This is a genomic window from Flavonifractor sp. An9 (genome assembly GCF_002161245.1).
GTDB lineage: Bacteria > Bacillota > Clostridia > Oscillospirales > Oscillospiraceae > Flavonifractor > Flavonifractor avicola.
Genome location: NZ_NFHC01000011.1, coordinates 57,672 through 98,338, shown reverse-complemented (window position 1 = coordinate 98,338; position 40,667 = coordinate 57,672). Strand labels below are relative to the sequence as shown.

Annotated in this window: 45 protein-coding genes and 6 tRNA genes (1 of these 51 only partly in view); 29 read left to right on the top strand and 22 right to left on the bottom strand. The window is 56.5% G+C overall.

The window, feature by feature from the left end:
* Positions 1–131: 131 nt before the first annotated feature.
* The 6 genes from rpoD to csaB form a co-directional block, all read right to left on the bottom strand.
* Positions 132–1,478, bottom strand: coding sequence for an RNA polymerase sigma factor RpoD (rpoD, locus tag B5G40_RS09010; protein WP_242959351.1), 1,347 nt, complete (start codon positions 1,476–1,478; stop codon positions 132–134).
* Complete coding sequence (dnaG, locus tag B5G40_RS09005; protein WP_087399394.1) at positions 1,471–3,261, bottom strand: DNA primase; 1,791 nt, start codon at positions 3,259–3,261, stop codon at positions 1,471–1,473. The genes rpoD and dnaG overlap by 8 nt, the downstream gene beginning before the upstream one ends.
* A 127-nt stretch (positions 3,262–3,388) precedes the next feature.
* On the bottom strand, positions 3,389–4,393 hold the full coding sequence (locus B5G40_RS09000) for a deoxyguanosinetriphosphate triphosphohydrolase (RefSeq protein ID WP_087327743.1): 1,005 nt from the start codon (positions 4,391–4,393) through the stop codon (positions 3,389–3,391).
* A 96-nt stretch (positions 4,394–4,489) separates the two neighbouring features.
* Positions 4,490–5,185: an HAD family hydrolase gene (locus tag B5G40_RS08995; RefSeq protein WP_087327746.1), complete on the bottom strand. Its 696-nt coding sequence runs from the start codon at positions 5,183–5,185 to the stop codon at positions 4,490–4,492.
* Positions 5,186–5,250: 65 nt separating this feature from the next.
* The gene (locus B5G40_RS08990; protein WP_242959349.1) at positions 5,251–6,327 is read right to left on the bottom strand and encodes a glycosyltransferase family protein; all 1,077 of its coding nucleotides are present in this window, start codon (positions 6,325–6,327) and stop codon (positions 5,251–5,253) included.
* Complete coding sequence (gene csaB / locus B5G40_RS08985) at positions 6,324–8,555, bottom strand: polysaccharide pyruvyl transferase CsaB (RefSeq protein ID WP_087399393.1); 2,232 nt, start codon at positions 8,553–8,555, stop codon at positions 6,324–6,326. The genes B5G40_RS08990 and csaB overlap by 4 nt, the downstream gene beginning before the upstream one ends.
* A 122-nt stretch (positions 8,556–8,677) precedes the next feature.
* On the opposite strand from csaB, the gene B5G40_RS08980 reads away from it, so the two are divergent.
* The 3 genes from B5G40_RS08980 to B5G40_RS08970 all read left to right on the top strand — a co-directional run bounded on the left by B5G40_RS08980 (position 8,678) and on the right by B5G40_RS08970 (position 10,373).
* Positions 8,678–9,193, top strand: coding sequence for a DUF4330 domain-containing protein (locus B5G40_RS08980; protein ID WP_087189101.1), 516 nt, complete (start codon positions 8,678–8,680; stop codon positions 9,191–9,193).
* Positions 9,194–9,270: 77 nt separating this feature from the next.
* Positions 9,271–9,825 carry a phosphatase PAP2 family protein gene (locus B5G40_RS08975; RefSeq protein WP_087399392.1) on the top strand — a complete coding sequence of 185 codons (555 nt, stop codon included), beginning with the start codon at positions 9,271–9,273 and terminating at the stop codon, positions 9,823–9,825.
* Between the two features lie 2 nt (positions 9,826–9,827).
* Positions 9,828–10,373, top strand: coding sequence for a GNAT family N-acetyltransferase (locus B5G40_RS08970; protein ID WP_087265622.1), 546 nt, complete (start codon positions 9,828–9,830; stop codon positions 10,371–10,373).
* Positions 10,374–10,418: 45 nt separating this feature from the next.
* Here B5G40_RS08970 and B5G40_RS08965 read toward each other — a convergent pair whose 3' ends face one another.
* Both B5G40_RS08965 and B5G40_RS08960 read right to left on the bottom strand, forming a co-directional pair.
* Complete coding sequence (locus B5G40_RS08965; RefSeq protein ID WP_087265619.1) at positions 10,419–11,612, bottom strand: coenzyme F420-0:L-glutamate ligase; 1,194 nt, start codon at positions 11,610–11,612, stop codon at positions 10,419–10,421.
* Positions 11,613–11,719: 107 nt separating this feature from the next.
* The gene (locus tag B5G40_RS08960) at positions 11,720–12,595 is read right to left on the bottom strand and encodes a LysR family transcriptional regulator (RefSeq protein ID WP_242959347.1); all 876 of its coding nucleotides are present in this window, start codon (positions 12,593–12,595) and stop codon (positions 11,720–11,722) included.
* A gap of 120 nt (positions 12,596–12,715) precedes the next feature.
* Between B5G40_RS08960 and B5G40_RS16880 the strand changes: the two genes are divergently transcribed.
* Entirely contained in the window at positions 12,716–12,859 is a 144-nt protein-coding gene (locus B5G40_RS16880; RefSeq protein ID WP_158094701.1) for a hypothetical protein, read from the top strand.
* 83 nt (positions 12,860–12,942) lie between these two features.
* Here B5G40_RS16880 and B5G40_RS08955 read toward each other — a convergent pair whose 3' ends face one another.
* From B5G40_RS08955 to B5G40_RS08930, 6 genes are all read right to left on the bottom strand, one after another.
* A complete protein-coding gene (locus tag B5G40_RS08955; RefSeq protein WP_087399390.1) occupies positions 12,943–14,148 on the bottom strand; it encodes a hypothetical protein in 1,206 nt (401 codons plus the stop codon).
* Entirely contained in the window at positions 14,148–14,627 is a 480-nt protein-coding gene (locus B5G40_RS08950; protein ID WP_162611020.1) for an RNA polymerase sigma factor, read from the bottom strand. Before B5G40_RS08950 ends, B5G40_RS08955 begins: the two co-directional genes overlap by 1 nt.
* 282 nt (positions 14,628–14,909) lie before the next feature.
* Complete coding sequence (locus B5G40_RS08945; RefSeq protein WP_087399389.1) at positions 14,910–16,007, bottom strand: tyrosine-type recombinase/integrase; 1,098 nt, start codon at positions 16,005–16,007, stop codon at positions 14,910–14,912.
* Between the two features lie 99 nt (positions 16,008–16,106).
* A complete protein-coding gene (locus B5G40_RS08940; protein ID WP_143383395.1) occupies positions 16,107–16,853 on the bottom strand; it encodes a hypothetical protein in 747 nt (248 codons plus the stop codon).
* Positions 16,854–16,859: 6 nt separating this feature from the next.
* Positions 16,860–17,291 carry an ImmA/IrrE family metallo-endopeptidase gene (locus B5G40_RS08935; RefSeq protein ID WP_087399387.1) on the bottom strand — a complete coding sequence of 144 codons (432 nt, stop codon included), beginning with the start codon at positions 17,289–17,291 and terminating at the stop codon, positions 16,860–16,862.
* On the bottom strand, positions 17,288–17,662 hold the full coding sequence (locus B5G40_RS08930; protein ID WP_087399386.1) for a helix-turn-helix domain-containing protein: 375 nt from the start codon (positions 17,660–17,662) through the stop codon (positions 17,288–17,290). Before B5G40_RS08930 ends, B5G40_RS08935 begins: the two co-directional genes overlap by 4 nt.
* Positions 17,663–18,139: 477 nt before the next feature.
* Here B5G40_RS08930 and B5G40_RS08925 point away from each other — a divergent pair, with 477 nt between their 5' ends.
* The 3 genes from B5G40_RS08925 (at position 18,140) to B5G40_RS08920 (ending at position 18,940) form a co-directional block, all read left to right on the top strand.
* Positions 18,140–18,373, top strand: coding sequence for an XRE family transcriptional regulator (locus B5G40_RS08925; protein WP_242959345.1), 234 nt, complete (start codon positions 18,140–18,142; stop codon positions 18,371–18,373).
* A 44-nt stretch (positions 18,374–18,417) separates the two neighbouring features.
* The gene (locus B5G40_RS16875; protein ID WP_158099507.1) at positions 18,418–18,576 is read left to right on the top strand and encodes a hypothetical protein; all 159 of its coding nucleotides are present in this window, start codon (positions 18,418–18,420) and stop codon (positions 18,574–18,576) included.
* Between the two features lie 163 nt (positions 18,577–18,739).
* Positions 18,740–18,940 carry a hypothetical protein gene (locus B5G40_RS08920; RefSeq protein WP_087399384.1) on the top strand — a complete coding sequence of 67 codons (201 nt, stop codon included), beginning with the start codon at positions 18,740–18,742 and terminating at the stop codon, positions 18,938–18,940.
* Here B5G40_RS08920 and B5G40_RS08915 read toward each other — a convergent pair.
* Positions 18,894–19,562: a DUF4145 domain-containing protein gene (locus B5G40_RS08915; RefSeq protein WP_087399383.1), complete on the bottom strand. Its 669-nt coding sequence runs from the start codon at positions 19,560–19,562 to the stop codon at positions 18,894–18,896. The genes B5G40_RS08920 and B5G40_RS08915 overlap by 47 nt on opposite strands.
* A 554-nt stretch (positions 19,563–20,116) precedes the next feature.
* Here B5G40_RS08915 and B5G40_RS08910 point away from each other — a divergent pair.
* From B5G40_RS08910 to B5G40_RS08875, 10 genes are all read left to right on the top strand, one after another.
* A complete protein-coding gene (locus B5G40_RS08910) occupies positions 20,117–20,665 on the top strand; it encodes a hypothetical protein (protein WP_087399382.1) in 549 nt (182 codons plus the stop codon).
* Positions 20,646–21,602, top strand: coding sequence for a PD-(D/E)XK nuclease-like domain-containing protein (locus B5G40_RS08905; RefSeq protein ID WP_087399381.1), 957 nt, complete (start codon positions 20,646–20,648; stop codon positions 21,600–21,602). The genes B5G40_RS08910 and B5G40_RS08905 overlap by 20 nt, the downstream gene beginning before the upstream one ends.
* A gap of 224 nt (positions 21,603–21,826) precedes the next feature.
* Positions 21,827–21,991 (top strand): hypothetical protein, encoded by a 165-nt coding sequence (locus B5G40_RS16870; RefSeq protein ID WP_158099506.1) that lies wholly within the window; start codon positions 21,827–21,829, stop codon positions 21,989–21,991.
* On the top strand, positions 21,981–22,355 hold the full coding sequence (gene ssb, locus B5G40_RS08900; protein ID WP_087399380.1) for a single-stranded DNA-binding protein: 375 nt from the start codon (positions 21,981–21,983) through the stop codon (positions 22,353–22,355). Before B5G40_RS16870 ends, ssb begins: the two co-directional genes overlap by 11 nt.
* 154 nt (positions 22,356–22,509) lie before the next feature.
* Positions 22,510–23,073, top strand: a complete 564-nt coding sequence (locus tag B5G40_RS08895; protein WP_143383394.1) for a hypothetical protein — start codon at positions 22,510–22,512, stop codon at positions 23,071–23,073.
* On the top strand, positions 23,073–23,474 hold the full coding sequence (locus B5G40_RS08890) for a hypothetical protein (protein ID WP_087399378.1): 402 nt from the start codon (positions 23,073–23,075) through the stop codon (positions 23,472–23,474). Before B5G40_RS08895 ends, B5G40_RS08890 begins: the two co-directional genes overlap by 1 nt.
* A gap of 8 nt (positions 23,475–23,482) precedes the next feature.
* Complete coding sequence (locus B5G40_RS16865) at positions 23,483–23,629, top strand: hypothetical protein (protein WP_158099505.1); 147 nt, start codon at positions 23,483–23,485, stop codon at positions 23,627–23,629.
* A 384-nt stretch (positions 23,630–24,013) separates the two neighbouring features.
* A complete protein-coding gene (locus B5G40_RS08885; RefSeq protein WP_158099504.1) occupies positions 24,014–25,354 on the top strand; it encodes an N-acetylmuramoyl-L-alanine amidase in 1,341 nt (446 codons plus the stop codon).
* A 14-nt stretch (positions 25,355–25,368) separates the two neighbouring features.
* Complete coding sequence (locus B5G40_RS08880; protein WP_087399376.1) at positions 25,369–26,073, top strand: hypothetical protein; 705 nt, start codon at positions 25,369–25,371, stop codon at positions 26,071–26,073.
* Positions 26,074–26,187: 114 nt separating this feature from the next.
* Entirely contained in the window at positions 26,188–26,652 is a 465-nt protein-coding gene (locus tag B5G40_RS08875; protein ID WP_087399396.1) for a phage holin family protein, read from the top strand.
* Between the two features lie 264 nt (positions 26,653–26,916).
* On the opposite strand, the gene B5G40_RS08870 is transcribed toward B5G40_RS08875, so the two are convergent.
* Positions 26,917–26,990, bottom strand: a tRNA-Gly gene (locus B5G40_RS08870).
* 193 nt (positions 26,991–27,183) lie between these two features.
* Between B5G40_RS08870 and B5G40_RS08865 the strand changes: the two genes are divergently transcribed.
* Complete coding sequence (locus B5G40_RS08865; protein ID WP_087399375.1) at positions 27,184–27,819, top strand: TetR/AcrR family transcriptional regulator; 636 nt, start codon at positions 27,184–27,186, stop codon at positions 27,817–27,819.
* Positions 27,820–27,872: 53 nt separating this feature from the next.
* On the opposite strand, the gene B5G40_RS08860 is transcribed toward B5G40_RS08865, so the two are convergent.
* Positions 27,873–29,147 (bottom strand): adenylosuccinate synthase, encoded by a 1,275-nt coding sequence (locus B5G40_RS08860; RefSeq protein WP_087189094.1) that lies wholly within the window; start codon positions 29,145–29,147, stop codon positions 27,873–27,875.
* Positions 29,148–29,440: 293 nt separating this feature from the next.
* Here B5G40_RS08860 and B5G40_RS08855 point away from each other — a divergent pair, with 293 nt between their 5' ends.
* The 11 genes from B5G40_RS08855 to B5G40_RS08805 all read left to right on the top strand — a co-directional run bounded on the left by B5G40_RS08855 (position 29,441) and on the right by B5G40_RS08805 (position 35,874).
* Positions 29,441–29,749: a YerC/YecD family TrpR-related protein gene (locus B5G40_RS08855; protein WP_087189093.1), complete on the top strand. Its 309-nt coding sequence runs from the start codon at positions 29,441–29,443 to the stop codon at positions 29,747–29,749.
* Positions 29,739–30,485, top strand: a complete 747-nt coding sequence (locus B5G40_RS08850) for a class I SAM-dependent DNA methyltransferase (RefSeq protein ID WP_087326768.1) — start codon at positions 29,739–29,741, stop codon at positions 30,483–30,485. The genes B5G40_RS08855 and B5G40_RS08850 overlap by 11 nt, the downstream gene beginning before the upstream one ends.
* Before the next feature lie 4 nt (positions 30,486–30,489).
* Positions 30,490–31,368, top strand: a complete 879-nt coding sequence (gene hslO / locus B5G40_RS08845; RefSeq protein WP_087399374.1) for an Hsp33 family molecular chaperone HslO — start codon at positions 30,490–30,492, stop codon at positions 31,366–31,368.
* Between the two features lie 105 nt (positions 31,369–31,473).
* A tRNA-Val gene (locus B5G40_RS08840) sits at positions 31,474–31,549 on the top strand.
* A 36-nt stretch (positions 31,550–31,585) separates the two neighbouring features.
* Positions 31,586–31,662, top strand: a tRNA-Asp gene (locus B5G40_RS08835).
* Positions 31,663–31,665: 3 nt separating this feature from the next.
* Positions 31,666–31,741, top strand: a tRNA-Phe gene (locus B5G40_RS08830).
* A gap of 92 nt (positions 31,742–31,833) precedes the next feature.
* Positions 31,834–31,909 (top strand) — tRNA-Gly (locus tag B5G40_RS08825).
* A 41-nt stretch (positions 31,910–31,950) separates the two neighbouring features.
* Positions 31,951–32,024, top strand: a tRNA-Cys gene (locus B5G40_RS08820).
* 449 nt (positions 32,025–32,473) lie between these two features.
* Positions 32,474–33,451, top strand: coding sequence for a transglutaminase domain-containing protein (locus B5G40_RS08815; RefSeq protein WP_158099503.1), 978 nt, complete (start codon positions 32,474–32,476; stop codon positions 33,449–33,451).
* Between the two features lie 54 nt (positions 33,452–33,505).
* A complete protein-coding gene (locus B5G40_RS08810) occupies positions 33,506–35,299 on the top strand; it encodes a hypothetical protein (protein ID WP_087399372.1) in 1,794 nt (597 codons plus the stop codon).
* A gap of 95 nt (positions 35,300–35,394) precedes the next feature.
* Positions 35,395–35,874, top strand: coding sequence for a GNAT family N-acetyltransferase (locus B5G40_RS08805; protein WP_158094699.1), 480 nt, complete (start codon positions 35,395–35,397; stop codon positions 35,872–35,874).
* Between the two features lie 51 nt (positions 35,875–35,925).
* Here the strand turns inward: B5G40_RS08805 and purD are convergent, their stop codons facing one another.
* The 5 genes from purD to purM form a co-directional block, all read right to left on the bottom strand.
* Positions 35,926–37,182 (bottom strand): phosphoribosylamine--glycine ligase, encoded by a 1,257-nt coding sequence (gene purD, locus B5G40_RS08800; protein ID WP_087399371.1) that lies wholly within the window; start codon positions 37,180–37,182, stop codon positions 35,926–35,928.
* Positions 37,183–37,424: 242 nt separating this feature from the next.
* Positions 37,425–38,597 carry a phosphoribosylaminoimidazolecarboxamide formyltransferase gene (locus tag B5G40_RS08795; RefSeq protein ID WP_087399370.1) on the bottom strand — a complete coding sequence of 391 codons (1,173 nt, stop codon included), beginning with the start codon at positions 38,595–38,597 and terminating at the stop codon, positions 37,425–37,427.
* A gap of 19 nt (positions 38,598–38,616) precedes the next feature.
* Positions 38,617–39,324 (bottom strand): IMP cyclohydrolase, encoded by a 708-nt coding sequence (locus B5G40_RS08790; protein ID WP_087399369.1) that lies wholly within the window; start codon positions 39,322–39,324, stop codon positions 38,617–38,619.
* A gap of 4 nt (positions 39,325–39,328) precedes the next feature.
* Positions 39,329–39,961: a phosphoribosylglycinamide formyltransferase gene (gene purN / locus B5G40_RS08785; protein ID WP_087389256.1), complete on the bottom strand. Its 633-nt coding sequence runs from the start codon at positions 39,959–39,961 to the stop codon at positions 39,329–39,331.
* Positions 39,958–40,667, bottom strand: partial view of a phosphoribosylformylglycinamidine cyclo-ligase gene (purM, locus tag B5G40_RS08780; protein ID WP_087399368.1) — the 3' portion only. It continues 334 nt past the right edge of the window; the window shows 710 of its 1,044 coding nt (coding positions 335–1,044); its start codon lies off the right edge, out of view; the stop codon is at positions 39,958–39,960. Before purM ends, purN begins: the two co-directional genes overlap by 4 nt.

Sequence of the window (40,667 nt, the reverse complement as noted above, 5' to 3'; positions counted from 1 at the left end):
TGGGCGGCCGTTTTTCGTGGGAATCCGCCCCTTTTGCCGAGGAAACGGATTGCCACGCCAGTGTGCGCACTGGCTCGCAATGACAGGCTTGTGCAAAACAGCTATTTTGCAACAGGCCCGCTTTTCGTTTGTTAGTTCAGGAAATCCTTCAGCTTCTTGGAGCGGGAAGGATGACGCAGTTTACGCAGGGCCTTGGCCTCGATCTGACGGATACGCTCACGGGTGACCTTGAATTCCTTGCCCACTTCCTCCAGGGTGCGGGTGCGGCCGTCCTCGATGCCGAAGCGCAGCTTGAGCACCTTCTCCTCACGCTCGGTGAGGGTACCCAACACGGAGACCAGCTGCTCCTTCAGCAGGGTGAAGGAAGCGGCCTCAGAGGGCTCGGAGGCGTCCTCGTCGGGGATGAAGTCGCCCAGGTGGGAATCCTCCTCCTCGCCGATGGGGGTCTCCAGGGAGACAGGCTCCTGGGCAATCTTCAGGATCTCCCTTACCTTGTCCACCGGCATATTCATCTCCTCGGAGATCTCCTCGGGGGTGGGATCGTGGCCCAGCTCCTGGAGAAGCTGACGGGAGACACGGATGACCTTGTTGATGGTCTCTACCATATGGACGGGGATACGGATGGTACGGGCCTGATCGGCAATGGCCCGGGTAATGGCCTGACGGATCCACCAGGTGGCGTAGGTGGAGAACTTGTAGCCCTTGGTGTAGTCAAACTTCTCCACGGCCTTGATGAGACCCAGGTTGCCCTCCTGGATCAGGTCCAGGAAGAGCATACCGCGGCCCACATACCGCTTGGCGATGGATACCACCAGACGGAGGTTGGCCTCGGCAAGGCGCTGCTTGGCCGCCTCGCCACGCTTTACCAGACGGCGAAGCTCCTTGATGTCGTCCTCAGACAGGGCGATCTCCTCGCCGGCCTCCTTGGCCCGCTCCATATCCTCCAGCTGCTCCTTGGCAGCGTCACCGGCGCCCATATCCTGGGCCAGCTGGACCTCCTCATCGGGGGTGAGCAGGTTGACTTTGCCGATCTCCTTCAGATACATACGGACCGGATCGTCAATGCCGAAGGAGTCCACCAGAGTGTTGGGGTCTACGATCTCCTCTTCAGGCAGGTCTTCGATTTCGTTGAGCTCCTCCAGAGGAGGCATGGTGTCGTCGGCCAGCTCGGGCAGATAGTCGTCGCCTACCGTGTCGATGCCCAGGTTCTCCAGGGTATCGTAGATCTTATCCATCTGCTCGCTTTCCAGATCCATGTTCTCCAGCACGTCCATCAGTTCGCTGGAGGAGAGCTTGCCGTTTTTCTTGCCGCGCTCGATCAGCTCCGCCAGTTTTTCGGCGCCCTGGACGCCTTCCACCACCTTCATGACCTCGATCTTGCCCTGCTCCATCTTCTTCGCGTTGTCGCGGGCCAGCTTGGCCTGATCCTCCAGGGTCAGGGTGAGCTCTTTTTTACCGGTGGTCTTCTTTTCACTCATGCGGTTGTCCTCCATATGATTTTTTCTCTCTGAATTTATCCCGGGCTGCCAGCAAAGGGTCCAGCCCGACGCCGCCCCGCTTGGCGGCTTCTGTCTCGATAATCTCTAAGTAGTCATGCAACGCCTGGCTGCGATTGGAACGGGTCTCCGGTTGTTCCAGAATCCCGGTGATGTGACTCATCTCCTCCAGGTCCAGCGATCCGGACAGTGCGCCCAGTTGCAGGCTGAGCCCTTGGCTGTGCCGCTGCTTGAGCAGCACATAGAGCTTGGCCAGCAGGGGAGAGGAGAACTGGGACGGGTCCAGTCCATCTGTCTCGGGCAGCAGGCCCGGGTCCAGCAGCAGCAAGCGGATCACACCCTCCTCCGCACGAGCGGAGCGGATATTCTCGTAGTGCAGCTGCCTGGATTTGGGCTGGAGCTGAACGGCGGGGGTCAGGTCCTTTTTTGCCTGGACTTTTCTGGCCCGCCAGGCCCGGTCCTTTCGGTAGCGGGCTACCTCCTGGGCCATGGCGGTTCCGGAAATGCCGGCTGCTGCTGCTGCTTTATTGCCGTAGATTTCCCGCTCAATAGGGCTTTGAAGGGCGGCGATGGTGGCCACAGCTTCCTTTAGATAGGCCAGCCTGCCCTCTTCGCTTGACAGGTCATGTTTTGCCTGCAGGCTGTCCAGCCGGTAGTCGTTTTGTCCGGCGCTGCCATTGAGGCACTTCTCAAAAGCGGCAGGGCCAAACTTTTTAACGAAATCATCCGGGTCCTGTTTGATGGGCTTGCCCTCGGCATCAAAAGCGTTGGGCAGCTGAAGTACCCGGACGGTGAGGTTGGCGTTTTTCAAAATGTTAAGCACCCGGTCGGTGGACTGCTTGCCGGCGGCATCATTGTCGTAGCAGAGCACCAGCTCCTTGGTGTACCGGGCCAAAATGCGGGCGTGCTCCTCAGTGAGGGCGGTTCCCATGGTGGCAACCACATTATCAAAGCCCGCCTGGTGCAGGGTGATCACGTCGATGTTGCCCTCCACCAGAATCAGGTTGGGCCGCTTGGTGTTCTTGGCGAAGTTGAGGGCGTAAATGAGACGGCCTTTTTTGAAGAGCACCGTCTCCGGAGTGTTCAGGTACTTGGCGCCCTCCAGTCCGGGGAGCAGGCGGCTGGTGAAGCCCACCACCTCGCCCCGCACATCAATGACCGGGAGCATAAGCCGGGACCGGAACTTGTCATAGATGCCGCCGTTCTTTCCGGCTACTGCCAGACCGGCGTCAATCAGATCCATTTTGGTGTAGCCCTTGGCAGTCATGGCCTTTGTGAGGGCATCCCACTGATCGGGCGCGGCCCCCAAACCGAACCGGGTAGCGGTACGGGGAGAGATCTGCCGTTGGGCGATATAGTCCCGCACCTGCTGGCCGCCGGGACCAATGAGATAGTCGTGGTAGAAACGGGCTGCGTCTTTGGACAGCTCCAGCAGTCGGGACCGCTTTTTGCGATAGGCCTCGTTTTCTCCGGCCTCCGGCACCTCAAGACCTGCCCGCTTGGCCAGCAGCTTTACCGCGTCCAAAAAGGGGAGATTCTCCATCTCCATGACAAAGGAAATTACGCCGCCACCCTTGCCGCAGCCGAAGCAGTGGTAGATCTGCTTATCGGGAGAGACGGAGAAGGAGGGGGTCTTTTCGTTGTGGAAAGGGCACAGGCCCCACAGGTTGTTTCCCTTTTTCGTGAGGTGGACATAGGAAGAGACCACGTCGGCAATGTCGCTGCGGGCCACCAGATCGTCAATGAATTGTTCTGGTATCGCCACAGGCATCCTCCTTCCGACTATCTTTTCCAATCAATGCCAATCTCATACGCTGGTATATGTAAAGTTAAATGCCCTTACGGCACAAACGCCTTTAAAAGCATTTATACTCTGATGGTGTAAGCATAAATCACTTTACGCTCCAGGACTTCGGGATGAAAGCGTCGCTGAACTGGTCCACGGCATATTTATCGGTCATGCCGGAGATATAGTCGCATACGGCGCGCTCTACGCCCTCCTCCACCCGGATGTCCTGATATTCCGGAGGCAGCTTGTCCGGGTCCTTCACATAGTACTCAAACAGGCGGCGGATCATGTCCTGGGCCTTTCCCTCCTCGCCCTTGGCTACCGGGCTGCGGTAGACATATTCAAACATGAACTCCCGCAGTTCATTCATAGCGTCCCGGCAGGCGGGGGACTGGACAATGTCATTCTTTCCGGCGGACTGGGTGATGATGTCCACCGTCAGAGTGTTGATTCGCTCAGAGTGGGTGAAGCCCAGTACCTGGGAGACCGAGAGGGGCAGGTCCATGGGATAGATGATCTTGCCCCGCATGGCGTCGTCAATGTCGTGGTTGATGTAGGCGATCTTGTCGGCCAGCCGCAGCAGACGGCCCTCCAGGGTCTCGGCCTGGTCGGAGCCGGTGTGGCAGAGAATGCCCCGGCGCACCTCGTAGGTCAGGTTGAGTCCCTCGCCGTCCCGTTCCAGACGGTCCACTACCCGAAGAGACTGCTCGTTATGGGCAAAGCCTCCGGGCATGATCTCATTGAGGACCCGCTCTCCGGCGTGTCCGAAGGGGGTGTGGCCCAGATCGTGGCCGTAGGCGGCCGCTTCTGCCAGATCCTCATTGAGGCGTAAGCCCCGGGCGATGGTGCGGGCAATGCGGCTGACCTCGATGGTGTGGGTCATGCGGGTGCGGTAGTGGTCCCCCTCCGGCTCCAGAAAGACCTGAGTCTTGTGCTTGAGCCGCCGGAAGGCCTTGGAGTGGACAATCCGGTCGATATCCCGCTGAAAGCAGGTCCGGGTGGGGCAGGGCTCCAGAGGCACCAGACGTCCCCGGGAGCGGGCGGACAGGCAGGCATAGGGGGAGAGCAGGGCCGCCTCGGCGGCTTCGGTCTGTTCACGCAGTACCATGGGCGCTCACCAGCCTCTCAGCAAATTTCAACCTTTACTCTTTATACGCCGCAGCCTGGATAAAACCCTTCTTTTTTTGTAAATTTTCTATTGTGCTCACAAATCCCCCTGATGAGGGTGGCTGGATTCGTCATTTTGCTCGCCGGTAAGCAGGGCCAGAAGCTCGGCGGGGGTAGAGATGATCTGCTGTGCACCCTGTTCGGTCAGAAATTGCGCGTCACGGAAGCCCCAGCTCACCGACAGACAGGGCAGACCGGAATTGCGGGCGGTCTGGATATCCACCTCGGAGTCGCCTACATAAACGGCCTCTTCAGGCTGAGCGCCCAGTTCCTTCAATGCGCGAAGTACCGTGTCGGGAGCAGGCTTGCGGGCAACTCCCTGGGATTCACCGATGGCCACCTTTACCCGATCGCCAAAGTAGGTCTGACACAGACCTTTGACAGCGCCGTCAAATTTGTTGGATACCACTGCCAGTTTGATCCCGGCCTGATTCAGACCGTCCAGCAGCTCCAGCACACCGGCGTATGGAGCGGTGCGGTTCTCCATATTCAGCAGGTAGTGGGCCCGGAAATCAGCCAGACACCGGGCCTCCAGTTCTTCAGGGGTTCCCTCGGGCACGGCACGGTGAATGAGCAGGCCTACGCCGTTGCCCACAAAGCGGCGTACCTCATCCAAAGAGCGGGCGGGCAGTTTGTGGAGGGCCAAAGCATAGTTGGTACTGTCGGCCAGATCCTGAAGGGTATCCAGCAGGGTGCCGTCCAGATCGAAAATCACGGTGGAATAGGGAATCATAACAAGCCTCCTTATCAGCAATGGCAGGAAATGCGGGCGGTCCGTGGGACCGCCCGCATTGTGGGTCAGTAGAGTCCGTTGGCAGAGAGAATCTGGGTAACCTGCATGGCACGGTTGGACCAGGCGGCGGCAGCCCCATGTTCCCGCCGGCGGACGGCAGGCCAACCATCCGGTTCTTCCAGAGCACGGATGCACAGCCGCACAAACTCGCCGGGGCTGTGGGCGGCGTAGATTACGTCAGGGAAATGCTCCACATGGTCGGGGTAGAACATAGCCACAATGGGCTTGCCGGAAGTGAGATATTCATAGACCCGGCTGGGTACGATGTCGGCGCCGTAGTCAGACTGCCGCAACAGATGAAGGCACACGTCGAATCGGGACAGATAGTCTGGAATATCCACCGGCAGCTGGCGGCCCAGCAGACGGACGTTGGGCAGGGCCTCCAGGGTGCGCAGCTGGGGATTGTAGGGCTCTACCGGCCCTACAAAGACAAATGTGCACCGGGGCAGAGCCCGGGCGGCCTGGATGGCCGGTGTCAGGTCAAGATCCTCCCAAATGGTGCCCACAAAGCCCAGAATGGGACCGGTGAGGTCGGCCAGGGGAGCGGGACACTCATTGTCTGGCCGGGAGAACATGGGATAGCTTACCCCATTGGGAAGCAGGGCAATGTTGTCGCTGCAGGGGGAGAGGTGGTCCACCAGCCCCTCGGAGGCGGCAAAGATCACGTCGGCAGCCAAGGCCAGGTCGCTCTCCCACTCGGGTGGAGTGTCCAGCCAGTCCTGGGCGCAGTCATATACCAGCCCCTGATGGGGGATGGCGTCCAGCAGATGGACCTGCTCCGGGGAAGTGCACCAGAGCAGGGGCTCCCGAAAGCGATGCATATCCATCAGCTTAAGAATATGGCGGGTCAGCTTGCGGTCCCGGACAAACCGGAGCAGCCGCTGATCCTCGGAGGCCTCGGGAGCAGGCGGGAGAGCGTATACGGTCAGGCCGGGGCGTACTTTGCGGCCGGGCTTGCGGTAGTTCCGGGAAGGAGGCTCTAGAAAGAGGATCTTGGCATCCTTCAACCGGGTCATCAGCTGCTGGGTGCGGGTGGGGATGGTGCTCCAGGGTTGGGAGGAGAGGCACAGGATCTGTTTCAACGGGACACACCCTCCAAAAGCCGGCGGGCAGTCTCCTGGTTGCGTTCCTCTACCTGGCGCAGCCGCTCCACGCCGCCGGACAGGAATTCGGTGTCTCCGATCCGGGCATAAACGGCATCGATATAGCCGCACAGAGATTCCACCGTCACCTTATCCAGGTCGGTGTACAGATCCTGGCCGATATAGGAGAGGAAAGAGCTGATTTTCTGGTCGTATACCACGCCCACCAGAGGCACACCCTGGCCGGCGGAAAAGACGAGGGCGTGCAGCCGCATGGAGATAACCGCCTGCATCCGTGCAAACAGACCGATAGTGTGGTCGGAACTGCCGGTATGGGTAAGAATATGGTGGGGGGCCTTCATATACTTAGCAGCCAACTTGGCGGCATCCACATCCAGACGCCGCTCAATGGGCAGAAAGACGGGGGTCAGGCCGTATTTCTCATAGGCGTAGTCGGCGGCGGCGGCAAAAACGGGGGCCTTGGCCTCAAAGCCCGGCCAGGGCCGCAGGGCAAAGCCGATATATTTGCCGTTGGGATCGATGCCCTGGCTCTCCAGAATGCCGTCCACCACGGGCGCGGGAGCGGCGGGCAGAATGACCGTGGGGTCGGCGGAGAGAATGATTTCCGGGTCGGTGACCTTCATGTCGGTCAGCTCCTCACGGGAGTGAGTATCCCGCAGGGTGATGGCGTCCACGCTCTTCTGGAGCACCTTGGAGGCCCGTTTCCGATTGGAGGGGGAGTGGATGGGACCGATGCCGCAGCCGTACATCATAACCTGATTGCCCAGCCGCTTGGCCCAGGAGATGGTGAAGAGATAGAACCACAGGGAGCGGTGGCTGGTTACGTCCTGCATCAGGGAACCGCCGCCGTTGATATACAGCTTGGTCTTTCGCATCCGCCACAGGAACTTGGGAAAGGCAAAGGTGTAGATGGAGTTGACACGATAGGTGCGCCGGGTATCTTCCGGGCTGCGGGAGAGCACCCAGATGGGAAGGTCAGGGTCCACCTGGCGCAGCTCGGTGACAATGGCCTCCAGGATGGCATCGTCGCCGGCGTTGCCCCGGCCATAGGCTCCGCATACCAGAGCGCCATCCCGCCGGCCGGTCTTGCGGGCCTGGCGGCGGAGAATGGTGTCATAAATGGAGAGCTGCCGCTGGAGGGTGCTCTCCAGAGAGTAGTCCTCCTTGGCCCTCTGATAGAGCCGCTGGCCCATATGCTGGCGCAGCTCCGGGTCCTGAGCCAGCGCAATGAGGTGGCGGGAGAGTCCCTCCGCGTCCCCTGCCTCAAAGAGGAAACCGTGGATACCATGCTCGATCAGGTAAGGCACGCCGCCTACCCGGCTGGCCACTGTGGGCAGGCCCGCCCGGGCGCCTTCGGTGAGGGAGTAGGGGAAGGTCTCGGAGAGAGAGGTGAGGGTATTGATGTCCAGAGCATTGTAGAAGCTGTCGGTGTCGGACACCCAACCGGCAAAGCAGACCTGCTTGGCTACTCCCAACTGGTTGGCCAAGTCCTTCAGCATTCCCATCTGCTCGCCATCACCGGCGATAAGCAGCCGCAGATGAGGGCAGACTTTATAGGCCAGAGCAAAGCCGCGGATCAGAGTAGCAATATCCTTGACTGGGTTGAGGCGGGCGGCAATGCCCACCACAACGGAGTCCTGGCCGGCGTCCAGACCCACGCTCTTCCAGTATTCCTCCCGGGAGAGGGCGGGGGTACGGGGGGCAAAATCGATGCCGTTGTAGATGGTGAACAGTTTGTCCGGATCAAAGCCGCGGGAGATGAGCAGATCGGTCATGGCATCGGACACGCCGATGCGGTAGTCTAGCTTCCGCAGAGCGATGGTGTTGATGGTGCCGTAAGTGATGCGGGAGAAGGGGCGGCCCAGGTAGTCCAGTCGATAATCGGAGTGGACAGTGGTAACCACGGGCAGACCGGTGGCCTTCCGCAGCAGAGCGCCCATCAAATTGCCCCGGGCGCCGTGACAGTGAAGGATCTGATAGCCCCCCTCCACGATCATCTTTTTCAGGGTGTTGCGGGTTTTCAGCAGATTGTGTCCAGGCAGGACCACAGTGGGGATGCCAAGTTCCCGGGCCTCCTGAGCAAATGGACCTTCCATAAAACATACCATGGTAACATCGATGGTATGGGCAAGATTTTTTAGCAGGGAATGAACGTGGGTCTTGGCGCCGCCGCTGTCGCCGCCGGAGATGAGGTGCATGACCTTCATGGAATCAAAACCTCCAAAGAAAAAAGAAAGTACTTGTGTCTCGGTGGGGATCTATGATACAATAACCCGGTACCATTGTACCAAGTGCGACATGAATTTACAACCTCGGAGGCTGCAAAAAGATGATAGACGAAAAGGGAAGACTGTTTGGTAAAATCAACATCGTGGATCTGCTGGTGATCCTGGTGGTTATTATTGCGGCAGTGGTTTTGGGTATGAAGTTCCTCAAGCCGGGCAGCAGTGGTGTTGTAGGCGGAGGTTCCACCACCACCCATGTGGAGTATACCGTGCTGGTGGAAAGCGTCCAGCCGGCGGTTTATGAGAGCATCAAGGAGAATTATATCCCCTCCACCCTGATGGCCTCTGGCGAGCTGCTGGACGGTCAGGTCACTGCTGTGGAGGCCAAGCCTCACGGTGGAGATATTACAGTGAGCACGTCTGGTGATACGGTGGCCCTTACTGCTGACAAGGGCTTGCTGGATCTGACTTTCACTGTGGAGTGCAATGTGGCTAACCCCATTACCACCGAGCTTGGTACCCAGGAGGTGCGTGTGGGCAAGAGCCACATCCTTAAAACGGATAAGTTTGAGCTGAATGGCGTGATCCTGGACTGCACCTGGAGTGAGAACGCCGAGTAAACTGGCTGAGATCGATCAAAATAGAGAGGGCGGCGGTCATGGTACCGCCGTCCTTTTTCCAATAGGAGGAACTTATTATGCCCCAATGGCTGCTGCAGATAGACGGCGGTATTCTGCTCTGGATCCAGAACTTCCTGCGCTGTGCTGTGCTGGACCCGATCATGATTATTTATACCCAGATGGGTGATGCTGGCATCCTGTGGATTGTGCTTTCCGTGGTGCTGCTCTGTATTCCCAGGACCCGCAAAGCGGGTTTTGTCAGTTTGATAGCCATGTTGCTGGGCCTGCTGTGTACCAATGTGGTGCTCAAGCATCTGGTGGGCCGTACCCGGCCCTGGCTGATGGTAGAAGGGCTGATTCCGCTGGTGGCAGAGAACGACCCCAATTCCTTTCCTTCGGGCCATACCTGCGCCGCCTTTGCGGCGGCCTCTGCCTGGTGCCGCACCCTGCCCCGGCGGTGGATGAAGATCGTCGCCGTGGTAATGGCGGCTCTGATGGGCTTCTCCCGGCTTTATGTGGGGGTTCACTTCCCTACAGACGTGTTGGCCGGTATGGCGGTTGGCCTGCTGTGCGGCTGGCTGGCCTGGCTCATCTGGAAGCGGCTGGCCGCCTGGCGGGGCTGGGAGGCATAACCATGCGGGCGGAAGAAATGCAGACCACTCTGCGGAATGGAAGCCGGTGTCTGCTTCGCAGTCCCCGCCCGGAGGACGGGGAAGCGGTGCTGCGCCATCTGCGCCGGGTGGCAGCAGAGAGCCCTTTTACTGCCTTTCTGCCGGAGGAGATCAGCAATACCCTGCGGGAGGAGCAGGCCTTTCTCAAGCGGCAGCTGGCCAGTCCGGGCAGACTGATGTTGGCCGGATTTGTGGAGGGCAGGTTGATTGGGCTGGGGGGCGTGGGCCCTGCGGCAGCCAACCGAAAATGCGGTCACCGGGCTGAATTGGGATTATCTGTCCGCTGCCGCTGGTGGGGGCAGGGCCTGGGCCGGATGCTGATGGATGGACTGTGCCGGGAAGCCAGGCATATGGGCTATGCCCGCATGGAGCTGTCAGTGATGGAAGACAATGTCCGGGCGGTGGCCCTCTATGAGAACTGTGGGTTTGAGCGTTTTGGCCTGCTGCCCGATGCCTACCGTACAGAGGGAGACAGTCAGGCCGCCATTTTGATGAGCAAGGTATTATAAAATGGACGCCAGTCCCTATGGGACCGGCGTCCATTTTATATGTGCTTATTCGGTGGTGTAGTTGTCAAAATAGCCCTGGATGTAGACAATGGGGGTGCCCTTGTCGCCGGAGCCGGAGGTCAGATCGCACAGAGAGCCGATCAGATCGGTCAGGCGGCGGGGGGTGGTGCCCTGAGCAGCCATCTTACCCACCAGGGAGCCGTCCTTCTTCTTGATCTCGCCCTTAATGGCCTCGCGCAGAGCCTCGCCGGACAGAGCGGCAAAGTCATTGTCAGCCAGGTACTTCAACTTCAGCTCGTTGGGGGTGCCCTCCAGACCCGCGGTGTAAGCGGGGGAGACCACCGGGTCGGCCAGCTCCCAAATCTTACCCACAGGGTCCTTGAAGGCGCCGTCGCCGTAGACCATGACTTCCACGTGCTTGCCGGTGGCCTTCAGCAGCCGGGCCTGGATTTCCTCCACCAGATCCTGGCAGGGACGGGGGAAGAGCTTCACCTTGTCCTCGGTGGACTTGTTGGAGCCCAGCAGGCCATAGTTTTCATTGTAGCCACTGCCGTTGATGGGAGCGGTCATGATCTCATCCAGGCAGAACACCTTCTCGGCGCCGGCGGCAACCAGGCGGCGCTTGGTGCGGGCGCGGGTGTGGATGTCGCAGGCCAGCACGTTCTTGGTGTAGGCCAGAATAGCCCGGGGATCGTTGGCGAAGATGACCTCCACCTCAGCGCCGGACTCACGGATCAGATTGGAATAATAGTCCACATAGTCCACGCCGGTAAAGGGGTGGGTGGTGTAGCCGAACAGCTCGCGGTAGCGCTCCAGAGAGAGCACATCCTTGTAGGGGTCCACACCCTTTTCGTCCATCACGTCCTCATCAATGAGGTGATTGCCCACCTCGTCGGAGGGATAGGACAGCATCAGGACCACCTTCTTGGCGCCCTTGGCGATGCCGCGCAGGCAAATAGCAAAACGGTTGCGGCTGAGGATGGGGAAGATCACGCCAATGGTCTCTCCGCCCAGCTTCGCCTTTACATCGGCGGCAATATCGTCCACCGAGGCATAGTTACCCTGGGCGCGGGCCACAATGGCCTCAGTCATGGCGACTACGTCGCGGTCGCGTACGGAGAACGCGCCATCGTTGACCGCCTCCAGGACAGACCCGGTGACGATCTCGGCCAGGTCATCTCCGCTGCGGATAATGGGGGCGCGGATACCCATGGATACGGTGCCGACCATCCGGCTCATAGAACAACACTCCTACTATAGTTGGATTCGCTGCGGTATTCCCGTAACATTGAAATTATACTATATTTTTTTCTGCTTGTAAAAGGTTTTTTCTTTGCAAACGAACTTTATTCGACGGATACCCACTGCCGGACCACGTCAAGAAAACGGGCGGTCAGAGGGGAAGGCGGCTTGCCCCGGCGAACGGCCAGGGTGATGTCCCGATAGCGGGGATGTTCCAGAGGGATGGCGGCGAAATTGCGACCGGTACCCTGCAGAACCAGTTCTGGTCGGATACTGACACCCAGCCCCTGCTCCACCATGGCCAGGATGGCAAAGTCGTCGTTGACGGTGTAGCGTAGGTTGGGATGGATGCCCTCCTCCTGGAAGATCTCTCCGATCTCCACATCCCGCTCCTCAGGAATCCAGATGAAAGGGTCCTGGGCCAACCGTTCTATGGGATAGAAGGGGGCGTGTGCCAGAGGGTGGTCCGGTGGGAGCACCGCCATAAACTGATCACGGCGCAGGGGAAAGACCTCCAGATCGTCTCCGGCGGGCAGTCCCAGAAAACCACAGTCTGCCTGCCCCTGGCGGATCAGGTCCTCCACCTCTGCAAACTCCCACTTGCTCAGTAATTCAAAATGGATGCCGGGATAGCGCTGGAGAAAGAGCTTCATAATAGGAGGCAGCCAGTGGATGGATACGCTGGCGAAGGTGCCCACCCGCAGGGTGCCACGGGTCAAACCGTGGAGATGGGCAGCCTGCTCCTCCAACTCCTTCTGGGCGTTGCACACAGCTCGCAGATATGGAAGCAGTGACTCACCGGCTGCACTTAGATGCACGCCGCCCCGTCCCCGGACCAGCAGTTCCATGTCCCATTCCTGTTCCAGCGCGGCGATCATCCGACTGGCCGCCGATTGGGTGTAGCCCAACGCCTCAGCTGCCTTGGTGATTCCACCCAGTTCTACTGTTTTCAGCAGGATCTGATACTTGATCAGGCTCATATCAATCATTCCGTTTCATCATGAATTTCATGAAAAAGATTCGTTTGCATCATAGTAAACTCTATTGTATACTATAACCAGAAGGAAGGCAAGAGCGAACGACAGAAAGGAGCGATTTCCATGAAGAAGAACAACGCAATGGTAATGAATCGGAAGAACAACGGCTATGAGCTGATGGGAAAGGGTATGTCGGTCAACGTCATGCGCACCTATTGGAAGGGAAGCCCCTGGAAAGCGCTTCGGGACTGCGTCCGCAGCGTATAATTTGATCTTTGCTCCGGTTGGGGAGAACCGATAGAAGCCCGGAGGGCCTGCCGAATGGCAGGCCCTCCGGGCGGTTTTTTATATTATGCCCCCAAGTCTGCTGCCTGAGGGAAGGGATAGGTTGTGCTGCCGATGGTAATGGATTCCACCTGGCTCAGGTCAAAGGCCTGGGCAGGGGTAAAGCGGAAGACATGGATGCCGTCCCGACTAGACCCGGGGTAGGGACTCTCGCCAGATCCCCAGGTTCCGGCATAGGCGCTGGGAATCTGAGTAATCAGCTCCGAAGTGCCGTCCCGGTAGTTCAGCCGTGCATCTGCCAAAATTTCCTTTACGCTGACCAGCCAGCTGCCGCCGTATGTGTCCCTGACCAGATAACCCTCCAGCTGCGGGGGCAGCTCTATGTCGGAAAGCTTCTCCAGATCCAGAAGTACCTCCGCACCGGAGACGGCTGCCCACTCCTCCAGAGTGGGGGTCTGCATCTCCAGTTCAATATAACCTGCGCAGATGGAGATTTGATAGATGGTGCCCTCCTGGGTATATTCGGAAAATTCCGGCTGGTCGGGCCGCAGACCCCAGGCTTCCTCCATCTGCCGGGTGGTATTGACCACTGTAATGTCTGCCGGGCAGCTGAGGGTCTGGCTCTCGGTCACCGGTATGATCACCGGGCCGTAAGCAGCGATGGGCTTAAAGTTATGATTGAGGTTCATGCTCACTTCTACCTGTTTCAGCTCAGGATCTTCTAAAGTCATGGATACCTTGACAAGAGAGGTTTGCGTATCTGGGTCGTAGCTGGCCTGCTCCAGATTAAGGATGCTGCATCCCTCGAAACCGCCCCGGGGCCCCCATTCATATTCCGGCGAGTTGTCCGCAAGAACCACACCTGCCTCCTGGGATACCGGAGAAGCCGCAATGTAGGCATACAGTTGGTTCCCGCTGCACATGGTTGCTACCAGAGTGGCCTGGGGCTCCGACTGGGTGACAGTCTGAGTGGGAGCATCATATTCTGTCCATTCTTCGATGGGGTCCTCCTTGGATATGCCCATATCTGCCCGTGCTGCGTCCCGCAGCGTAAGCACCACCGCAAAGGCGGTGAGGCAGCAGAGGGACGCGATGATTGCCGCCACCAGCAAGCCACGGGTCAGGCGGCGGGTTCTTCCTGTTTTATGGTTTTGTTTGAATCGTTTCATCGTCAACTCCTCAATCCTGGCGGGGGAGAGGGGGGTGGTATCAGTTAAGAGAATGCTGTCCTCCTGATAGTGGTCCAGCAAATCAAAGATCTCACGTTTCATCAGCCTGCTCCCCCTTTTGTCAAAGCTTCCTTGAGTTTCATGCGACCGCGCCTCAGCTTGGTTTTTATGGTGGATTCGTTCAGGGCCATGTGATCTGAGATCTCTTTGATCGATTGGGCGTAATAGTAATGCCGGAGAAAGATTTCCTTGTCCTCTGGGGGCAAAGCGTCCACTGCTTGGCGGACCAGACGCCGCTCCTCGTCCTGCTCCATGGCCTCTGAAAGGTCATTTGGGGCTGGAATATCCACACTGTTTTCTTCCAGGGATATGGTGCGGCCCATCTGGCGGAGTTTGTTTTTCGCTTTGTTTCTGGCGACCGTGCCAAGCCAGCCCTTGACATGACCGGCCTTCAGATCGGCGGCCTGTTCCCATGCGGCAAGGAACACATCGGAGACCACTTCCTCTGCGTCCTGGGGAGACATGGCATCCCGAAGAATGTTCCATACGATAACGGAAATATACGGCACATAGCGCTCCATCAGTGCCTTTAGACCGGATGGGTCGCCGGCTTTTATGTTCTGTAAGATCATTGATTCTCTCATATATGGCCCCCAACTTATGCGAAAGCAGCTTTCATTTATAATATCACACGGATACTGCTTCTGGTTTCATCTGCGAACCTCGGGGGGTAAAAACAAAAAGAGACACGACGTATGTCGTGTCTCTTTTCTGGAGCAGGTAAAGGGAATCGAACCCTCATATTCAGCTTGGGAAGCCGTGGATTAAAAAACTTGTATCAACTGTGGCCCTAAGCGTGTAGGTTATGACGACTTGCTTGTAGCACCACTTTTAACACCGGTGCCGTCCAGAAGCGCCATTCCCGCTTTGAGCGTTTCTGTGTCTCTGTGCTGATAAATATTCGCTGTGGTGGATATGTCGGCATGGCCCAGCAGCCACCGTACCGTCTCCAGCGGTACCCCGGCCCGGGCACAGTCTGTGGCGAAGGTATGCCGCAGGCAGTAAGGGGTAAGGTCCGGGGCGATCATGGACTCCACAATCTTGTTGCGGTAGACCTTCGCCCCCATCTCAATATCCATAGCCCGCCGGAAGGTGGACCATTGGCGGTATTGGCTGTTGGAGTTCAGCCGGTGGCCCTCCCGCCCAGTGAATACCGGCGTAAAAGGCTCTCCGCGGGCTGCCAGCAGACGCGGCAGCAGGGCGGCGTGGATCGGGATATCCCGTACGCCTGCCTCTGTCTTTGGACCCTTACAGCGACCGGTGCCGCTTTCCAGGGCGGCGTGAATATGGATCTCGTTATGGTCGAAATCCACATCGGCCCAGTTGAGCGCCGCAGCTTCCCCGGGACGCATACCGGTATAGAGCAGGGTCAAAATATACAGCCCTGATGGATGAGTTTCAGCTACCTTCAGCAGCACCTTCCGCTCCTCATCGGTGAGACTCCGGTGGGAGCCGTCCTTCGCTGTCGGCAGCTCTAAGTCCTCTGCTGGATCGTATGGGATCAGGCGGGATTTCCTGGCCCGGGAGAACATCTCCCGCAGCACCCGGCGGATCTTCTCTACATGGGATTTGGACTTCCCAGCCTCGGCATTGAGGATACGTTGGAGATGGATATCCTTCACGTCCCGCAGTTTCATGTGTCCGATGAAGGGCTTTATGTAGCCGTTGTATTTTTCATCATACATTCCCAATGACTTCTTGGTGAGGCCCTTCGGGTCCTTATATGTGGCCTTCCACTGAGCATACCATGCGCTCACCGTCATGGAACCGGACACCAACTCTTCCCCACGTCTGGCCGCTGCCAGCTTCTCGGCCAGCTTGGTCATGGCCTCCAGCTCTGTTTTACCGTAGGCGGCATACTTTTTTCCATTCAGTCGGGCTGTTTTCCTGATGTAGTCCATGATCCGGTTCCCCCATTCTGATAGGATCAAGGGGCAGACGGCCCACCAAAATCTCTGCGCTGTCCCTCACTTGGTGTATCAATACCACGCGGTGAATTTTTATGGGTTATAGTACGAACAAATAAACAGTAAATATACGATAGCAGCTGCAGGCGTCACTATTTTTCGCAAGTATACTCTGTTTCTGATTTTTTCTTCATGATATACGAGATAATTTAATCTTTTGTGTATTAACTGATTGTTCAAAAAGCAGAACGACGGTTCTCCATATTCCTTCTTCGCTTTTTCACTTTCCTTCCTCAGCCTTTCGATTTCATCATCACTGAGTTTGAACTCTTGCAGCTTTATCTTCTTTTTATACAGTATTTTTGCCACAAAATAACACACGAAGATCGGAGCAATTACAATGAACTTTAATAGACTATGAGGTCCCCAAATAGAAACTGCTCCATTTAGCAACAGAATATAAGCAGGAACATTGAGGTAAATTAAATAGCCTAATTCCACGATTGCTGTATCATTAACCGGATTGTATAATTTGAACTCACTTCTCAAGAAAAAGTATTTGCAGGCCGGAATAATTTCGTTTTCTACATATCGGTTTATCGTACTTTTATCATCCGTATCTAAATCTAAAACAGATGGGAGCCTTAATTTTTCGCTTCTTTCATACTCCCACTCAAATCCATCTTCACACACATAAAATATAATTAAATCTACGGAAACCCCGAGCAGAATGCCTATAGCAAGTAGTATTCCACCCACAACAATTCTCCTTTCCCGAAAACCGGACGATTTATTTCTCCATCCGGCGCTCCACGCCACCTCCCTCGGAGAGGGCGGCACGTTTACTCAAAAGTACAATTCCGTCTCCGTGTTGCCGTGTGTATACCAACAGACCGCTTTCCGCATAAACTCCTCCGTCACGCCAAAGTGGTCCGCCAGATCCCACAACTCCGTGTGTCCATCTGCTACCGCCTGATCCAGCTCGTCCACAGGGATCAGCTTATTTACGGCCCATTTGTCCGCCCGATTTTCGTGCTTCTTCCGCACGTCTCTGGCCGCCCAGCGGTTATAAAATGCACCTGTCTTGCAGTGCCCTAGTTCATGAGCCAGATGGACACGGCGGATACTTTCCTCCGGAAGAACGCCATAGTCCATTCCGATATAGCACCGCCCGCTCTCCGACTGGATGCACATGGAGCCGCTTTTCGGGATGTCCAATATGATGATAGGAATGTTTTCTTCGGCGGCAGTCTGATACAGCGCCGTTGTTTCGGTCATAGCTCCCCCTTCTTTTCAGTCTCTTCCCGTAGTTTCACCAATTTTGCAAACCGCTTTACCTCATCGTACATCTCATCTGTGATATCTCCATCCCCTCCAAACAAGGCAAATTTGATATCATCATCGCTGACAGAGCGCTCGCCCTCCGGGGCGGGCGCTTTTTTTGTTCCTTCGGTGCCAAGAAGGTATCCAACGGTGACCCCAAAATATTCTGCTATTTTGTTGGCAACTTCTGCGGATAGCCCCTTTTTTCTTCCCATTTTGAGATCTGTTATGATGCTCGGCCTGATTCCGATGTCTTTGCACATTCTGTATGCGCTCACATTCTTTTTATCGCATAGGTTCGATATAGTTTCGTGCAAGTTACCCATAATACCACCCTCGCTTTTGTGCAGAAAGCAGAATTACACGAACACGTACTATATTCGTTGACATTTGCGTGAATACGTACTATGATTTGCTCAAGAGTTACGTGTTCATGTATTTATACGAATTACCACTTCAAGTATATTACATGGTTCCGTAACTGTCAACGGTAGAATGGGGCTGTCCATGTAGAAAAATGGCGGATGCCCACACACCCGCCATTCGTCACACTTGGCTGCCACCACAACGCACCGCTGCCCCCGCAGCGGACTCCTGTGGGAGAGTTGCTTAGTTGTGTACCGCGGACTCGACGCACGAGACGCGCCTGCCTTGCCGCAGGACTGATCCACGACTTAGGGCAGCTCAGGGAGAGGTCGCATAAGGCCCGCTATGGCTGAAGTAGCCTGCACAGGCATCATCTCCTCCCGTCCGGACAGCCCCATTTTACCACAAATACCGGTAATGGTAAAGGAGGTGTAATCGTGAACACTTTGACCGAATTCGGGAAGACCATCAAGAAGCGGCTGATCGACATGAACAAGAACCAGGTTTGGCTGATCGAGCAGGTGCGGGAGGAGACCGGTCTGTACTTTGACAGCTCCTATCTCTACAAGATCTCCACCGGGCGGCTCAACACCCCTAGCATCGTGGGGGGCATCCGGAAGATTCTGGATTTACCAGTGTTCTCCCATGATACCACAGAGGAAGTCCGATAGAACGGATTGTCAGTGGTGCTGGCAAAAGAGAGGCGGTGAAACAAATGCAGGCAGTCATTGCCTATGGAGAACCAAAAGAAATCGCCGCTCTTGTAGCAGCGATACAAGAGCGGCGGGAGATGCCATGCGAGGCGCAGCGAGTCTATGGCGTGGGCCAGAACCGGAGCATTGAAAATGAAGATGGAACGATGACGCTCCGTTAAAAAAGAGTTGGCGGACGCACAATCCATTCTGCTTTTTGGTCGGTAATGCAGAGAATATCGCAATCTTTTCCGACCGTAACAGGAGCTTGCGCAAATCTTTGAATATTGAAAAGAGTGTAGTTTTTGCGGTCGATAGACTGCTCGCTGAACAGGAGGTCATTTTGTGAAAGACACTGTCAGAATCATCCGTTCGGCACAGGTCATCCAGGTCATTCGGACGGAAATCAAAGCCGGTGCGGGAACCGAAGATGATCCAAACCGTATTGTCATCCAATACTGGTCCACAGACGGATCATTATTGGCGATTCATGATCCATTTATTCAGGGTTCTTTGCCTCTTTCTTCGCAAGCGCTAACTCTGTGACCCGCTTATAAAGTTCTTCCTCGTCGTGTCTGCTGATGTACCATTTTTCAATCAGCAATTCGATGAGCTGAAGCAGTTCTCCCGCTTCCTCGGGCTCTACATCCACAATCAAATTGACATCCCGCTCCATGTGGGCACCTATGTTTCCGATTTGACGTACCGCGTCGATTGCGCGCCATTGCGCTGCAGGGACCTTATCCTTGATTGCATCAATTTCGTGGTAAAGAGTTCTCTCTCCTTTAATCTCCCAGAAGTCCCGAATCATGCCCTGGAGACACCGGCGGGCCAGAGTGGCAGAGGCCTTTGGACTGCGATCCTGAATGAGGCACGCTTCTTCGTAATCCTCCCGAATCCCCACCGGAACATAGTCTGGAAAATGCTGATAGCGTGCCTGCGGATGTATCAGCACCGTCTTTCCATCTATATACCCAAATCTTCCATTCGCAATGATGGTCTCCTTTTGGCATAGATCATTGGGACACTTAAATATCCGAATGTGCAGATGAGGGGATGTTGATGTTACAGAATTATTGGTGCCATCAAAATTGAATGAAAGATCCCTTTTCGTCCCATAGTCCACGCTCATGATTTCGCCGCAAAAGGGGCATTTAAATCCTGCCATTTTTATCACCTCGTTCAATTCTAACATTTTGTGACAGTAAGAGCAAGGAAAGAAGTAAATAGAACCGAAAGACTATTTTTGAATCTAAAAGCTGCGAAAAGCGGCTGATTTGACCCAAGACCATATGTTAACCAAACTCTAGCTAAATTCTTTCAGGCGACAAGTCGGATTAGATTTTTAGTAAACCACTCAAGGAAAAAGACCTTCAGTAAAGTGGGGCTCCCGGTGCTCTAAATCTTGCAATGAAAAGGAGTGAGCCTCCGCGCTGCCAACACGGAGGCCCACCGCACACTTTCGCTCAATTCCGCTGATACCGCCCATAGGTGGGCTGCCACGCGCCGCTCCGCTTTGGCCTGCCTGTGACAGGCCCCGCCTGTGTCGGTTATGGGCGTCTCCCAGCTGGCAACGGGGATTTTATCAGCGTATCCCCTTTCCTACGCACGCGACGCGTTCACAAAATTGTGAAACCGGAAAGAGGATGTGGTGGCGCACATTTGAGCGCGGCAAGAGGCACGGATTTGATGATGAAGATCACATAGGCCGCAAAGATCTCTATGCAATCCACATCATATGCGTGGGACCTGGAGACCAATGTTTCCGACTCTAAGACCTTCGCCGTGAAGCACGTCCGCACCACCAAAAAAGGCTCCTACAAGCTTACCGACGAGCGGGACATTTACGAGATGGTGGCCAACAAGGGCGCTCGCCGGAAGCGCGCCTGCCTGCTGGCTGTGCTCCCCGGGTGGTATGTGGACGCCGCCGTGGATGCCTGCGAAAAGACCTTGACCCAGACCCTGACCGACGGCCAGACGCTGGAGGAGGTCATTCAGAAGCTGGTGGCGGCTTTTTCCGAGTTTGGCATTGCCCCGGGACAGATCGAGGAGAAGATGAGCAAGGAGGTAGGCAACCTGTCCAAGAACGATGTGGTGAAGCTCCGCCACCTCTATTCTGCCATCAAGGACGGGTTTGTGAAACCCGCTGACGCGTTCGGCCTGCCGCCGGAGCCTGACAAAGAAGTGCCGTCCGATACCGAGGCGGAGGCGCTGGACGCGCTCAACGCCCGCCTGACGGGAGGTGTGTCCGGTGATCCTGACCAGGGATAACTACTACACCCCGGAGGCTGACTGGGAGTACATGAGCTGCTCCCAGTATCAAGGCTGGTGCGAGTGTGAGGCCAAGCAGCTTGCTAAGCTGGAGGGCCGCTGGGTGGACGAGCCAAAAGAGGCTTTTCTGGTAGGAAACTACTTCCACACCCACTTTGAAGGCCCGGAAGCCCACGAGCAGTTCTGCCGGGAGAACTTTGACGAGATCTTTAAGACCAAAACCACTAAGGCCGCCGGGACTGTCATAACCGGGAAATATGCCCCGTTTGAGCAAGCTGACAAGATGATTGCCGTGGCCGAAAAGGACCCGCTGATCCGTTCTCTGCTGGATCTTCCCGGGGAAAACGAAATGATTATGCACGGCCAGTTGTTTGGCGTTCCATGGCGTATCCGGGTAGACAAGTACGTCCCGGACGGTCGGCTTGTTATCGACTACAAGACTGTGGCGAACATCAACGAGCTGAAATGGAGCAACGAGCTTCGGGAGAAGGTCACGTTCATCGACGCCTACGGCTATATGATGCGGGCCGCCGTTTACTCCGAGATCGAGAAGCAGTACGCCGGGGCCGACACCGACCCGCACTTTATCATCATCGCCATATCCAAGCAGGACTACCCGGACAAGGACGTGTTGGAGCTGAACCACCGGCAGCGGTACGACTACGAGCTGGAGCAGATCAGGGACCGGATTCAGCACATTCAGCGGGTGAAGGACGGTTCCTTGAGGCCCACCCGCTGCGGTTACTGCGATTACTGCCGGGCCACAAAGCGGCTGTTTTCTATCCGGCCCTACTTCAAACTTATGCCGGAGTTCCGGGAGCAGAGGGAGGAGGACTATGCAGCCGACGAGAGACCGCTGCTGGCTGACGCACAGGAGGCGGGAGCCGTGGGTGATATGCCCGCTGTGCCACCAGCCGATAACGTGGCGCAGGGTTGACTGTGAGGGCTGGTCCCCCTGCGACGAACTGCCTGTGCTGTTCGTCCCGGGGGGCCGCCTACGGCTTGTAGTCCGGCGGGATATCGTAGACGGCTGCAAGCTGTTTGACCCAAAGAAAGATCGAGAAAAGCCGAAATACGGCATGATTCCGCACTTTTACACCTGCACAGTGCTTAAAAAAGAGAGGCAGGAGTGGGCGGCGGCAAAAAGACTGGAGGGATACCATGAATGAGCCTATTGCCCTGTACCTCCAGAACAAGGAGGACCGGGAAGCCGTGGCGCTTGCCCTTTACCGGGCTGGCTACACGGTACAGGAACGCAAGCGCAAGGACGGCGGTAAAACCGTCGTCTATCTCGAATATTGGAAGGATGGTCCAAGTGCTCAATAAAGTATTCATCATGGGCCGCATGGTCCGTGACCCAGAACTCAGACACACCCAGTCCGGCACTGCTGTGGCGTCTTTTACGCTGGCCGTTGACCGGGACTTCAAGGACAAGCAGACCGGAGAGCGCACCACCGATTTCATTGATGTAGTGGCTTGGCGCGGTACAGCGGAGTTCGTCTCCCGCTTCTTCGCAAAGGGCCGGATGGCTGTGGTGGTCGGCTCCCTCCAGATCCGCGATTGGACGGACAAGGAGGGCAACAAGCGCCGCACGGCGGAGGTGATTGCGGAAAGCGTGTACTTTGGTGACTCGAGGAAGGACGGCGACGGCGGCGCTTATGCGCCCTCCGCGGCCCCTGCCAGACGGTGATGCTTACGGAATCGGCATTTTAGCGCCTTATGACATTTACATTTGGAACGCTGTAAAAAAGGAGTGGAAGAACAACGGCCCTATTCAGGGCCCCGCCGGTCCTCAGGGCGAGAGCGGCTCAGACGGCAAGGCGGCCACCGTCCGCGTCGGCGCTGTGACCACTGGTGAACCCGGAAGTCAGGCCGCCGTAAGCAACGGCGGCACAGAGTCCGACGCTGTGTTTAATTTCACAATTCCCCGTGGCGCAGATGGTCGTGATGGCGCAGAAGGACCCGCCGGTGCGGATGGAAAAAGTGCCTATCAATCCGCAAAAGAGCAGGGCTACACCGGAACTGAGGCGGAGTTTTATGCTGCACTGGTGAGCCTGAAAGATGGGCCGTTTTTGCCGCTGTCTGGTGGTACTTTAAGCGGAAATCTTAGGACTAATGCTGAAATTATTGTCGGAGTCAACAAACCCGCTTTTACGTTTGAAGGAGACGGAATGCCCCTAAAAGTTTGGGCTTCCAATGTCGGCGGAGAAGCCTTAATTAAGTTTGGAGGAACGAGCGATAGTTCTGGTGGTGTGTTTGCAATATTGGAAGAAGGCATCACAAGTGCAGAATCTGCTTCGTGGTACTCCCCAAATAATCCAACTTCTCTTGTGACAAAGAAATATGTGGACGAACTTGTAGGCAACATTAACACCGTTCTTGACACCATCAACGGGGAGGTAATCTAATGGGAACAATTGCCGACAAGCTGGCAAAGCTAAATACCACAAAAGAGGAGCTGAAAGCCGCCCTTGCGGAAAAGGGACAGACCGTCGGGGACGTGTTCAGCACATACCCGGCGGCGGTGAGAGCGATTGAGACGGGGCCTAAATCTGCAAATATTAGTGCTGATTTCTACGGAAATATTGATGGTGAATACATTACTTACATAGGAGCAGACCAGAAACTTATGGAAAATATCCCGTTGTCTTCCGTATACTCCATCAACGTAATAAATCCATCTTTTATTTATTTTAGTATGAGTGACACAAGTACCATGAGAATATCAGGAAATATAAAACGTATGACCGGAATATCTAATAGCCTCTTTTTTGTCAGTGGTCATTGTTCAATTTCTTATGAGGGGTAAGGTGAATCATGAAACGAATCATTGACATTTCTTTCCCGTCCATTGACTCTGTGGAAGTGTTTCTCAACAAGTTCCGGTATTCCATTGCCCAGGTAGCCGCCCAGGCCCAGGCCAGACCGCAAGGTCTATGTGGTCACTGGCGGGACCACCGCTGAGAATTGAAAGGAGACATAGTATAAAAAAGCCGCCCCGAAGGGCGGCGAAAATTGACAAAACGTGGCGCGTGACGGTATAATGAACACGGCGCTGTTGCATAACGGCGGTTAGCCACTTCCCTGAGAAGGGAGGTGATGCTTATGGGACGGAAGGTTTTCCGGTACATCATGTGCATCATCTGGGTACTTGCCCTGATGATCTGCATATCCCCAAAAGCGTGTTAGCCGCCCGGCTGGCTCCCGGACGGCTAACTTTGATTTAGTCTCTGGCTCGGGCTAACCGTCATACAACAGCGCCCTTTCTGTTTTCATTATACCATGCGGCCCCGTTTTGTCAAGGACAGACAAGACGGGGCCTTTTGCGCCCCGCAGAAAGGAGGGCTTATGAGCAAACAGAGCGTGTCCATCCCACTGCATGAAATATCCCGTCTGGCCATTGTGGTAACCAACTGCCGCAAGACCATGTCCCAGGTCAAGACGGAAACCGGCGCAGACTACATCCTCAACGGCGGTATGTGGAACCCGGACGGTTCTCCCTGCGTAGGGCTGAAGGCGGACGGCAGGCTGCTGTCCAAAACCCCTTGGGGCAACGTCCACGGCTACGGATGGACGGGCACGGACATCCACATGACCCTGGACTGGCGCGGCTGCGCCACATATCTGGCGGTGTCACCCATCATCAAGGACGGTATAAAGTACCCGCAAAAGACCTATGACAAGGCCCAGGACGGCGTGCGCGGGCGGTCTGCCATTGGCCTGACCAAAGACGCCCTGGTTCTGTATTGCTCCGGCGATAAGACTGCTGATGAAAGCAGCCCAGAAGAACTGACCCGCGAACTGCTTGCACTTGGCTGCAATTCGGCTATGATGCTGGACGGTGGCGGCTCGTCCCAGTGTAACTTTGCCGGTAAGCAGATCAAATCCGCCCGCAAGGTCCACAACTGGATCTGTGTTTGGACAAAAAAGACGGCGGAGACGCCGCCGGACAAGGAGGAAAAACCTGTGAGCAAGCCTATTGTATGTTTGGACCCCGGTCACGGCCCTGGGTGCGTCAATGGCTCCCCGGACGGGACCTACAAAGAATGTGACTTTACCTGGGATATGTATACCCGCCTGCGGCCCCTGCTGGAGGCCCAGGGAATTACGGTGGTAGGCACCCGGGAAAAGGAGAGCGACTATCCCAGTCTCAGCGCCCGGGCGTCCGTAAGCAACCGGGCGGGGGCCGACCTGTTTGTTTCCCTCCACTCCAACGCCGCCGGTAGCTCTGCCCGGGGCTTTGTGGCCTTCACCTCCGCGCCTCCGGAGACGGCAGCCCGGAACAAGCTGGCGGCTGCCATTATCAACCGTATCCACGCCGCCGGTGTGGTGCTGTGGGGGAGCGGCCTGGCCCATGAGCTGTACACGGTGCTGGCCTCCACCACCGCCCCGGCGGTGCTGCTGGAGTACGGATTCCACACCAACGCTCAGGACCTGGCCCTGCTGAAGGACGCCGCCTACCGGGACAAGCTGGCCCAGGCCACCTGCGCCGGGATCTGCGACTATCTGGGGCTGGAGGTCAAGGAGCCGGACCAGGAGAGCGGGCAGCCTAATGAGCCGGACGGCTGGGCCAAGGAGGCGTGGAGCAAGGCCGTGGCCGCCGGGATCTTCGACGGCACCCGGCCCCGGGACGGGCTGACCCGTCAGGAGGCTGCCGTGGTGCTGGACCGGCTGGGGCTGCTGAAATAAGGAGGAAAGCCACTATGCCCACCATCAATGAAGTAATTGAGCGCGTCGAGCGCATCAAGCCGGTAGCAAATGTTAATGCCATTGCCGTCGAGACCGACAACACGGCGCTCATGTATGAAATGGCAAAAGCCGGGTACAACCTTTCCAACACCACCAACAAGTCTAGGTTTTTGGACATCGCCTTCCGGGCACAGGAGGCCGGAGACACGGAGACCTACAGCCGAATTGCGGAAGATTTGATCTCCTCCGGCACCGTGGTTGACATGGACGAGTTTGAGAAAGCCATGGCGTCCAGGCTAAAGAAAACAGAGGCTTTTGCGAAGGCCCAGGCGTCTACTCAGGAGGAACTTCAGAAGAAGATCGAAAGCACATCCATTTACAGCAGATTTGACAGCAAAACCAAGGAAAAGGCCGCGGAAAAGATTGAAGCCTATGCCTATGCCAAGCAGATGGGAGAGGAAAACCCTGATTTCGATCTTCCTGACAGCTATAACTGGGTGGAAAAGGCGGACGCCGGTGCATCCGTTGGCCTGACTGCTGATGAATACATCCTCTTTGACCTTGCTTACAGTATGCTCAAATCCGACGAAAAGGAAGGCGGTCAGACCAAGCAGGAAAAGGCGATTGACCTGCTGGAGGATATGGACCTCAGCAATTCTGAACGGTCCTACCTGTTTGGAACCAAGTATGAGTCCGACAAGAACAATCCATGGAAGTAAAGCAATGGGGCCTTTCGGCCCCATTGTTATCTCTTAAAAAAGTTTGTAATGCTATACTCATATAAGGAACAAGGTTGTTTATACTTTACAAACTTCAAAAGGGATGTGAAAAAGATGGAGACCATAAATTCTATTAAAATTACGATCTCTGCCATTTGTGCCGCTCTCACCGCCCTGTGGGGGTGGTTTGGATGGGTGGTGGTAGCCTGGATCGTGTTTATGCTTATCGACTACGCCACCGGTTCTGCGGCAGCCCTGCGGGCGGGGGAGTGGTCCAGCAAGACCGCCCGGGACGGGATCTGGCATAAGCTGGGCAGCGTGGCGGCCGTCATCGTAGCGGCCATCCTGGATACGGTCATTGGCCACCTACTGAGCAACGTGCCTGGGGTTGAGTTGCCTTTCACCTACACGGTACTCCTCTGTCCACTGGTGTTAGTGTGGTACATCCTTACCGAGGCCGGCAGCATCATTGAAAATGCAGGCGCCCTGGGTGCGAAGATCCCCGGCTTCCTTCGTAAGGCCATTGAAGCCCTGAATGATAAGGTAGAAAGCGCCGGGGATATAGACAATGATAAATAATCTTCGCCGCAGGCAATGTCCGCCGGTCCGGTAGCCAGGTTTCTGGAGCAGCTACCACTGATTTTTTACATGATGTGTGATTTGTATGGATATGCAAATCACAAACTGCTCTTTATCGCCTGAAGGCAGAACTTTTGTAACACCACCTTTAGCACCACCCGGATATGCAAAAACGGGCGTTTTTAAGCATATTGGACGCCGGGTATGGACAAATAAAAAGCCCTGAAAGCATTGAAAAATCAATACTTTCAGGGCTTTCTTGCTTGGAGCAGGTAAAGGGAATCGAACCCTCATATTCAGCTTGGGAAGCTGACGTTCTGCCACTGAACTATACCTGCATGGGCTTATTGACTTAGGCATTATAGCATATGCCCTTATATTTGGCAAGAATTTTTTTGTGACAGCGTTCTCATTCTTTCGCTATGAGCGCTGAAAAATCACAAAAAACCTTGCAATCTATTCCAATCCGTGATATCATTTCTTAAACCAAAGGTATAATAACTGAAAGGGTATGGAAAGGTTGGAAGTACGATGAGCAAAAAACAGGCATTGACTGAATTCCATCGGGGCTCCATCCTGGCCGCTGCCGAGCGGCTGTTTGCGGAAAAGGGCACCGAAAAGACCACCATGGATGACATTGCCCGAGAGGCCGAGTACAGCAAGGCGACTTTGTATGTCTATTTTCAGAGCAAGGAGGAGATTATCAACGCAATCCTCCTCAGTGGGATGGTGCTGCTGAAGAAGAAGCTGCATGAGGCCATTGAGAGCCACAGTGATTGGTTCCAGGCCTATGACGCGGTGTGCCAGGCGATCGTGCGTTTCTATGATGAAAATCCCACTGCCTACGATGCCGCCACTGGTTCTATCCCCCTGTCTCAGGATGGCGACACCCTCCAGAAGGGGGTGTCCGATATCCTGCGGGTCAGCGATGAGATTGAACAGGAACTGGCTGATTTCCTGGTACGGGGTGCAGCGGACGGCGCGGTGCGTTCTCAGCTGCCTCCCATGGAGACCGTTCTCCTGTTCTGGTCTGCTCTCTCCGGTATGGTACATACCGCTGAGCAGAGGGAGAATTACATCCAGCGCACCTTGGGCCTGACCCGGGAGGAGTATCTCCAGCACGGCGCCCGGCTGCTGCTGGCCTCCCTGACCAAAGCGAATATGTAAGTATTGTATACAGTATGAACCCGGTCCGGATTTCCGGACCGGGTTCTCTGTTTTTATCGATAGCAGATCTCGTGGCGCTTGGGGCCGGTGGAGACGATGGTGATGGGGCACTCGATCTCCTTCTCCAGGAAGGTCACATAATCCTTGGCCTGCTGGGGCAGGGCATCAAAGTCGGTAACGCCCCGGATATCGCACTTCCAGCCGGGCAGAGTGGTATAGACCGGCTTGGCCTGATCCAGCAGGGCGGGTACCGGGAAGTCCCGGGTCACTTTACCGTTGATCTCGTAGCCAGTACATACCTTGATCTCATCCAGATAGCCCAGACAGTCAATGGCGGTGAGAGCCACCTGAGTGGTACCCTGCACCATGCAGCCGTACCGGGTAGCCACGGCATCAAACCAGCCCACCCGGCGGGGACGACCGGTGGTAGCGCCGTACTCGCCGGCGTCACCGCCCCGGCGGCGCAGCTCCTCGGCCTCATCCCCGAAGAGTTCGCTGACGAAAGCGCCGGCGCCCACGGCGGAAGAATAGGCCTTGGTTACAGTCACGATGTCGGAAAATGCCGTGGGAGGTACTCCGCCGCCCACAGTACCGAAGCCGGCCAGCGTGTGGGAGGAGGTGGTCATGGGGCAGATACCCAGGTTGGGATCCTTCATGGAGCCCAGCTGACCCTCCAGCAGCACCTGCTTGCCCTCCTTCAGGGCCTGGTGCACAAAGCTGACCGCGTCGCCCACGTAAGGCTCCAGGATCTTCTTATAGCCCATCAGTTCCTCAAACAGATCCTTGGGGTCCAGAAGAGGCTTATGATACAGATGCTCCAGAAGAACGTTTTTCAGGGCACAGATATGTTCCAGCTGAGCCTTGAGCCGGTCCTCATACCACAGATCGGCCACCTGAATACCGATTTTGGCATACTTGTCGGAATAGAAAGGAGCGATACCGGACTTGGTGGAGCCGAAGGCGGCGCCGGCCAGGCGCTCCTCCTCGCAGCTGTCCAGCAGCACATGGTAGCTCATCAGCAACTGAGTCCGCTGATCCACGATAATGTGGGGGGCAGGTACGCCGCCGTCCTCCAGATGCTTGAGCTCAGCGGCAAATTTTGTTACATCCAGGGCCACACCATTGCCGATGATGTTGGTGGTGTGGGAGTAGAATACGCCGGAAGGCAGCTGATGCAGAGCGAATTTACCATAATCGCAGATAATGGTATGGCCTGCGTTGGCGCCTCCCTGGAAGCGGATGACTACATCGGACTTCTCCGCCAGCAGATCGGTGATCTTGCCCTTGCCTTCGTCGCCCCAGTTGGCGCCTACAATTGCTTTCACCATATTGGATTCCTCCTGCCGCGGGGATTCGCGCATTGGCCTTTTCCCGTCGGCAATCCATGGGGATATCATTCCCCACGCGGTATTATAGTACGCTTTCTCCCTTGAATCAAGGCAAAAAAAGAGAAAAAATGTCATAAAATGATTGCCATCACCTTCCAGAACACCGCGTTTTGTTGGAAAAGCAAAAAAAGAGGTTTACTTCCACACTTCACTTTGATAAAATAAGAGAAACGGGCGGCTAGGAAGCTGCCCGCCGGTTTCCGAAAGAGAATCATCAGGAGGTCAAACACTCTATGACGAAAAACGAAAAGCGGGAACACAGTGATCTGCTGTATGAAGCGATCCTCACCCTGAAGGACCTGGACGAGTGCCGGAAGTTCTTTTCCGACCTCTGTACGGTGGCGGAACTGCGGGCCATGGAACAGCGTTTTGAAGTGGCAATGCTGTTGTCCGAGGGCATGATCTACAATGACATTCTGGAGCGCACCGGCGCTTCCAGTGCCACCATCAGCCGGGTGAACCGGTCTTTGCAGTACGGTGCCGACGGCTATCAGGCCGTGCTGCCCCGGATCAAGGAGAAGCAGAGCGGCAATGGCGTATGAATATCTGGCCGGCTGTTATGACCGTTTTACAGCCGACGTTCCTTACGCCGCTTGGGCCGACTACCTGGAGAAGCACTTTGCCCGCAGTAAGCTGCCCATCCATACTGTGCTGGATCTGGCCTGCGGTACTGGTACCCTGACCTGTGAGCTGGCCCAGCGGGGGTACGAGATGATCGGCGCCGACCTGTCAGAGGAGATGCTGGCCCAGGCAGCCGAGAAGGCCCGGGACGTGGAGGGGATTCCTCCTATCTTTCTGCACCAGGCCATGGAGAAGTTGGACCTGTATGGTACCATCGATGCCTGTGTCTGTTGTCTGGACAGTGTAAACTATGTTACCCAGCCCAAAAAACTGGCGCGGGCCTTTCAGCGGGTCCATACCTTTTTGATGCCGGGAGGACTGTTTCTCTTTGACATCAATACCCCGGACAAGCTGAAGGGGCTGGACGGTCAGCTTTTTATGGATGAGGATGAGGAAGCCTGCTGTATCTGGCGGGCGGAATACTCGCCCCGCCGGCGTATCTGTACCTACGGCTTCGATATCTTCTGCCGGGAGGAGAATGGACTGTGGAGCCGGATGGAGGAGGTCCATGAGGAATACGCCTATGAGCCGGAAGAGCTGGAGCAGATGCTGCGCCAGGCCGGTTTTCGGCAGATTAAGCAATATGGCGAACTGAAGATGCGCCGCCCCGGACCGGGGGAACAGCGCATCTTTTTCGCCGCACGAAAGGAATTTTAAACGTATGTCAGATTCGATCATTCGCGTTCTGGCCAAGGACGCTCCCGTCAAGGCCTCGGCCATTTCCGCCCGGGCCATGGTGGACCGGGCCAGACAGATCCATAAGACCCTGCCGGTGGCTACTGCGGCTCTGGGCCGCTCCCTGATGGCCGCCTCCATGATGGGCAACCAACTGAAGGAGGAAAACGGCTCTGTCACCCTGCGGATCAAGGGCGACGGACCTCTGGGGGGCATCACTGTGGTGTCCGACAGCGCCGGCAATGCACGGGGCTATGTGGTCAACCCCCTGGTTGACCTGCCTTTGAAAGGCCCTGCCAAGCTGGATGTGGGTTCTGCTGTGGGCAAGGACGGCTCTCTTACCGTCATCAAGGACATGAACATGAAGGAGCCCTATGTGGGTACCATCCCTCTGGTATCCGGTGAGATCGCCGAGGACATCACTTCTTATTTTGCGGAAAGTGAGCAGATCCCTTCCGCCTGCGCCCTGGGTGTGCTGGTGGACGTGGATCAGAGTGTACTGTGCGCCGGTGGTTATCTGATTCAGCTGCTGCCTGGTGCAGACGACAGCGTTATTACTGCTATTGAAGAGGGCATTGCCAAGGTGGGCCCCGTTACCGAGGCTATGCGCAACGGTGAGAGTGCCCGCAGCCTGGTGGAGCGTGTTCTGTCTGCCTTTGACCTGGAGGTCCTCAGTGAGGAGCCGGTGGAGTACCGCTGCTATTGCAGCCGTGAGCGGGTGACCCGCGCCCTCATCAGTATGGGCCGGGAAGAACTGGAGTCTCTCATCAAAGATCAGGGCAAAGCGGAGCTCACCTGCCAGTTTTGCGACAAGGTTTATGACTTTACAGGCGAGGAATTGCAAGGCCTTCTGAATTCGATTTGATTTTTTGAAAAAAATCGAAAAAAGTTGTTGACAACTGGGGGTCGTTCTTGTATAATAACTTTCGTCGCTTGGCCCGACAGCCAAACGAAAGCGAAAGAAGAACGAGGGAGCATAGCTCAGCTGGGAGAGCGCATGCCTTACAAGCATGATGTCACAGGTTCGAGCCCTGTTGTTCCCACCACTCCCTTTCTGGGAGCTCCCGTACCCCCTACCGTCTGGCGCGGTAGTTCAGTTGGTTAGAACGCCGGCCTGTCACGCCGGAGGTCGAGGGTTCAAGTCCCTTCCGCGTCGCCATTCGCCTCTGTAGCTCAGTTGGTAGAGCAGGGGACTGAAAATCCCCGTGTCGCTGGTTCGATTCCGGCCGGAGGCACCACCGTTCCTGGTGGATACCGCAAGGTATCCACCAGGGGCACCTTCAAAATTCAGGCATATGTGTTTCATTCTTTTCATAGGATGGAAACAGATGCAGGTGTAGCTCATCTGGTAGAGCGCCACCTTGCCAAGGTGGAGGTAGCGAGTTCGAGCCTCGTCACCTGCTCCAAAAATGATAAAAGGAAGGTCCGCCCTTCCTTTTATCCATATGGCGACATAGCCAAGTGGTAAGGCAGAGCTCTGCAAAAGCTCCACCCCCAGTTCGAATCTGGGTGTCGCCTCCAAAAACCGACTATCGAAAGATAGTCGGTTTTCTTTTTGATTTCTTGAGCAATCAAAATGTTTGGCGTAAATGCGCCGCTCACTGCTTGGGCTGCTAGTCTTAGTTTGCATCTATATTGTTTGGACAAGAAGAGAACCGGTTATCGGAAGGTAACCGGTTTTCTTCTTTGTATATACTGGAAAATATCATATGATATGGTATAATGAAAAAATGTAGAACAACAGTATGGTGGAGAGGGGAAGTGTGGACATGAAGAAAAAGAGAAGATCAAAGAGACGCAGGCGGAGTGCCTCCGGTGTGTTGCTGCTGATTGTTTTGCTTTTGGTGGCAGGCATAGGTGTTGTGCTGGCGCGTATGCTGCTCTCGCCAAAGGAGGGGCCTGCAGCAGTCTCTCCGATTGAAACAGAATTACCCTTACCTCAGGTCACGACAAGTCTTCAGACGCCGTCTGTGGTCGTTACAGAGCGCCCTGAGAAGGAAGATCCGGAGAGTATCCTCTACCAATATCTCTATGAGCAGGTAGACGGGCAGCAGCAGGTAGTGAACTTTACAGCGGAAGATATGAGTATGGAGCAAATCGGGCAAGTGCTGGAACAGCTCCAGCGTCAGCCGGAATTCTTCTGGTTGGAAGGCTACGAATTGGTTGGCAGCGGTACAGAGTACCAGGTGAAGTTTGACTGGAAATATACGGATTTGACTACCCGACGGGAACAGGTGGAGCAGGCGGCAGCCCAGGCGCTGGCTGCGATCCCGAAAGGGGCGGGAGACTATGAGACTGCCTTGAGCCTGCATGACTGGCTGTGTGATCACATTGTATATCAGAGCAGCAGCGACGGCAGCGATCAGGACCTGTACGGTGCGTTGGTAAATGGGCGGTGTGTGTGTTCCGGATACAGTCAGGCCTACGTGTACCTCCTGCGCCGGGCCGGCATCCAGGCTGAGACAGTGCGGGGTACTGCTGACAATGGAACAGGTGCCCAGTCCCATGCCTGGACAAAGGTGGTTCTGGATGGGGAGGTATATTATACCGACGTGACATGGGACGACCAGGAGACCCATCCGGATGGACATACTTACAGCTGGTTTGCAGTTACCAGTGAGCGTATGGCGTCTACCCATTTTGCGGAGCCGGAGCGAGGCGCGGAGATGACGCCCAGTTCCGCGGTGGCGTGCAATTACCACTACCGCAACGGCTGGGTGCTGGAGCAGTTCAACACAGAAGAACTGGTCCGGATCTTCTCCTCTCAGACTGGCGGAAGCCTTACTGTACTGGCCGCAGATGAGGCGGTATATGCTCAGCTGATGGAGTTGGTACAGGACGGGGAGGCTATGACCGCTGTGCTGGAGCAGGCAGGCTATCCGGTCAGTCAGTATACCTATTTCCACTCAGAAGGTTCGCTGTGTCTGGACCTGTTCCTGGAGGCATGAGCGAGTCTAAAAAGCTGTATGGCGGACAGGCCGCCTCACAGGAAGGAAATTGATATGTGGGCAGATTGTTGTTTTTACCTTTCGGTGCTGCTTCTGGCGGGCAGCCTGATCGCCGCTGTCAGGATATATAGAGCGCCCTATCAGCGGGGGCGGTTTCTGTCGCCGGTCAAGTGCGTCCTGGCCGGGGTATTCCTTGCTGCGGTCCTGCTGTTTCTCCCCCTTCATCTGGAGCAGTTTCCAAAGGATTTTGTGGGAGGGATAAACAGCGTACTGCTGTCCATTCACAGTACCATGAGGCTGTTTGTGCTGGACGGGGAGTTTGACGGTGTACTGGCATTTACCTCCGCTTTACCAGACGGTGTGGTGCGTACCGGGTACTCGGTTGTTGCCGCAGTGCTGTATGTACTGGCTCCCGCTCTTACCTTCGGCTTTGTCCTGTCCTTTTTTAAGAATATTTCCGCTTATCGCTCCTTGCTGTTTCACTATGGGACCGACGTTTATGTTTTTTCCGAACTGAACGAGCAGGCTCTGGTTCTGGCGCGAAGCATCCAGAAGAAGGACAGACGCTGTCTGCTTGTTTTTATGGATGTATTTGAGAACCATGAGGAGTCTATCTTTGAGCTGTGTGAGAAGGCAAGAGAGCTGAAGGCGGTCTGCTTCAAAAAGGACATCGTTGATATCAGCTGGAACGTCCACAGCAAGAGAAGCTGTGTGTCTTTATTTGCGATAGGGGAGAATGAGTCCGAAAATATTGAGCAGTCCATCAAGTTGGTGGAGGCGTATAAAAACCTCCCCAATTTCCGCCTGTATGTTTTCTCCACCAGGGTGGAAAGCGAGGTTTTGTTCCAGACTGCTGTGGATGGCGGAATGCGGGTCCGGAGAGTGAATGTGATCCGGTCTCTGATCAGTCAGACCCTGTACCGGGAAGGCGGTTCTCTGTTTGAGGGGGCCATAGACTGCGGGACCTATAAGCTGATATCGGTGGTACTGATTGGTTTGGGCCGGTATGGCACGGAGATGCTGAAAGCCTTATCCTGGTTTTGTCAAATGGACGGGTATCAGGTAAAAATTCACGTCTTTGACCAAAGAAATGACGCAGAGGAGCGGTTTACCGCGCTGTGTCCGGAATTGATGGCGCCGGAGCGCAACGGAACCGCTACGCCGGGCGAAGCGCAGTATCATATTGTGATCCATGGAGGAATGGATGTGCAGACCGCCCGGTATGCGGACTGCTTTCATGCCATCGGACCAATCAGCCACGTCTTTGTAGCGCTGGGGGATGATGGCCGGAACGTTGAGGCGGCGATCAATGCCAGAATCATGTGTGAACGTCAAGGACAGCATCCTACAATTCAGACCATTGTATATGATCCTTTGAAGAAAAAGGCATTGGAGGGGATCACCGATTACCGGGGTAATCGGTATCGCATTTCCTTCATTGGGGATTTGAATGAATCCTATTCTCAAGAAGTCATTCTGGACTCGGAGTTGGAACAGGCCGCATTGGAGCGGCATCTGAAATGGGGAACAGAGAGCGCCTTTTGGGCATACGAATTTAACTATCGTTCTTCCGTTGCTGCGGCAATCCATTTGAAAATGCGGATCTTATGCGGAATCCCTGGGGCCTCAAAGAAGGAAAGTGAGCTGACTCCAGATGAGCGGAGAACCATTGAGGAGCTGGAGCACAGGCGCTGGAACGCCTATATGCGGTCCGAGGGCTACCGGTTCAGCGGATCTGTCTCACCGGAGAGCAGAAATGATCTGGCAAAGCTCCACCATGATCTGGTCCCCTTTGTGAAGCTCAGCGAGGAGGAGAAACGAAAGGACTCCCGTGTGGGGACGGCCTGAATTGACGCAAGCGTCTTGTCAGCCTCTGAATATCGGCGTATACTGAGAGCGAATTAAGATATCCGCACCGACGGATGAAAAGGAGCGAGAAGATAGTGGAACAAATCTGCATACGCCCCATGGAGGAGAACCAGGTGGCTGAGGTATCGGCCCTCATCGGCCGGGTGTTGCTGGAGGTCAATATTCGGGACTATCCCCGCGAGGCTCTGATGGAGTTTGTAGAGTATTACAACCCAGAAGGTGTGGCTGCCATCCCCAAATCAGGCGGACACAGCTATGTGGCTATGCTGGGGGATGAGCTGCTGGCCTGTGGCTCTGTGGCGCCTATGGAGGACCGGCCGGGGGAGTGCGAGATCAGGGCCCTGTTTGTACGGCCTGACTGGGAAGGCAAGGGTGTGGGCAGAAAATTGGTGCAGACCCTGGAGGCTGACCCGCTGTTCCGGGCTGCCAAGCGTGTGGCGGTTTCCGCTTCTCTGACCTCCCACGAGTTCTATTTGAAACTGGGCTATCGCTACCAGGACGGGATCAAAGTCTGTGAGGATAACGACCATTACTGGATGGAGAAATTCAACTAAGAAAAAGGCCTCCAGCCGGGATTTCCCGGCCGGAGGCCTTTTTTATGGCGTTTATACCCGACCAATGTCAGTGCGGAAGTGCATATCCTGGAAGTGGATGTGCTTGGCGGCGGCGTAAGCGCCGTCGATGGCCTCATCCAGACTGTCGCCCACGGCGGTGACGCCCAGAACACGACCACCATTGGTAACGATATCACCGTTGTCGTCCAGCTTGGTACCGGCGTGGAATACCACGGCGGTCTCGCCGGCCTCCTCCAGGCCGGTAATGGGGTAGCCCTTCTGATAGCTGCCGGGGTAGCCGCCGGAGGCCAGCACAAGGCAGCAGGCCGCGCCGGGCTTCCAGCGGATATCCATCTTGTTGAGCTGGCCCTCACGGCAGGCGGCGAAGATCTCCATCAGGTCGGAGTCCAGCAGGGAGAGGACGGCCTGACACTCGGGATCACCGAAGCGGGCGTTGTACTCCACCACCTTGGGACCCTCGGGAGTAATCATGAGGCCGAAGTAGATGACGCCCTTGAAGGGGCGGCCCTCCGCCTTCAGTGCTGCTACGGTGGGCAGGAAGATGTCCCGCATACACTGGATGGCCACGGCGGCGGTGTAGTTGGGGGAGGGGGAGATAGCGCCCATGCCGCCGGTGTTGGGGCCCTGGTTGCCGTCATAGGCCCGCTTATGGTCCTGAGAGGAGGGCATACACAAAATATGCTCTCCATCGCAGAAGGCCAGCACGGTGACCTCGGGGCCGGTCATGCACTCCTCGATGACGACCTTGGCCCCAGCCTCGCCAAAGCGGTGATCGCTCATCATGGAGCGGACGGCATCCTTGGCCTCCTCCACGGTTTGGGCCACAATGACACCCTTGCCCAGAGCCAGACCGTCAGCCTTGACCACGATAGGGGCGCCCTGAGCTTCCACATAGGCCAGAGCGGCGTCCATGTCGGTAAAGGTCTCATATTTGGCGGTGGGGATGTTGTACTTCTTCATCAGGTTCTTGGAGAAGATCTTGCTGGCCTCAATGATGGCGGCGTCCGCGGTGGGGCCGAAGGCAGGGATACCCGCCGCCTCCATGGCGTCCACCATGCCCAGAGCCAGGGGATCATCGGGGGCTACCACCACAAAATCCATGGCGTGGCTCTTGGCCCACTTCACCATGCCGTCCACGTCGGTGGCGGCGATGGGAACGCACTGGGCGATGGATTCAATGCCGCCGTTGCCGGGGGCGCAGTAGAGCCGGGTGACATGGGGGCTCTGGGACAGCTTCCAGCAGATGGCGTGCTCCCGCCCGCCTCCGCCTACGACTAATACCTTCATGTTCAAACCTCGTTTCGTTACCCCCGTCCTTTTCGCGTAGCGAAAAGCTTTTTCGCGGAGGGTGTTGCGCTCCGTGACCCCGGAGCGAAAAAATCAGATGTATGTCTGGGAGAATTCACTTCTCCCAGACATACCCCGACCCGCGCCGTGGGCGCGAAACCGGGGGTATCGCAGAACTGCGCCAATGTACATTGGCGCAGTTCTGCGTATCCAGGGGGTATTGGATACCCCCTGGAACTGGTTTAATGGTGGAACAGCCGCATCCCGGTAAAGGCCATGACAATGCCGTACTTATTGCAGGTGGCAATGACGTGGTCGTCCCGGATGGAGCCGCCGGGCTGCACGATGTAGGACACGCCGGACTTGCGGGCCCGCTCCACGTTGTCACCGAAGGGGAAGAAGGCGTCGGAACCCACGGTCACACCGGACTGGGTAGCGATCCAGGCCTTTTTCTCCTCAGCGGTGAGCACCTCGGGCTTGACCTTGAAGGTGTTCTGCCACACGCCCTCGGCCAGCACATCCTCGTACTCGTCGGAGATGTACACGTCGATGGCGTTGTCCCGATCGGGGCGGCGGATGCCGTCCACGAACTGGAGGCCCAGCACCTTGGGATGCTGGCGCAGCAGCCAGTTGTCCGCTTTGTTGCCTGCCAGACGGGTGCAGTGGATGCGGCTCTGCTGGCCGGCACCCACACCGATGGCCTGGCCGTCCTTCACATAGCACACCGAGTTGGACTGGGTGTACTTCAGGGTGATCAAGGAGATGAGCATATCCCGCTTGGCGTGCTCGGGCAGCTCTTTGTTGTCGGTAACGATGTTGTTCAGCAGGTCGGCGTTGATCTCATAGTTGTTGCGGCCCTGCTCAAAGGTGATGCCGAACACGTCCTTGTGCTCGATGGCCTTGGGGACGTAGTTGGGATCGATCTCCACCACGTTGTAGCCGCCCTTGCGCTTGGTCTTGAGGATGGCCAGGGCCTCCTCAGTGTAGCCGGGGGCGATGACGCCGTCGGACACCTCCAGAGCCAGATAGCGGGCGGTCTGGCCGTCGCACACGTCGGACAGGGCGGCCCAGTCGCCGTAGGAGCACAGCCGGTCGGCGCCGCGGGCCTTCACATAGGCGCAGGCGATGGGGGACAGGTCCATGTCCTCCGCAAAGTAAATCTTCTTTTCTACGTCGGTGAGGGGGGTACCCACAGCGGCGCCTGCGGGGGAGACGTGCTTGAAGGAAGCGGCGGCGGGCAGGCCGGTGGCCTCCTTCAGCTCCTTGACCAGCTGCCAGGAGTTCAGCGCGTCCAGAAAGTTGATGTAGCCAGGTTTGCCGTTAAGCACCTTGATGGGCAGCTCGCCGGACTCCATAAAAATGCGGGCGGGCTTCTGATTGGGGTTGCAGCCGTATTTCAGCTCCAGTTCGGTCATGTTCTGTGCTTCCTCCTTCTTACTGATGCTTGTTGAGGATGACGGTCTCCCAGTTGCCGGTCATGATGTCGATATAGCGCACAAAGAGGGAGACCTTGTTCTCCTCATTGAGGCTGTTCCAGATCAGCTGGGCAAATTCCTCGGGAGTCTCGCTGGTGATGGTGATCTGCTCCGGCTCACCCTCGAAGGAGGGCAGGGGATTGCCGTCTCCCATGTAGGTGTGGATGAAGTGGCCCTGACCGGCCAGGGGCTTCTCATAGGCATAGAAGTAGCGGCGGCAGGAGGCGGGATCGCCGTCGGCGCTCTTCAGGATGGAGAGCACATAGTCGCCGTCCTTCTTTACCAGACCGGAAATACGGGGGGTGTAATTAGGCTCGTCCGGCTCGAAGGTGCGGGTATGGAGGGCCTGAGAGAAGGTCTTGCCTGCGGCCAGGCCCTCCCGGATGGTGTCGGTCTGGTCACCGTTGGTGACAATGGTGGAGGCGCCGAACACCCGGACTGGATTGTAGATGATGAGGGAGGGGTCGGTCATCTTGGAGGGATCAAAGGCCTGGGTGCGGATGCCGTCGGGGGTCTCCACAAACACACGGTTGCGGGAGTTCTCGCTGCGGCCCATAATGAAGTAGGCAATGACCGCCTTGGTGTCGTCGGCGGAGCGGCCCAGCACGATGCCGCGGCCGGGATAGGGATTGCTTTGCAGCAGTTGGGTCAGGTCCAGCGTTTTCATAACATCATTCCCCTTCTTTGATGGTAACGATCCGTCCCTCCACGGAGAGGCGGCCTTGACAGAACAGAGCGACGGCCTGGGGCAGAATATGCCACTCGGCCTGCTCCATGACCCGGCGCTGAAGCACCTCGGGGGTGTCGCCGGGCAGGATGTCCACCGCCTTCTGGAGGACGATGGGGCCGCCGTCGGGCTCCTCATTGACGAAGTGGACGGTGGCGCCAGTGACCTTCACACCGTAGGCCAGGGCCTTTTCGTGGACGTGAAGGCCATAATAGCCCGCCCCACAGAAGGACGGGATGAGGGCGGGATGGACGTTGAGGATGGCGTTGGGGTAGGCCTGCACCATTTCCTCAGTCAAAATGTGCATGAAACCGGCCAGCACCACCAGATCGATGCCCAGTTCCTTCAGCTTGGCCACCAGGGCCTGGGTCATGGCACGGTTGGAGTCGTAGTCCTTCCGGGCTATCACATAGCCGGGGATACCGGCGTTTTTGGCTCGCTCCAGGGCATAGGCGTCGGCTTTGGAGGAGATAACGGCGGCCAGTTCTCCGCCGCCCAGCTCTCCCCGGTCCCGGGCGCCGATGAGGGCCTGGAGATTGGTCCCGCCGCCGGAGACCAGTACAGCGATTCGGGTCATACCAGTTCCACCCCGGCGTCGCCGTCAACCACAGAGCCGATGACGTAGGCCTGCTCGCCGGCCTGGGCCAGCAGTTCCATAGCCTGCTCTGCCTGAGCGGCGGGAAGAGCCAGGATCATGCCGATGCCCATGTTGAAGGTGTTATACATATCCCGGGTGGGAATGCCGCCCTTCTTTTCGATGAGATCGAAAATGGGCAGGCGGGGGAAGGTGCTCAGATCAATGCGGGCGGTGAGTCCTTCGGTCATCATGCGGGGCACGTTCTCGTAGAAGCCGCCGCCGGTGATATGGCTGATGGCATGAACGTCGATGCCGCCCTTCAGCAGGGCCAGGATCGCTTTGACATAGATGCGGGTGGGAGTGAGCAGGGTCTCACCCAGGCTCTTGCCGCCCAACTCCTCCATGGGGGAGGTCAGGTCGGCGTGCTCCACGTCCAGCACCTTACGGACCAGGGAGAAGCCGTTGGAGTGGACGCCGGTGGAGGCCAGACCGATGAGGGTATCGCCTGCGGCCAGGGCCTTGCCGTCGATGATCTTCTCCTCGTCTACAATGCCAACAGAGAAACCGGCCACATCGTAGTCGTCCTCCGCCATCAGGCCGGGGTGCTCGGCGGTCTCGCCGCCCACCAGGGCGCCGCCCGCCTGGCGGCAGCCCTCGGTGATACCAGCCACGATGTCGGCGATGCGGGCGGGATCGTTCTTGCCGC

Coding starts and splice junctions, on each gene's coding strand:
- B5G40_RS08890 (WP_087399378.1), top strand. CDS start 23,073: ATGGGAACAATTGCCGACAAGCTGGCAAAGCTAAATACCACAAAAGAG.
- B5G40_RS16870 (WP_158099506.1), top strand. CDS start 21,827: ATGAATGAGCCTATTGCCCTGTACCTCCAGAACAAGGAGGACCGGGAA.
- hslO (WP_087399374.1), top strand. CDS start 30,490: ATGTCAGATTCGATCATTCGCGTTCTGGCCAAGGACGCTCCCGTCAAG.
- csaB (WP_087399393.1), bottom strand. CDS start 8,555: ATGAAGGTCATGCACCTCATCTCCGGCGGCGACAGCGGCGGCGCCAAG.
- B5G40_RS08980 (WP_087189101.1), top strand. CDS start 8,678: ATGATAGACGAAAAGGGAAGACTGTTTGGTAAAATCAACATCGTGGAT.
- B5G40_RS08955 (WP_087399390.1), bottom strand. CDS start 14,148: ATGAAACGTGAGATCTTTGATTTGCTGGACCACTATCAGGAGGACAGC.
- B5G40_RS08880 (WP_087399376.1), top strand. CDS start 25,369: ATGCCCACCATCAATGAAGTAATTGAGCGCGTCGAGCGCATCAAGCCG.
- B5G40_RS08860 (WP_087189094.1), bottom strand. CDS start 29,147: ATGGTGAAAGCAATTGTAGGCGCCAACTGGGGCGACGAAGGCAAGGGC.
- B5G40_RS08965 (WP_087265619.1), bottom strand. CDS start 11,612: ATGAGCCGGATGGTCGGCACCGTATCCATGGGTATCCGCGCCCCCATT.
- B5G40_RS08915 (WP_087399383.1), bottom strand. CDS start 19,562: ATGGCAGGATTTAAATGCCCCTTTTGCGGCGAAATCATGAGCGTGGAC.
- B5G40_RS09000 (WP_087327743.1), bottom strand. CDS start 4,393: ATGGTACTGCGTGAACAGACCGAAGCCGCCGAGGCGGCCCTGCTCTCC.
- B5G40_RS08810 (WP_087399372.1), top strand. CDS start 33,506: ATGTGGGCAGATTGTTGTTTTTACCTTTCGGTGCTGCTTCTGGCGGGC.
- B5G40_RS08930 (WP_087399386.1), bottom strand. CDS start 17,662: ATGGGTAACTTGCACGAAACTATATCGAACCTATGCGATAAAAAGAAT.
- B5G40_RS08975 (WP_087399392.1), top strand. CDS start 9,271: ATGCCCCAATGGCTGCTGCAGATAGACGGCGGTATTCTGCTCTGGATC.
- B5G40_RS08885 (WP_158099504.1), top strand. CDS start 24,014: ATGAGCAAACAGAGCGTGTCCATCCCACTGCATGAAATATCCCGTCTG.
- B5G40_RS08875 (WP_087399396.1), top strand. CDS start 26,188: ATGGAGACCATAAATTCTATTAAAATTACGATCTCTGCCATTTGTGCC.
- rpoD (WP_242959351.1), bottom strand. CDS start 1,478: ATGAGTGAAAAGAAGACCACCGGTAAAAAAGAGCTCACCCTGACCCTG.
- B5G40_RS08855 (WP_087189093.1), top strand. CDS start 29,441: ATGACGAAAAACGAAAAGCGGGAACACAGTGATCTGCTGTATGAAGCG.
- B5G40_RS08910 (WP_087399382.1), top strand. CDS start 20,117: ATGCAATCCACATCATATGCGTGGGACCTGGAGACCAATGTTTCCGAC.
- purD (WP_087399371.1), bottom strand. CDS start 37,182: ATGAAGGTATTAGTCGTAGGCGGAGGCGGGCGGGAGCACGCCATCTGC.
- B5G40_RS16880 (WP_158094701.1), top strand. CDS start 12,716: ATGAAGAAGAACAACGCAATGGTAATGAATCGGAAGAACAACGGCTAT.
- B5G40_RS16875 (WP_158099507.1), top strand. CDS start 18,418: ATGCAGGCAGTCATTGCCTATGGAGAACCAAAAGAAATCGCCGCTCTT.
- B5G40_RS08995 (WP_087327746.1), bottom strand. CDS start 5,185: ATGATTCCCTATTCCACCGTGATTTTCGATCTGGACGGCACCCTGCTG.
- B5G40_RS08935 (WP_087399387.1), bottom strand. CDS start 17,291: ATGACCGAAACAACGGCGCTGTATCAGACTGCCGCCGAAGAAAACATT.
- purN (WP_087389256.1), bottom strand. CDS start 39,961: ATGACCCGAATCGCTGTACTGGTCTCCGGCGGCGGGACCAATCTCCAG.
- B5G40_RS08970 (WP_087265622.1), top strand. CDS start 9,828: ATGCGGGCGGAAGAAATGCAGACCACTCTGCGGAATGGAAGCCGGTGT.
- B5G40_RS08795 (WP_087399370.1), bottom strand. CDS start 38,597: ATGACCGAACTGGAGCTGAAATACGGCTGCAACCCCAATCAGAAGCCC.
- B5G40_RS08960 (WP_242959347.1), bottom strand. CDS start 12,595: ATGAGCCTGATCAAGTATCAGATCCTGCTGAAAACAGTAGAACTGGGT.
- B5G40_RS08865 (WP_087399375.1), top strand. CDS start 27,184: ATGAGCAAAAAACAGGCATTGACTGAATTCCATCGGGGCTCCATCCTG.
- B5G40_RS08950 (WP_162611020.1), bottom strand. CDS start 14,627: ATGGAGCGCTATGTGCCGTATATTTCCGTTATCGTATGGAACATTCTT.
- B5G40_RS16865 (WP_158099505.1), top strand. CDS start 23,483: ATGAAACGAATCATTGACATTTCTTTCCCGTCCATTGACTCTGTGGAA.
- B5G40_RS08945 (WP_087399389.1), bottom strand. CDS start 16,007: ATGGACTACATCAGGAAAACAGCCCGACTGAATGGAAAAAAGTATGCC.
- B5G40_RS08790 (WP_087399369.1), bottom strand. CDS start 39,324: ATGAAAACGCTGGACCTGACCCAACTGCTGCAAAGCAATCCCTATCCC.
- B5G40_RS08850 (WP_087326768.1), top strand. CDS start 29,739: ATGGCGTATGAATATCTGGCCGGCTGTTATGACCGTTTTACAGCCGAC.